The 55,022-nt window shown below is 55.1% G+C and carries 60 protein-coding genes (2 of these 60 only partly in view); 27 read left to right on the plus strand and 33 right to left on the minus strand.

Annotated elements, in window-relative coordinates:
• The 4 genes from NG653_RS04130 to uvrB all read left to right on the plus strand — a co-directional run.
• Positions 1-704: the 3' portion of an ABC transporter ATP-binding protein gene (locus tag NG653_RS04130; protein ID WP_252740402.1), read on the plus strand. The gene continues 202 nt to the left of window position 1, outside the view; the window shows 704 of its 906 coding nt (coding positions 203-906); the start codon falls outside the window, past its left edge; it ends in the stop codon at positions 702-704.
• Positions 705-725: 21 nt separating this feature from the next.
• Positions 726-1,559: an ABC transporter permease gene (locus NG653_RS04135; RefSeq protein WP_252740403.1), complete on the plus strand. Its 834-nt coding sequence runs from the start codon at positions 726-728 to the stop codon at positions 1,557-1,559.
• Between the two features lie 97 nt (positions 1,560-1,656).
• Entirely contained in the window at positions 1,657-3,390 is a 1,734-nt protein-coding gene (locus tag NG653_RS04140; RefSeq protein WP_252740404.1) for a T9SS type B sorting domain-containing protein, read from the plus strand.
• Between the two features lie 53 nt (positions 3,391-3,443).
• Positions 3,444-5,435: an excinuclease ABC subunit UvrB gene (gene uvrB / locus NG653_RS04145; RefSeq protein ID WP_252740405.1), complete on the plus strand. Its 1,992-nt coding sequence runs from the start codon at positions 3,444-3,446 to the stop codon at positions 5,433-5,435.
• A gap of 99 nt (positions 5,436-5,534) precedes the next feature.
• Here the strand turns inward: uvrB and NG653_RS04150 are convergent, their stop codons facing one another.
• From NG653_RS04150 to NG653_RS04170, 5 genes are all read right to left on the minus strand, one after another.
• Complete coding sequence (locus tag NG653_RS04150) at positions 5,535-5,963, minus strand: Hsp20/alpha crystallin family protein (RefSeq protein WP_252740406.1); 429 nt, start codon at positions 5,961-5,963, stop codon at positions 5,535-5,537.
• Positions 5,964-6,138: 175 nt separating this feature from the next.
• Complete coding sequence (locus NG653_RS04155; protein WP_252740407.1) at positions 6,139-6,540, minus strand: TerB family tellurite resistance protein; 402 nt, start codon at positions 6,538-6,540, stop codon at positions 6,139-6,141.
• A gap of 160 nt (positions 6,541-6,700) precedes the next feature.
• Positions 6,701-7,045, minus strand: a complete 345-nt coding sequence (locus tag NG653_RS04160) for a hypothetical protein (protein WP_252740408.1) — start codon at positions 7,043-7,045, stop codon at positions 6,701-6,703.
• A gap of 388 nt (positions 7,046-7,433) precedes the next feature.
• Complete coding sequence (gene sucC / locus NG653_RS04165; RefSeq protein WP_252740409.1) at positions 7,434-8,627, minus strand: ADP-forming succinate--CoA ligase subunit beta; 1,194 nt, start codon at positions 8,625-8,627, stop codon at positions 7,434-7,436.
• Between the two features lie 73 nt (positions 8,628-8,700).
• Positions 8,701-9,342, minus strand: a complete 642-nt coding sequence (locus NG653_RS04170) for an LON peptidase substrate-binding domain-containing protein (protein ID WP_252740410.1) — start codon at positions 9,340-9,342, stop codon at positions 8,701-8,703.
• Positions 9,343-9,497: 155 nt separating this feature from the next.
• Between NG653_RS04170 and lysA the strand changes: the two genes are divergently transcribed.
• Positions 9,498-10,733 carry a diaminopimelate decarboxylase gene (gene lysA, locus NG653_RS04175; protein ID WP_252740411.1) on the plus strand — a complete coding sequence of 412 codons (1,236 nt, stop codon included), beginning with the start codon at positions 9,498-9,500 and terminating at the stop codon, positions 10,731-10,733.
• A 64-nt stretch (positions 10,734-10,797) separates the two neighbouring features.
• Entirely contained in the window at positions 10,798-11,319 is a 522-nt protein-coding gene (locus NG653_RS04180) for a thioredoxin family protein (protein ID WP_252740412.1), read from the plus strand.
• 62 nt (positions 11,320-11,381) lie between these two features.
• On the opposite strand, the gene guaB is transcribed toward NG653_RS04180, so the two are convergent.
• Both guaB and NG653_RS04190 read right to left on the minus strand, forming a co-directional pair.
• Positions 11,382-12,854 (minus strand): IMP dehydrogenase, encoded by a 1,473-nt coding sequence (guaB, locus tag NG653_RS04185; protein WP_252740413.1) that lies wholly within the window; start codon positions 12,852-12,854, stop codon positions 11,382-11,384.
• Between the two features lie 106 nt (positions 12,855-12,960).
• The gene (locus NG653_RS04190; RefSeq protein ID WP_252740414.1) at positions 12,961-13,827 is read right to left on the minus strand and encodes a hydroxymethylglutaryl-CoA lyase; all 867 of its coding nucleotides are present in this window, start codon (positions 13,825-13,827) and stop codon (positions 12,961-12,963) included.
• Positions 13,828-13,938: 111 nt separating this feature from the next.
• On the opposite strand from NG653_RS04190, the gene NG653_RS04195 reads away from it, so the two are divergent.
• The 3 genes from NG653_RS04195 to NG653_RS04205 all read left to right on the plus strand — a co-directional run bounded on the left by NG653_RS04195 (position 13,939) and on the right by NG653_RS04205 (position 16,071).
• Positions 13,939-14,361 (plus strand): Dabb family protein, encoded by a 423-nt coding sequence (locus NG653_RS04195; protein ID WP_252740415.1) that lies wholly within the window; start codon positions 13,939-13,941, stop codon positions 14,359-14,361.
• 191 nt (positions 14,362-14,552) lie between these two features.
• Positions 14,553-15,413 (plus strand): beta-keto acid cleavage family enzyme, encoded by an 861-nt coding sequence (locus NG653_RS04200; RefSeq protein ID WP_252740416.1) that lies wholly within the window; start codon positions 14,553-14,555, stop codon positions 15,411-15,413.
• The gene (locus NG653_RS04205) at positions 15,394-16,071 is read left to right on the plus strand and encodes a GNAT family N-acetyltransferase (RefSeq protein ID WP_252740417.1); all 678 of its coding nucleotides are present in this window, start codon (positions 15,394-15,396) and stop codon (positions 16,069-16,071) included. The genes NG653_RS04200 and NG653_RS04205 overlap by 20 nt, the downstream gene beginning before the upstream one ends.
• Positions 16,072-16,092: 21 nt before the next feature.
• Here the strand turns inward: NG653_RS04205 and NG653_RS04210 are convergent, their stop codons facing one another.
• Positions 16,093-17,154 (minus strand): quinone-dependent dihydroorotate dehydrogenase, encoded by a 1,062-nt coding sequence (locus tag NG653_RS04210; RefSeq protein ID WP_252740418.1) that lies wholly within the window; start codon positions 17,152-17,154, stop codon positions 16,093-16,095.
• Between the two features lie 80 nt (positions 17,155-17,234).
• Positions 17,235-17,678, minus strand: coding sequence for a hypothetical protein (locus NG653_RS04215; protein WP_252740419.1), 444 nt, complete (start codon positions 17,676-17,678; stop codon positions 17,235-17,237).
• 67 nt (positions 17,679-17,745) lie between these two features.
• Here NG653_RS04215 and pepT point away from each other — a divergent pair, with 67 nt between their 5' ends.
• Together pepT and NG653_RS04225 are read left to right on the plus strand one after the other, a co-directional pair.
• A complete protein-coding gene (gene pepT, locus NG653_RS04220; RefSeq protein ID WP_252740420.1) occupies positions 17,746-19,014 on the plus strand; it encodes a peptidase T in 1,269 nt (422 codons plus the stop codon).
• 302 nt (positions 19,015-19,316) lie between these two features.
• The gene (locus tag NG653_RS04225; protein WP_252740421.1) at positions 19,317-20,654 is read left to right on the plus strand and encodes a metal-dependent hydrolase family protein; all 1,338 of its coding nucleotides are present in this window, start codon (positions 19,317-19,319) and stop codon (positions 20,652-20,654) included.
• Positions 20,655-20,841: 187 nt separating this feature from the next.
• On the opposite strand, the gene NG653_RS04230 is transcribed toward NG653_RS04225, so the two are convergent.
• Positions 20,842-22,176: a Gfo/Idh/MocA family protein gene (locus NG653_RS04230; protein ID WP_252740422.1), complete on the minus strand. Its 1,335-nt coding sequence runs from the start codon at positions 22,174-22,176 to the stop codon at positions 20,842-20,844.
• A gap of 226 nt (positions 22,177-22,402) precedes the next feature.
• Here NG653_RS04230 and NG653_RS04235 point away from each other — a divergent pair, with 226 nt between their 5' ends.
• Positions 22,403-22,882: a hypothetical protein gene (locus NG653_RS04235; RefSeq protein ID WP_252740423.1), complete on the plus strand. Its 480-nt coding sequence runs from the start codon at positions 22,403-22,405 to the stop codon at positions 22,880-22,882.
• Between the two features lie 136 nt (positions 22,883-23,018).
• Complete coding sequence (locus NG653_RS04240) at positions 23,019-24,812, plus strand: adenylate/guanylate cyclase domain-containing protein (RefSeq protein WP_252740424.1); 1,794 nt, start codon at positions 23,019-23,021, stop codon at positions 24,810-24,812.
• Between the two features lie 61 nt (positions 24,813-24,873).
• On the opposite strand, the gene yajC is transcribed toward NG653_RS04240, so the two are convergent.
• From yajC to nusB, 3 genes are read right to left on the minus strand one after another with little or no spacing between them, the layout of a single operon-like run.
• Positions 24,874-25,164, minus strand: coding sequence for a preprotein translocase subunit YajC (yajC, locus tag NG653_RS04245; protein ID WP_252740425.1), 291 nt, complete (start codon positions 25,162-25,164; stop codon positions 24,874-24,876).
• A gap of 32 nt (positions 25,165-25,196) precedes the next feature.
• Positions 25,197-25,679: a DUF1573 domain-containing protein gene (locus tag NG653_RS04250; RefSeq protein WP_252740426.1), complete on the minus strand. Its 483-nt coding sequence runs from the start codon at positions 25,677-25,679 to the stop codon at positions 25,197-25,199.
• Between the two features lie 47 nt (positions 25,680-25,726).
• Positions 25,727-26,671, minus strand: coding sequence for a transcription antitermination factor NusB (gene nusB, locus NG653_RS04255; protein WP_252740427.1), 945 nt, complete (start codon positions 26,669-26,671; stop codon positions 25,727-25,729).
• Between the two features lie 174 nt (positions 26,672-26,845).
• On the opposite strand from nusB, the gene NG653_RS04260 reads away from it, so the two are divergent.
• On the plus strand, positions 26,846-28,600 hold the full coding sequence (locus NG653_RS04260; RefSeq protein ID WP_252740428.1) for an ABC transporter ATP-binding protein: 1,755 nt from the start codon (positions 26,846-26,848) through the stop codon (positions 28,598-28,600).
• Between the two features lie 65 nt (positions 28,601-28,665).
• Complete coding sequence (locus NG653_RS04265; protein WP_252740429.1) at positions 28,666-29,040, plus strand: PUR family DNA/RNA-binding protein; 375 nt, start codon at positions 28,666-28,668, stop codon at positions 29,038-29,040.
• A 108-nt stretch (positions 29,041-29,148) separates the two neighbouring features.
• Here NG653_RS04265 and NG653_RS04270 read toward each other — a convergent pair whose 3' ends face one another.
• Together NG653_RS04270 and NG653_RS04275 are read right to left on the minus strand one after the other, a co-directional pair.
• Entirely contained in the window at positions 29,149-30,192 is a 1,044-nt protein-coding gene (locus tag NG653_RS04270) for a 1-acyl-sn-glycerol-3-phosphate acyltransferase (RefSeq protein WP_252740430.1), read from the minus strand.
• On the minus strand, positions 30,189-31,106 hold the full coding sequence (locus NG653_RS04275) for a bile acid:sodium symporter family protein (protein WP_252740431.1): 918 nt from the start codon (positions 31,104-31,106) through the stop codon (positions 30,189-30,191). Before NG653_RS04275 ends, NG653_RS04270 begins: the two co-directional genes overlap by 4 nt.
• A 152-nt stretch (positions 31,107-31,258) precedes the next feature.
• Between NG653_RS04275 and NG653_RS04280 the strand changes: the two genes are divergently transcribed.
• Positions 31,259-31,825: a thioredoxin family protein gene (locus NG653_RS04280; protein ID WP_252740432.1), complete on the plus strand. Its 567-nt coding sequence runs from the start codon at positions 31,259-31,261 to the stop codon at positions 31,823-31,825.
• The gene (locus NG653_RS04285; RefSeq protein ID WP_252740433.1) at positions 31,804-32,397 is read left to right on the plus strand and encodes a GNAT family N-acetyltransferase; all 594 of its coding nucleotides are present in this window, start codon (positions 31,804-31,806) and stop codon (positions 32,395-32,397) included. Before NG653_RS04280 ends, NG653_RS04285 begins: the two co-directional genes overlap by 22 nt.
• On the opposite strand, the gene NG653_RS04290 is transcribed toward NG653_RS04285, so the two are convergent.
• A complete protein-coding gene (locus NG653_RS04290; RefSeq protein ID WP_252740434.1) occupies positions 32,374-32,919 on the minus strand; it encodes a YfiT family bacillithiol transferase in 546 nt (181 codons plus the stop codon). The genes NG653_RS04285 and NG653_RS04290 overlap by 24 nt on opposite strands.
• A gap of 117 nt (positions 32,920-33,036) precedes the next feature.
• On the opposite strand from NG653_RS04290, the gene NG653_RS04295 reads away from it, so the two are divergent.
• Positions 33,037-33,675, plus strand: a complete 639-nt coding sequence (locus NG653_RS04295) for a peroxiredoxin (protein WP_252740435.1) — start codon at positions 33,037-33,039, stop codon at positions 33,673-33,675.
• A 111-nt stretch (positions 33,676-33,786) separates the two neighbouring features.
• Entirely contained in the window at positions 33,787-33,981 is a 195-nt protein-coding gene (locus NG653_RS04300; RefSeq protein ID WP_252740436.1) for a cold-shock protein, read from the plus strand.
• A gap of 93 nt (positions 33,982-34,074) precedes the next feature.
• On the opposite strand, the gene NG653_RS04305 is transcribed toward NG653_RS04300, so the two are convergent.
• The 3 genes from NG653_RS04305 to NG653_RS04315 form a co-directional block, all read right to left on the minus strand.
• The gene (locus NG653_RS04305; RefSeq protein WP_252740437.1) at positions 34,075-35,007 is read right to left on the minus strand and encodes a peptidylprolyl isomerase; all 933 of its coding nucleotides are present in this window, start codon (positions 35,005-35,007) and stop codon (positions 34,075-34,077) included.
• A 54-nt stretch (positions 35,008-35,061) separates the two neighbouring features.
• Positions 35,062-36,447 (minus strand): M28 family peptidase, encoded by a 1,386-nt coding sequence (locus NG653_RS04310; RefSeq protein ID WP_252740520.1) that lies wholly within the window; start codon positions 36,445-36,447, stop codon positions 35,062-35,064.
• A gap of 72 nt (positions 36,448-36,519) precedes the next feature.
• The gene (locus tag NG653_RS04315; RefSeq protein ID WP_252740438.1) at positions 36,520-37,401 is read right to left on the minus strand and encodes a PPK2 family polyphosphate kinase; all 882 of its coding nucleotides are present in this window, start codon (positions 37,399-37,401) and stop codon (positions 36,520-36,522) included.
• Between the two features lie 196 nt (positions 37,402-37,597).
• On the opposite strand from NG653_RS04315, the gene NG653_RS04320 reads away from it, so the two are divergent.
• Positions 37,598-38,293 (plus strand): hypothetical protein, encoded by a 696-nt coding sequence (locus NG653_RS04320; protein WP_252740439.1) that lies wholly within the window; start codon positions 37,598-37,600, stop codon positions 38,291-38,293.
• 7 nt (positions 38,294-38,300) lie between these two features.
• On the opposite strand, the gene NG653_RS04325 is transcribed toward NG653_RS04320, so the two are convergent.
• The 13 genes from NG653_RS04325 to NG653_RS04385 form a co-directional block, all read right to left on the minus strand.
• Positions 38,301-39,464 carry a sigma-54-dependent transcriptional regulator gene (locus NG653_RS04325; protein ID WP_252740440.1) on the minus strand — a complete coding sequence of 388 codons (1,164 nt, stop codon included), beginning with the start codon at positions 39,462-39,464 and terminating at the stop codon, positions 38,301-38,303.
• A gap of 198 nt (positions 39,465-39,662) precedes the next feature.
• The gene (locus NG653_RS04330) at positions 39,663-40,535 is read right to left on the minus strand and encodes a sulfate/molybdate ABC transporter ATP-binding protein (RefSeq protein ID WP_252740441.1); all 873 of its coding nucleotides are present in this window, start codon (positions 40,533-40,535) and stop codon (positions 39,663-39,665) included.
• The gene (gene modB, locus NG653_RS04335; RefSeq protein WP_252740442.1) at positions 40,532-41,203 is read right to left on the minus strand and encodes a molybdate ABC transporter permease subunit; all 672 of its coding nucleotides are present in this window, start codon (positions 41,201-41,203) and stop codon (positions 40,532-40,534) included. The genes NG653_RS04330 and modB overlap by 4 nt, the downstream gene beginning before the upstream one ends.
• Complete coding sequence (locus NG653_RS04340; protein ID WP_252740443.1) at positions 41,200-41,601, minus strand: TOBE domain-containing protein; 402 nt, start codon at positions 41,599-41,601, stop codon at positions 41,200-41,202. Before NG653_RS04340 ends, modB begins: the two co-directional genes overlap by 4 nt.
• Complete coding sequence (gene modA, locus NG653_RS04345) at positions 41,594-42,352, minus strand: molybdate ABC transporter substrate-binding protein (protein ID WP_252740444.1); 759 nt, start codon at positions 42,350-42,352, stop codon at positions 41,594-41,596. The genes NG653_RS04340 and modA overlap by 8 nt, the downstream gene beginning before the upstream one ends.
• A 49-nt stretch (positions 42,353-42,401) precedes the next feature.
• Entirely contained in the window at positions 42,402-43,349 is a 948-nt protein-coding gene (locus NG653_RS04350; protein ID WP_252740445.1) for a mechanosensitive ion channel family protein, read from the minus strand.
• Between the two features lie 4 nt (positions 43,350-43,353).
• Positions 43,354-44,718, minus strand: a complete 1,365-nt coding sequence (locus tag NG653_RS04355; protein WP_252740446.1) for an ABC transporter permease — start codon at positions 44,716-44,718, stop codon at positions 43,354-43,356.
• The gene (locus tag NG653_RS04360; protein ID WP_252740447.1) at positions 44,711-45,646 is read right to left on the minus strand and encodes an ABC transporter ATP-binding protein; all 936 of its coding nucleotides are present in this window, start codon (positions 45,644-45,646) and stop codon (positions 44,711-44,713) included. Before NG653_RS04360 ends, NG653_RS04355 begins: the two co-directional genes overlap by 8 nt.
• A 252-nt stretch (positions 45,647-45,898) precedes the next feature.
• On the minus strand, positions 45,899-47,014 hold the full coding sequence (gene dnaJ / locus NG653_RS04365; protein WP_252740448.1) for a molecular chaperone DnaJ: 1,116 nt from the start codon (positions 47,012-47,014) through the stop codon (positions 45,899-45,901).
• 4 nt (positions 47,015-47,018) lie between these two features.
• Positions 47,019-47,573 carry a nucleotide exchange factor GrpE gene (locus tag NG653_RS04370; RefSeq protein ID WP_252740449.1) on the minus strand — a complete coding sequence of 185 codons (555 nt, stop codon included), beginning with the start codon at positions 47,571-47,573 and terminating at the stop codon, positions 47,019-47,021.
• A gap of 128 nt (positions 47,574-47,701) precedes the next feature.
• The gene (locus NG653_RS04375) at positions 47,702-48,610 is read right to left on the minus strand and encodes a TIGR01777 family oxidoreductase (protein ID WP_252740450.1); all 909 of its coding nucleotides are present in this window, start codon (positions 48,608-48,610) and stop codon (positions 47,702-47,704) included.
• A 60-nt stretch (positions 48,611-48,670) separates the two neighbouring features.
• Complete coding sequence (gene mnmC2, locus NG653_RS04380; protein ID WP_252740451.1) at positions 48,671-49,336, minus strand: tRNA (5-methylaminomethyl-2-thiouridine)(34)-methyltransferase MnmC2; 666 nt, start codon at positions 49,334-49,336, stop codon at positions 48,671-48,673.
• A 1-nt stretch (position 49,337) separates the two neighbouring features.
• Entirely contained in the window at positions 49,338-49,841 is a 504-nt protein-coding gene (locus tag NG653_RS04385; protein ID WP_252740452.1) for a DUF4920 domain-containing protein, read from the minus strand.
• Positions 49,842-49,947: 106 nt separating this feature from the next.
• On the opposite strand from NG653_RS04385, the gene NG653_RS04390 reads away from it, so the two are divergent.
• Entirely contained in the window at positions 49,948-51,015 is a 1,068-nt protein-coding gene (locus NG653_RS04390) for a branched-chain amino acid aminotransferase (RefSeq protein ID WP_252740453.1), read from the plus strand.
• Positions 51,016-51,044: 29 nt separating this feature from the next.
• Here the strand turns inward: NG653_RS04390 and NG653_RS04395 are convergent, their stop codons facing one another.
• Positions 51,045-51,431, minus strand: a complete 387-nt coding sequence (locus tag NG653_RS04395; protein WP_252740454.1) for a pyrophosphohydrolase domain-containing protein — start codon at positions 51,429-51,431, stop codon at positions 51,045-51,047.
• 41 nt (positions 51,432-51,472) lie between these two features.
• On the opposite strand from NG653_RS04395, the gene NG653_RS04400 reads away from it, so the two are divergent.
• From NG653_RS04400 to NG653_RS04425, 6 genes are all read left to right on the plus strand, one after another.
• Entirely contained in the window at positions 51,473-51,661 is a 189-nt protein-coding gene (locus NG653_RS04400) for a hypothetical protein (RefSeq protein WP_252740455.1), read from the plus strand.
• A 121-nt stretch (positions 51,662-51,782) separates the two neighbouring features.
• Positions 51,783-51,962, plus strand: a complete 180-nt coding sequence (locus NG653_RS04405; RefSeq protein ID WP_252740456.1) for a hypothetical protein — start codon at positions 51,783-51,785, stop codon at positions 51,960-51,962.
• A gap of 81 nt (positions 51,963-52,043) precedes the next feature.
• Positions 52,044-52,415: a fluoride efflux transporter CrcB gene (crcB, locus tag NG653_RS04410; protein WP_252740457.1), complete on the plus strand. Its 372-nt coding sequence runs from the start codon at positions 52,044-52,046 to the stop codon at positions 52,413-52,415.
• Between the two features lie 279 nt (positions 52,416-52,694).
• A complete protein-coding gene (locus NG653_RS04415; RefSeq protein WP_252740458.1) occupies positions 52,695-53,033 on the plus strand; it encodes a P-II family nitrogen regulator in 339 nt (112 codons plus the stop codon).
• A 25-nt stretch (positions 53,034-53,058) separates the two neighbouring features.
• A complete protein-coding gene (locus tag NG653_RS04420) occupies positions 53,059-54,303 on the plus strand; it encodes an ammonium transporter (RefSeq protein WP_252740459.1) in 1,245 nt (414 codons plus the stop codon).
• Positions 54,304-54,440: 137 nt separating this feature from the next.
• Positions 54,441-55,022, plus strand: the 5' portion of a protein-coding gene (locus NG653_RS04425) for a DUF6733 family protein (RefSeq protein ID WP_252740460.1). Its footprint extends 171 nt past the window's final position; the window shows 582 of its 753 coding nt (coding positions 1-582); its start codon is at positions 54,441-54,443; the stop codon falls past the right edge of the window.

Genomic DNA, 55,022 nt, shown 5'->3' on the forward strand with positions numbered 1-55,022 from the left:
CCTCGACCCACCAGGCCCTTAAAAAAGTGGGGGCGATCATTGAGCGGCCCAATTTTTACCCGTACCTGTCTGCACGGCAGAACCTGCGGCTGGTTTGCCGGATCAAGGAAGTTCCCTACGGGCAGATCGAAGAAAAGCTCCGGCTGGTTGGCCTGTGGGACCGTCGGGATTCCAAATTCCGGACTTTTTCCCTGGGGATGAAACAGCGTTTGGCCATTGCCTCTGCCCTGCTGAACGACCCGGAAATCCTCATCCTGGATGAGCCTACCAACGGCCTGGACCCGCAAGGCATCCACCAGATCAGGGAATTGATCAAAAAAATTGCCTCCGAGGGCACTACTATTTTGCTGGCCTCCCACCTGCTGGATGAGGTGGAAAAGGTATGTTCCCATGTGGTGATCCTCCGCAAAGGGGTCAACCTCTACTCCGGGACGGTGGACGGCATGCTCGCCAGCCATGGGTTCTTTGAACTGCGTGCCGAAAACCAGCAGGCCCTAAGGGAGTTCCTGGAAAACCTCCCGGCCGTTTCCCGGGTTGAAGAAGAAAATGGGCTGCTCACCGCCTACCTGAAGGATCCCATGGACGCCGTGACCATGAACCGCCTTTGTTATGAAAACCAGATTGTGCTTTCCCACGTGGTCAGGCGGAAGGAAAGCCTGGAACAACAGTTCCTGACCATCACCAACCACCAGGACGCCCAGTAAAACGCCCCCCAGCCTTTGCCCATGAAACGACTCCTCCACATAGAATGCATCAAGCTCTGGAACAACCGGTCGAGCCGGGTGTTGATCATTTCCTATTTCGTGCTGCTGACCTCCATCGCACTGATCGCGGCCATCAAATTCGACATCGGGCCCATCCAGTTCCACCTGGCTGAACAGGGGATCTTCAACTTTCCCTACATCTGGCACTTCAACACCTTTGTGGCGGCCATTTTCAAGCTCTTCCTGGCTATTGTGATCGTGTCGATGATGTCCAACGAGTACACGAACAAAACCATCAAGCAAAACCTGATCGACGGGTTGTCGAAGAAGGAATTCATCGCCTCAAAATTCCTGACCGTCCTCGTGTTTGCGGGTATTTCCACCCTGTTTGTATTTGTGGTTTCCCTGATCCTGGGCGGTATTTATTCCGATTATACCGAGCTTTCCATCGTCTTTTCCGACATGGAATTCCTCCTCGCCTTTTTCGTGAAACTGGTAGGGTTCTTCAGTTTCTGTCTCTTTCTGGGCATCCTGGTCAAACGGTCGGCTTTTGCCCTGGGCTTCCTGATTATCTGGTCCATCCTGGAACAGGTGATTTTCGGGGTCCTGGGATGGAAATTTGTCTCCTGGGAAACCGCCAAAACCATTAAGAGCTTCCTGCCCCTGGAATCGATGGCAAACCTGATCAAGGAACCCTTCACCCGCCTGAATGCGGTGCAATCCGTGGCCAACCAGATCGGGGAAAAACTGGATCTCAACTACCAGGTGCACTGGTATGAGTTCCTCCTTGTCGCCGCCTGGACGGCCCTTTTCCTCTACGGATCCCTTGCCCTGTTGAAAAAACGGGACCTTTAGGCAGGAGCCATGTAGGAGGGCCGTCGCCTAAACCGCTCCTTTGAACTGATTGCCTGCAGGATTTGGGGGTAAATTCGTATTTTTCCTTCCTGCTGCTATGGAAGCTCTGAGAAAATTGCCCTGCCTGTTCTTTTTCTTTTGGGCCATTTATGGATGGTCCCAGGCTTGCCCTGCTCCCATCTCCCCCTTTTCCGGCCAGACCAATGTGGCACTGGACGCTACCATCAGCTGGGAACCCGTACCAGGGATTCCCGGGTACGAAGTTTCCCTGGGGACCGTACCCGGCGGGGATGACATCCTCACGACGGGGGTGGGGCCCAATGCCTCCTTTACCCCCCCGCAAGGGCTTCCTGCCAATTCCCTGGTTTACGTGACCATCACCCTGATCCTGCTGAACCAACCCAATATCGAATGTGCTTCCTATTCCTTTCGCACGGTTGCAGTCACCACGCCCCCCCCCTGCACCACCCTGACCAGCCCGGCTCAAAACAGCGAAAACGTGCCGGTAGGGTCGACCATACGATGGGCGTACAGCCTTTCGGCCACCGGATACCGTGTGAGTATAGGGACCACCCCCGGTGGGAACGACTTGCTGAACGACTTTGATGTGGGAAACACCCTTAGCTATAACCCGCCGGTAGACCTGCCGGAAGAACAAACCGTATATGTCACCATCACCCCGTACAACGACATAGGGGCCGCACCAGACTGCCCTACCCAATCCTTCAGGACGGGCCCATTGGCGACCCTCCCGGGCTGTGCAACCATCCTTTACCCGCTCAATGGGGAACCGAATATCCCCCTTTCCCCCCTAATCCGCTGGCAGCCCGTCGCAGGGGCAACCGGCTATCGCGTTTCCATCGGGACTTCGCCTTTCGATAACGACGTCCTGGATGGGGATAATTTTGGGAACGTGACGGAAATCAACGTGATCGACTTCGAACCGAACCGGATCTATTACATCCGAATAGTCCCATACAATGAAGCCGGGGCAGCCCTGGACTGTCCGCAAACGTCCTTTTCCACCCTCCTGGGCTGCGGCCCTTATTTCGACACAGAAGGCAACCTGGTTGACCTGAGCCCCCCCATCACCTTCCCCGAAAGTGTGGGCATTTGCAGTGGGGATGGAGCTACCGCCCTTTCAGCATTGGACCCGGCCGACGGGTACCGGTGGTACGAAATCATCAACCCGAACCGGGAAGTCCTGTTGGTCGAGGGCCCGGATTTTCTGCCCCCGGGACCGGGGGAGTACCGGCTGGAAATTTATAACCAGATCGAGGGGCCAACCGGTTCCTTTGAATGCCGTTCTTCCCGGGTGTTCTCCGTATCCGAGTCGGCGGCCGCTGTCATCGAGGGAACCGAGACCACCCTTGGGGCCGGGGTCATCAGCATAGAAGTTTCCGTCAGCGGGGTTGGGGACTACGAATTTGCCCTGGACAGCCCTGACGGCCCCTACCAGGCCGATAACCGCTTTTCGGGCCTGCCCCTGGATTCCTACACCATCTACGTCCGCGACCGCAACGGGTGCGGCATCAGCCAGGTCCTGGTGCAGCCTGACCTTACCGTGGAAGGCTTCCCGAAATTCTTTACCCCCAACGGGGACGGGATCAACGATTTCTGGCAGTTCCTCCCCCCACCATCCGGGGTAAACCCTATCCGGGAACTCTACATCTTCGACCGTTTCGGGAACCTGCTTTCGCAGGTAGACCCCCGGGGGGCCGGGTGGGACGGCACCTGGAACGGAAGGCCACTGCCTTCCTCGGACTACTGGTTCCGGGCCATCGAAGCCTCCGGCCGGGAAGTGCGGGGCCATTTCAGCCTCAAACGCTAAGATTTTATCCGCAAGACCCTCCGGGCAGGGTAGTTGTTTCGTAATTTTAAGGCATGAAATTTAAGGTGGTATCTGCGTTCCAGCCCACAGGTGACCAGCCCGGGGCCATTGCACAACTCAGCCGGGGCCTGCGCGAAGGCGACCGGTACCAGACCCTACTGGGGGTAACCGGATCGGGTAAAACCTTTACGGTGGCCAATGTGATCGAGGAGGTACAGCGGCCCACCCTGGTACTGGCCCACAACAAGACCCTGGCGGCCCAGCTCTACTCGGAGTTCAAAATGTTCTTCCCCAACAATGCGGTGGAGTACTTCGTGTCCTATTACGATTACTACCAACCGGAGGCATATATCCCGAGTTCGGGGCTTTATATTGAAAAGGACCTTTCCATCAACGAGGATATTGAAAAACTACGCCTGAGTGCCACCTCCTCCCTTCTTTCGGGTCGCAGGGACGTACTGGTGGTCGCTTCGGTTTCCTGCCTTTACGGCATCGGCAACCCTGTGGAATTCAAGAAAAATGTCATCCGGATCGAACGCGACCAGGTCCTCTCCAGGACCCGGTTCCTCCACCAGCTGGTACAGAGCCTGTACTCCCGGACCACAGCCGATTTCCGCAACGGGAATTTCCGGGTGAAGGGCGACGTGGTGGATGTTTTCCCCTCCTATGCCGACCACGCATACCGCATCCACTTTTTCGGGGACGAGGTTGAGGAAATCGAGGCTTTTGACCCCCACAACAACGCAGTGCTGGAGGAATACGAGACCCTGACCCTGTACCCGGCCAATATGTTTGTAACCTCCCCGGACGTGCTTCAGCAAGCCATTTACCAGATCCAGGAAGACCTCACCAAACAGGTGGCCTATTTCCGGGAGATCGGCAAACCCCTGGAGGCCAAGCGGCTGGAGGAGCGGACCAACTTCGACCTGGAGATGATCCGCGAACTGGGGTATTGCTCCGGGATTGAAAACTATTCCCGCTACCTGGACGGGCGGGAACCCGGTACCCGACCCTTCTGCCTGCTGGATTACTTCCCGGACGATTACCTGATGGTGGTGGATGAAAGCCATGTCACCATCCCGCAGGTCCATGCCATGTACGGGGGCGACCGTTCCCGCAAGGAAAACCTGGTGGATTTTGGCTTTCGCCTCCCGGCAGCCCTCGATAACCGCCCGCTGAAGTTTGAGGAATTCGAGGCCCTGCAGCACCAGGTGATCTATGTGAGCGCCACCCCGGCGGACTACGAACTCGAAAAAAGCGGCGGGGTGTACGTGGAGCAGGTCATCCGGCCTACCGGGCTGCTCGACCCGGAAATAGAAGTACGGCCCAGCAAGAACCAGATCGACGACCTGGTGGAGGAGATCCAGCAGCGGGTGGAACGCGATGAGCGCACCCTGGTGACCACCCTGACCAAGCGCATGGCCGAAGAACTCACCAAATACCTCACCCGTATCGGCGTGCGATGCCGCTATATCCACAGCGATGTGGATACCCTGGAACGGGTGGAGATCATGCAGGATTTACGCAGGGGCCTGTTCGACGTGCTGGTGGGGGTGAACCTGCTGAGGGAGGGGCTCGATTTGCCGGAGGTTTCCCTGGTAGCCATCATCGACGCCGATAAGGAGGGGTTCCTGAGGAGTAACCGCTCCCTGACCCAAACCGTTGGAAGGGCCGCCAGACACCTCAGGGGAAAGGCCATCATGTATGCCGATACCATTACAGAGAGCATGAAAAAAACCATGGAGGAAACCACCTATCGGCGCGAGAAACAAATGGCCTACAACCGCCAGCATGGCGTCACCCCTAAAGCCCTGGAAAAAAGCCTGGACAACGCCCTGGCGAAAAATTCGGTCTCCACCTTCCATTTCGAAAAGAAGGAAAGATCGGCCGGGGAACCTGACCCAGCGTACCTCAGTGCGGAGCAGAAGGAAAAACTGATCCGTGAAAAGCGAAAAGCCATGGAGCAGGCCGCCAAAGCCCTGGATTTTATGATGGCGGCACGGCTGCGGGATGAGATCAGGAGCCTGCAGGAACAGGACGCATAAAAAAAGCGCCCCGGCATTGCTGCCGGGACGCTTCCCTAACTAACCAACTAAACTAACCAACCATTATGGAGCCCGCTAGGAGGGCCAACCATAAATTTCTTATCCGCCTATTGCAATCAGGCGTTTTTTCGTGGGCAGCGCCTCCTGCTTCTTGGGCAGGCTAAAGCGCAGGATCCCTTCCCGGTAATCGGCCCGGATGTCTTCCTGGTTTACGCTTTCGGGCAGGGTAAAGGCTCTTTTGAAGGAAGTATAGTGAAACTCCCTGCGGGTATACTGTTTAACGGTTTCCTCCTTCTTTTCGCCGGATTCCATCGAAATGGTCAGTACATCCTGGTCCACTTCAATATTAAAATCTTCTTTTTTCTGTCCGGGGATGGCCAGTTCCAGGATAAACTGTGATTCCTCTTCCCGGATATTCACGGCCGGGAGGTTCCTCAAAGGTTTTTGGATCCCGCCAAACCAGTCCGGGGCAAGGACCTCGTCCCAAAGGCTGGGCATCAATCCGGTATTTCTACGTATCAGACTCATGGTTTTAATCTTTTTTGGTTCTACACGATTTTTTGCGTACACCCATTAAAAGGCAAAGGATATACCGAAGTCGTATTTATGCCAATTTGTCTGATAATCACAGCGAACAACTGCCTTTTTGGCTGTTTTTAGGTCTGGAAAGATAGTACACCCCCCTGTTCAGGTACAGATGTCCTTAGTTATAATGCGCCTTGAAGATGTCGATAAGGATACGGGGCGGGATGATTCTGTCGGGATACTGGTGCATCAGGGAGAGCACCTGGTCTATGGCTGAGGGGGGAAGTCCCATGCGAAGGCCTATATTGTGGAGTTTGTCAATTTCCCTCAGGCTTGCCTTCCGGTCAACATTCATCAACAGTACCAGGCGGTGGAATTGCAGGATGCGTTCGGCCATGGTCCTGGGAATAATCGCCCGGGCAGGATGCTCGAAAAGGGCTTCAAAATCTTCTCTGGCCACCCCCATCTGCTCAGCTACCCCCCAGAGGAAATCAAATTCCGAAGACTTGACTTCCTGGTCTGCGCGGGCCAGGGAAATCATCTCGGACAATAGGCTCAGTTTTTCCTCGTAGCTACTCATGGCGGGAAAGGGTTCACGGACCGTTTGTACTATACTAACTCGATTTTTGCCCATTTCGTATAGCCCTGGCCAGAGTTTGCACGCGGGTGCACCGCCCCGCGGGCAAAAAAAAAGCCCGATGGAAATCCATCGGGCCTTGTGATTTTAGATGCCTTCCGCACTAGGCGGTAATTCTGATCGGCACCTTGTAGGCTTTTCCTTCTTCCAAATCGCGGTCAGCCACTTTCTGGTAGTTCAGGCGGGCTTTTACAAAGGCTTCCAGGCGGGCGTCGTCGGTATCGACGGAAAGCACCACGATTTCCTTTTCTGCGTTCAGGATAAAACGCACCGTGGCGGACACCTCTTCCCGATCCCCCAGGTTAAAGGCCCTGTCCTGGAGGAGCCCCCCGATCTGCACACAAATGCGGGCTTTGGGGGAATCTCCCGGGGTCGCTTCCCCTGCTGTGGCTACTGGTACCGCAGCCATTAGGGCGACGGCCATGCATACTACACTCATTTTTTTCATGACGTTGATGGTTTGATGATTGATGAATAAAACTGGCTTACATTAGGAATAGACGGCTGAAGCCGGTAGGCGTTACAGGATTCTGATGAATTAACAAATATTTCACCTTTTTAGTGGTGTTTCGACAATAAACACGGGATTCGATGTTGTAATCTTGACATTTAGATATTGAACCGGGATTTCAAAGAACGCAAGGCGAAACCTGTGAGCCGTACCCTTCGGACAAAACCTGCAGGGCGTTACAAAGGTCCGTCAGGCCCCCTCAGCAATCAAGGGAAGCCTGAGGATTTAACGCAAGGGTAATTTTTTGGGAAGTGTGGGCAGGGGAAATAAAAAAAGGGTTATGCAAGCTTTACATAACCCTTAAACTTGTGCAGGCAGCAGCAGGTCAGGACAACACTTCCTTAACCTTGTCGGCCGCCTCCTGGAACTGCACCGCCGAATGTACGGCCAGCCCGGATTGATCGAGGATTTCCTTAGCCAGCTCGGCATTGGTTCCCTGCAGGCGAACGATGATGGGCACCTGGATGGCGTCCCCCATGTTCCTGTAGGCGTCAACCACGCCCTGGGCCACACGGTCGCAACGCACAATCCCTCCAAAGATATTGATCAGGATGGCTTTTACATTCGGGTCCTTCAGGATGATGCGGAAGGCTTCCTCCACCCTTTTGGCATCGGCCGTACCGCCTACGTCCAAAAAGTTGGCAGGTTCCCCCCCGGCCATTTTTATCAAATCCATGGTGGCCATGGCCAGGCCGGCCCCGTTGACCATACACCCTACGTTCCCGTCCAGGTCCACGTAATTCAGGCCCACGGCCCGGGCTTCCACTTCAATGGGGTTTTCTTCCCTGAGGTCGCGCATTTCGGCGTACCGCGGGCGCCGGTACAGGGCGTTGTCATCGATGGAAACCTTGGCATCCACAGCCATGATTTTATCGTCGGAGGTCTTTAGTACCGGGTTGATCTCAAAGAGGTTGGCATCGCTCTCCTGATAGGCCCGGTAGAGGGCCGATACGAATTTGGTCATTTCCTTGAAGGCATTGCCCGAAAGGCCCAGGTTAAAGGCGATGCGCCTGGCCTGGAAGGGCATCAGCCCAACGGCGGGGTCAACTTCTTCCGTGAAGATCAGATGGGGGGTTTTTTCGGCCACCTCCTCGATGTCCATCCCGCCTTCGGGGGAATACATGATCATAGTCCTTCCCGCAGCCCGGTTCAGGAGCACCGACATATAGAATTCGCTGGTTTCCGAAGGCCCCGGGTAATACACGTCTTCAGCGATCAATACCTGGTGTACCTTTTTGCCCTCTGCAGAGGTTTGGGGGGTGACCAGGTTCATCCCGATGATCTGCCCGGCAAGGCTTTCCACTTCCTTGAGGTTCTTGGCGAGTTTGACCCCGCCCCCTTTGCCGCGGCCCCCCGCATGGACCTGGGCTTTGATCACATGCCAGCTGGTCCCTGTTTCCTGGGTAAGCCGCTTGGCCGCTTCCACGGCTTCAGCCGCATTATGGGCGACGATGCCGCGCTGGATTCGCACGCCAAAACTGGCAAGGATTTCCTTTCCCTGATATTCGTGTAGATTCATGTTATTGGATTCTCTAGTTGGATGCAAAAATAGGAAACGGTCCCGACTTCCCCTAATGGATTGGTCATTGGGCTTATTCCACCTTGTAATCCTTAAAATCGAGGGGGTCAAAGTTGCGGAAATGCCCGTTCATCTCGATGCGCTCCCGGGTTTGCTGGAGTTGCCCGAGCACCAGGATGGTTTGCTTCAGATGGTCGAGCAGGAATTGCAGTCGCACCTTTTCGCTGGCCAGCTGCAGCAACTGGTATTCCTGCTGAAACGACAGGCCCATCTTGTGGGCAAGGGTGAAACTGTTGAACACCTCCCTGCGGACGGGTTCAAAAGGAAGCTCCATAAGGCGGTACAAGTGTTTGCAGGCCTCAATTACCGCCTCCGTCAGGGCGGGGTCCGCGTCCTGGATCGGGTCGAGGAACCGCACCTCCCCACCGGGATATAACTTTCGCGGCCAAACGGGCTGGAAACTGACCAGGCGGAAGGCCTGCCGGGCCACACATACCACATCCATGGATCCGTCCTTATAGGTATTCACGACTTCCTTCAGCTGCACCTCGGTCCCAAAGGAAAGGGTGTTATCGACATAAACGGGGATTCCAAAGGTCATCGCCTCCCGGAGGCAATCGTGCATGAGTTGTTTGTAGCGCTCCTCAAAAATATGGAGGGGGACGGTCTCCCCTGGAAAAAATACGGATTGGAGTGGAAATAAGGGCAGTTTCATGGCAACTGCCAAAGTACAATGTAATCCGGGAAATCGCAAGCAAAGGGAAGCGTTGCTTGTTACAAATACAACATTTTGTTAAAATACGTGGGGCTCGAATCCTTTTTTTGGGGATGCCGGGAAAGTAAATTAGTTTTGTCCAAACCTTTGCAGGTATGGAAGCCACTGTTTTAAGAGAGATTGCGGAAGAATTCGGCGCCCCGGTTTACGTGTACGATTCCGGACAGATCCGTTCCCAGTTCGAACGGCTCACCCGGGCCTTCAGCCAAATCCCGCGCCTGAAGCTGAACTATGCAGCCAAGGCCCTGTCGAACCTTACAATCCTCCGCCTGATGAAACACCTGGGCAGCGGGCTGGACACGGTTTCCATCCAGGAAGTGCGTTTGGGCCTGCTGGCCGGGTTTGCCCCCCAGGACATCATCTACACCCCCAATGGCGTTTCCCTTGAGGAAATTGAAGAAGCCGCTGCCCTTGGGGTGCGCATCAATATCGACAACCTCTCCATCCTAGAGCAATTCGGGACCCGGCATCCGGAGATCCCCGTGTGCATCCGCATTAACCCCCATGTGATGGCTGGAGGGAATTCAAAGATTTCAGTAGGCCACATCGATTCCAAATTCGGGATCAGCATCCACCAGATCCCACACCTGCTCCGCATCGTGGACCTCACAGGGATGCGGGTCAACGGGATCCACATGCATACTGGAAGCGACATCCTCGACATCGATGTGTTCCTGTATGCCTCTGAAATCCTGTTCGACACGGCCCTGCAGTTCAAAGATCTGGAGTTCATCGATTTCGGGAGCGGTTTCAAGGTCCCGTACCGGGAAGGGGACATCCAGACCAATGTGGAAGAACTCGGCGAACGGCTGGGCGGCCGTTTCAATGCCTTCTGCAAGGAGTATGGGCGCGAGCTTACCCTGGCCTTCGAACCCGGGAAATTCCTGGTCAGCCAGGCAGGCTATTTCATGGCACGGGTCAATGTGGTAAAACAAACAACCTCCACCGTGTTCGCCGGGGTCGATTCCGGTTTCAACCACCTTATAAGGCCCATGTTGTACGGGGCGTCGCACGAGATCGTGAACATTTCCAACCCCGATGGCAAAGAACGGTATTACTCCGTAGTCGGATATATCTGTGAAACCGATACCTTTGGGAGTAACCGCCGCATAAGCGAAATTACCGAAGGGGACCTGCTTTGCTTTAAAAATGCAGGGGCATACTGTTTTACCATGGCCAGCAATTACAATTCCCGATACCGGCCTGCCGAGGTCCTCTGGCACGAGGGAAAGGCCTACCTGATCCGGGAGCGGGAGACCTTTGAAGACCTGGTCCGCAACCAGGTCGACCTGCCGGCCCTGTTCGACCCGCAGGTCGCCGATGCGCATTGAAATAAAAACGCCCTGAAGCCGTTAGGATTATAGAAAACCGGGACTACCCGGAAAACGATTGGAAATGAAGAAAAAAATACTACCCGTACTCCTGTTGTCTGCCCTCCTGAGCACCCTGGGCCTGGTGGCTCAGGAAGTACAGTGGATGAGTTGGGAAGAGGCAGTGGCGCGCTCCGCCGCCGATGCCAAGCCAAAAAAACTCTTTGTCGACGTCTATACCGACTGGTGTGGCTGGTGCAAACGGATGGACCAGGACACCTTCCAAAATCCGGAAGTGGCTGCCTACATGCAGGAACACTTCTATATGGTTAAGTTGGATGCCGAACAGGAAGCGCCCATTGAATACGATGGGAAAACCTTCAAATTCGTCCCCTCCGGGAGGCGGGGGTACCACGAGCTGGCTGCGGCCCTTTTACAGGGGCGCATGAGCTACCCGACGGTGGTATTCCTGGATGAAGGGCGAAGGATGCTTTCCCCCGTACCGGGGTACCAGAAACCCGATGGCTTCCTGAAGATTGCGCGCTATTTTGGGGAGGATATCTACAAAAACACCCCCTGGGAACAATACAGCGGACAGGCGAAATAGTACGCCCGGGAAACCCACCGCGATAGCGGCCCCAGGCGCCCTTAAACCACTCTCCTACCCTCCTACCGGCTGTAATTCGGGGATTCCTTGGTAATGGTGACGTTATGCGGGTGGCTTTCGTGGATCCCGCTGGCGGTAATCTTTACAAACTTTCCGGTCTCCTTCAGGGTCTCGATGTCGCGGGCACCGCAGTATCCCATCCCCGCGCGCAGGCCCCCTATAAACTGGTGGATGCTTTCAAAAAGGTCCCCTTTGTACGGCACCCTGCCGACAATCCCTTCCGGGACCAGTTTCTTGATGTCATCTTCCACGTCCTGGAAGTAGCGGTCTTTTGAACCTTCCCGCATGGCCTCCACCGAACCCATGCCCCGGTACGATTTGAACTTTCGGCCCTCATAGATAATGGTCTCCCCGGGCGATTCCTTGGTCCCGGCCAGCAGGGACCCCAGCATTACGCAATCGGCGCCGGCAGCAATCGCTTTCGGGATGTCCCCGGTATAGCGGATTCCCCCGTCGGCAATGACGGGCACCCCACTGCCCTTAATGGCTGCTGCCACTTCCAGGACGGCGGAGAGCTGCGGAAAACCAACCCCTGCAACCACTCGCGTAGTACATATCGACCCGGGGCCGATGCCTACCTTAACGGCGTCTGCCCCGGCATCTACCAGGTAGCGTGCCGCCTCCGGGGTGGCGATGTTCCCCACCACCACTTCCAGGTCCGGGAACGCTTTTTTCACCTGCTGCAGCACGGCCACCACGCCACGGGTATGCCCATGGGCGGTATCGATAACCACGGCGTCGACCCCGGCAGCCACCAGGGCCCCGGCCCGGTCAAGGGCGTCTGCAGTAACCCCCAGGGCCGCGGCTACCCGAAGCCGTCCGTACTTATCCTTATTCGCAATGGGCTTCTGGGTGAGCTTGGTGATGTCCCTGAAGGTAATCAGGCCCACCAGGCGGTTGTCTTTGTTGACCACGGGGAGTTTTTCGATCTTATTTGCCTGCAGGATGTCTTCAGCCTCCTCCAAAGAAGTGCCTTCTCCCACCGTGACCAGGTTTTTCGAAGTCATGACCTCAGAAATGGGCCGGTCGTCGTTTTTCTCAAAGCGCAAGTCCCGGTTGGTGACAATCCCGATCAGCCGCCCATCATGGTCTACGATAGGGATGCCGCCTATGCTGAACTCCCTCATGTTCGCCTTGGCATCCCGTACCAGGGCGTCGGCATGAAGGGTCACCGGATCAAGGATCATCCCGCTTTCGGCCCGCTTTACCTTGCGCACCTTCATGGCCTGCAATTCGATGCTCATGTTTTTATGCAGGACCCCGATCCCCCCTTCCCTGGCCATGGCTATGGCCATCCGCGATTCCGTCACCGTATCCATGGCAGCGGAAACGATGGGAACATTGAGCTGGATATTCCGGGTAAAACGGGTCCGGATATCGACTTCCCTCGGAAGGATTTCAGAATAAGCCGGTACGAGGAGGACGTCGTCGTAGGTAAGGCCTTCGCCTACGATTTTGGACAGGTGGGCTTCCATGGCAATTAAGGATTAATTGCGTGCAAAGATACTAATTTTCAGGGTTCATAAGCGCCTGGCGGGCGGAAATGACCCCGGTGCGTCGGCTACGGGGCCCGTGGCCCCTTCAGGCATGGGTAGAAAAGAGTTCCCTGGCCTTGTTGTAGGCCGCTTCAAAAGCCATCCAGTTCACCCCGGTATCGGCCTTTTGGGAGGTAAAGTAAGACAGGAGCTTCTCGGTGGGCATGTTCCCCGTGAGTTCATCCTTCGCCATGGGGCAACCCCCGAACCCCTGTATGGCACCGTCGAACCGGCGGCACCCCGAACGGAATGCGGCATCCACCTTTTCGTGCCAGGAACGGGGGTGGGTGTGCAGGTGGGCCCCGAATTCCACCTCCGGGTAGCGGGGAATCAGGTTGCTGAAAAGGTGCTCTATGATTTCAGGGGTGGAACTCCCCACGGTATCCGAAAGGGACAAAATATGCACCCCCATGGCCACCAGCCGTTCCGTCCATTCCCCAACGATGTCGACATTCCAGGGGTCTCCATACGGATTTCCAAATCCCATGGAAATGTAGGTCACCAACTCCTTGCCGTGCTTCGAGGCCTCGGAAAGGATGTCCTGAAGCAGGTCAATTGACTGGGCAATCGTCTTATGGGTGTTCCGCATCTGGAAATTCTCGGAAATGGAAAAAGGGTACCCCAGGTACCGGATCTCAGGGTGCCTGCAGGCCTCTTCCGCCCCGCGGAGGTTGGCTACAATCGCAAGCAGGTGGCTGGTCGTCCGGCTCAGGTCCAGGCCTGAAAGCACCTCGGCCGTGTCGGCCATCTGGGGGATGGCCCTCGGGGACACAAAACTGCCGAAATCAATGGTATGGAACCCACAGCCCAGCAAGGCCTGGATATAACGGGTCTTGGCTGCAGTGGGGATCTGGGTCCTGATCCCCTGCATGGCATCCCGCGGGCATTCGATGATTTTGATGCGCTCAGACATTCGGCTGCAGGTTTATCCCTTCAAAAATACCATTTATTCCGGGATGGACGCCCGGGCAAAACCTGCAGGAATTTGTATCTTGTCTTAAGCAACCCTCAGCCAATCCCCAGCATGAAACTTTTGTTTTCCCTCGCCTTTATCCTTACCGCCCTGTTAGCCCAGGCCCAGATCGCAAACCCCAACAAAACCGCGCCTGAAGCGCCCGCATCCGGGGAAAACCAGGTGCTGAGGCATGTGGTGCTCTTCAAATTCAGGGATGGGACCCCACAGGAAAAAATCAGGGAAATAGAAGGGGCGTTTTCTCAACTTCCCGAAAAGATCGCCCACATCCGCAGCTTTGAGTGGGGCTTGAACAACTCCCCGGAAGGGTTGAACAAAGGCTTTACCCACTGCTTTTTCCTGACTTTCGCCTCGGAGGAAGACCGGGACGCCTACCTTCCCCACCCCGACCATAAGGCTTTTGGAGCCCTGCTGGGCCCCTGGCTGGAAGACGTACTGGTGGTGGATTACTGGACGCACTCCATGGAAAATTAGCCTTTTTCCCGGTAGGGTTATTTCAAATTCACGGGATTATTCAGGGTAGGTCCGTTTCGAGACATCCGCTGATAATGGCCTATTCCTTAGTGTTATCGATAAAAGAATATAATACGTCTGTATTATAATTCCCCCCGGAAACAAAAGGTATACCTTTAGGTAGAAGAAACCTTTTTATTCAAATGCTTTGCATGTCTGAACAGCTGATCATCAACTTTACGCCCACCGGGATGATTCCTACCAAAGAAATGACTCCCCATGTCCCGGTAAGGGTAAATGAAATTGTAGACGAGGTCCGTGAGGCATGTAATATTGGCATCACTATGGTCCATTTGCATGCCCGCGACCCTATTTCAGAGGAGCCCACATACCTCAGGGAAATTTACGGGGAAATCATTGGGGGTATCAGGGAATACGCCCCTGACCTGGTGATTTGTGTCTCCCTTAGCGGCCGGAATTTCAAGGAATTATCACAGCGGGCCGACCCCCTTCTGCTGGAAGGCAACATGAAACCGGACATGGGAAGCCTTACGCTTAGTTCCCTCAACTTCAACCGCACGGCCAGTATGAACTCCCCCTCCATGGTGCAGGACCTGGCACGGCTGATGAAAGAAAAAGGCATAGTCCCTGAACTGGAAGCTTTTGACGTGGGGATGATTAACTATGTCCGCTACCTGGAAAAAAAGAAGCTAATCGATCCACCATACTACTTCAACCTACTGTTGGGGAATATCGCCTGTGCCCAGGCAAACCTGCTGCATGCAGGGCTTATGATCAATGACCTTCCAGGGCAATCCTTTTGGAGTCTCGCAGGCATTGGGGAGGATCAACTTAAAATGAATGCAGTGGCTATCGCCATGGGGGGCGGTGTTAGGGTTGGCCTGGAAGACAATATCTGGTTTGATACCGACCGCACCCGCCTGGCATCAAACACGGATTTGCTGGAACGCATCCATGCCCTTGCCTCAGCCCACCTCAGGGAGGTAATGCCACCGTCCCGGTTCAGGGATCTTTTAAACCTTAAAAAAGGAAATGGACAATACGGTCGATAAAAAAAAACGTTCAAATGCATCGCCGGAGGAGGGGAAGTATTATAAACTTCGCCTTATTGGCTATCGCATGCGGCATGGCCTGGTTTTGTTTAGTATACTTAATTTCCTGAGGCGCTTTGGAGTTTATATCAATCCCTATTGGGTTGACCTTGAAAGCCTTGCCTTTTGCCCGGAGCCTTCCCTCAAGGATGATCCGGGGCTTTACCACCTGGATTCAATAAATAAAGAAGACGTGCTTCTTCTCTACCATCAGCTCAGGTGGAATACAGATACGCTAACAGATCATATAAAATCAGAATTCAGGGGAGTAGGCCTGTACAGGAAGGAAGAATTGGCGGCTTTCATGATGATAAGGACCAAATCCTTTGCGTTCTTTGGCAAGGAATTTCAACTGGGTCAAAATGAGGCATACCTTGAAAACATGTATACCTATGAGAAATTCCGTGGTAAAAACCTGGCCCCATACCTGAGGTATCAATGCTATAAACTGCTTGCCGCTGAAGGAAGGACAAATTGCTATAGCATTACCCAGTATTTTAATACTTCCTCGAGGAAATTCAAAGCAAAGTTAGGTGCAAAACCCAGCGAACTATGGCTTCATCTGGGACTATCAAAAAAATTGCATCGTACAATTCTCCTGAAAAAGTACACGGTCTGATTCAAAGTAACTATAAAGCGGTTAATCCGTAGAAGAATTGTTTTTTTTCGTTTCTTCCAGCAACCGCTTATTTATCCGCTTCACCAACCCCGGCCCCTCGTAGATGAACCCCGTCCAGAGTTGCACCAGGCTGGCTCCCGCCCGGAGTTTTTCCAGGGCGTCTTCCGGGCTGTGGATGCCCCCTACCCCGATCACCGGGAAGGCCCCGCCACCTCGTTCCACCAAAAAACGGATAACTTCCGTGCTGCGGTCGCGCAGGGGTTTCCCGCTCAGTCCCCCTGCCTCAGCTGTCAGGGAAGGGTCCGAAACCAAACCTTCCCTGGAAAGGGTGGTATTGGTGGCAATGACCCCGTCGGTGCCGGTTTCCCTGATAATTTCGATAATGTCCGTAAGCTGGGCCTCATTCAGGTCAGGCGCGATTTTCAACAGCAGGGGCTTTTCCCGCACCCCGTTTGCGACCGCCAGGCGGGCACTTTCTTCCTTCAGGGTTTTCAACAGGAGGGTCAGCGGCTCCCGGTCCTGCAGCTCGCGCAGACCCGGGGTATTGGGGGAACTCACATTGACCACAAAATAGTCCACCAAAGGGTAAAGTTCCCGCAGGCAAAAAAGGTAATCCTCCACGGCCTTCTCATTGGGGGTGTCTTTATTCTTCCCGATATTTCCCCCCACCACGACCTTGTGGGAGCATTGCAGGCGCTCTGCAGCTGCCCGGACGCCCTGGTTGTTGAACCCCATTCGGTTAATGATGGCCTGGTCTGCCCTGAGTCGGAAAAGGCGCTTTCCGGGGTTCCCCGGCTGGGGCCTCGGGGTAAGCGTCCCGATCTCGATAAACCCAAACCCGAAACCCGAGAGCTCACGGAACAGGCGGGCATCCTTGTCAAAGCCGGCCCCAAGGCCTACCGGGTTGGGGAAAGTGACCCCGAAGACCCTGCGTTCAAGGCCTGGATCGCTGACCTTGTAGCACTTCCTCACCAACGGCCCCAGGCCAATGGCGAACAGGATCCGGATGGCCTGGAAGGACCAGTGGTGGACAACTTCGGGATCGAAACGGAAAAGAAGGGGACGCAGGAATTGTTTATACATGGGAAGGCGCAGGCTTTGGCCAAAAATACAAAGTTCCCCCAAGGCGGCCTACCCCTTCCCGGCGGAAAAAACTCGCGGCCTCAATGCTTCTCTTCCGGAGCCTCGAGCATTTCCCTGGTGACGGGTTCCAGGGGAAGCCGGCCCACCTGCCGGCAAAGCGATTCATAGACGCGGTACTGGGAGGGTCGTAAAATCCCAAGCAACAACCGGTCGTACCGGGCGGAGTTGCCCACCATGCGCCCTTTGATTACTTCATATTTCTGTCCGAGGGCTGTGAGGTCCTCCGGGGTCTTTTGAGGGTGGGCTGCCAGGAGGGAATCGAGTTTTTGTTGCAGGGGGGCGTTTTCTTCTTTCAGGGCCTCCACCCAGGAAAGCAATTTTTCCTGCTGCACGGGATCGAGTTCAAAAGCCTCTATAATCTGGTTGGGGTCGGCGCCTCCCAACCCCAGGGCACAATCTTCCTGAGCAAAGGCGTTCATCGCAAAAAAAACAAACAGGACGTGGAGGAATCTTCCGGCTTTCATAAAACCATTTTTGAATCTAAACGGGCAGGATACCCAGTATAACTCTATTTTTGTTTAAAAAGTATGTATGGATCCACTGGTAGACCGCTTTCTCAGGTATGTGCAAATCAATACCCAAAGCGACCCCGCTTCTGAAACCTGCCCGAGCACTTCCCGCCAATGGGACCTGGCCAGGGTCCTGAAAGAAGAGTTGCTCGCCCTGGGCCTTAAAGAGGTCGTTTTGGATGAACGGGCGTACCTGACCGCGACCATGCCCGCAAACACCACCCTGCCCGTGCCGACCATCGGTTTCATCTCCCACTTCGATACCAGCCCCGATTTCACGGCAGAAGGCGTACAACCGCGTTTGGTCCCCAACTACGACGGCGGGGACATCATCCTGAATAAGGAAGAAAACATCGTCCTTTCCCCGGAGTATTTCCCGGAACTGGCCGCATATAAAGGCCAGACCCTGATCGTGACCGACGGGACCACCCTGCTCGGGGCAGATGACAAGGCAGGAATCGCGGAGATCATCACTGCCATGGAATACCTGATCGCCCATCCGGAGATCCCGCACGGGGAAGTGCGAATCGGGTTCACGCCCGACGAGGAAATCGGCCGGGGGGCCCACCATTTCGATGTGGAAGCCTTCAGGGCCCGCTGGGCGTACACCGTGGATGGCAGCCAGGTCGGGGAACTGGAATACGAAAATTTCAATGCCGCCAAAGCCGTCATAACGGCCTTTGGGAAAAGCGTGCACCCGGGTTATGCAAAAGACCGGATGATCAATGCCATTGCTGTGCTGCAGGAAGTGCTGGGGCAGCTCCCCCCGGAGGAAGTCCCGGAACAGACCAGCGGCAGGGAAGGGTTTTTCCACCTCCACCATGTAAAGGGCCAGATCGAAGAGGCCCGTGCCGAACTCATTGTCCGCGACCATGACCATGCCCGGTTTGAGACCCGGAAAGCCTTGTTACGGCACCTGGTTGCAGAGACCGCAAAAAGGCGGAAAACCAAAATAACCCTGGACCTGGAAGACCAGTATTACAATATGAAAGAGAAAATCATGCCGGTATTTCCGATTGTGGGTGTGGCGGAGGAAGCCATGCAGGCGGTGGGGGTAACCCCCATCATCAAGCCCATCCGCGGCGGAACGGATGGCTCCCAGCTCAGTTTCAAGGGGCTTCCCTGCCCGAATATTTTCGCAGGGGGGCATAATTTCCACGGGAAATACGAATACATCCCGGTGGAGAGCATGCAAAAGGCCGTGGAGGTCATCGTCAAAATTTGCGAACTCACTGCAGCAAAACCGGTAGATAGCTGGATATCCGATGCCGGCAGAGCCGGCAGGCCTTGAAACCGTTGGCAGCGGCAAAAATCTGTCCTGGGGTTCCCCGGAGGCTTAAGGGTGCGGCTGCAAAGGGTGCCTGCAAGGTTTTGTCACGGGACGTGAGTATTTTGTCACCGGGGGTGGGAAGGGGGATCAGTCAGGTATTTTTTTTACAAGTTGCTTCAAACTTCCAAACCCCTAATAATACTAACCTTTTCGTAACTTAACCCTGCGGGGCAGGAGATATCTTTGCGGTTTCCGATAGGGAGCTGAACATGGTTAATCCTCCATCCGCAGGATGGTATGTTCCAAATTAAAAATCCGTACCCATGAAAACAATCTACCTGCTGCTTGCCCTGATCCTGTGCCCGGGCCTATACGCCCAAAACGCCACAAAAAATTCCGTCCTGATCCGTAACGTCCGCATTTTCGACGGGAAATCAGCCCAAACCCAGGAGGGGCATATCCTGGTCCAGGACGACCTTATCAAAACCATCTCCAAAGGCGAAATAACCGTAGGCGATGAAGTCCGCGTTATCGACGGCAAGGGGATGTTTGCCATGCCCGGCCTTATAGACGCCCACGTACACCTGCTCTTTGAATCCGTCGGGCAGCAACAGGCCCTGTTCCTGGATTTCGCCATGCTCAACTTCATCGCCGCCAGGGCGGCTGAAAAACAATTGCTCCGGGGGTTTACGACCGTCCGGGACCTGGGGGGCGGGGCCCTCACCCTCGCCCGGGCGATAGATATGGGACTGGTTACCGGCCCCAGGGTTTTTGCCAGTGGGGCTTTTATTTCCCAAACCGGGGGCCACGGGGATTTTGGGTTTCCCACCGATGTTCCCAGGAAAATCGGGGGGGAACTTTCCTATGCTGAAAAAAATGGAATAGTAGCCCTGGCCGATGGGGCCGACCAGGTCCTGCTCCGCGCCCGGGAGCAGTTGCGGCAGGGCGCCACCCAACTCAAACTCATGGCCGGGGGCGGGGTCTCTTCCAACTATGACCCCCTGGATGTGACCCAGTACACGGTGGAAGAATTCCGGGCCGCCGCCCAGGCAGCGAAGAACTGGGGAACCTACGTAACCGTACACGCGTATACCCCGGATGCCGTCCGGACGGCCATTGAAGGAGGGGTAACCTGTATAGACCACGGGCAGCTCCTCGATGAACCCACCATGAAACTCATGGCTGAAAAGGGGATCTGGCTGAGCATCCAGCCTTTCCTGGATGATGAGGATGCAAACCCCCAACCTGAAGGGTCAGCCAACCGGGCCAAGCAGCTGGAAATGTCCGCCGGAACCGACCAGGCCTATATCCTTGCCAGGAAATACGGCGTAAAGACCGCCTGGGGGACCGATGCCCTTTTCGACCCTAAACAGGCCGTAAAACAGGGCAAGAAGCTGGCCAAGATGAAACGGTGGTATTCCCCCTTAGAAATCCTCAGGATGGCGACATATGACAATGCGCAATTACTGGCCATGAGCGGCAAGCGAAGCCCTTACCAAAAAGGAAAGCTTGGAGAACTATCGGAAGGGGCCTATGCAGACCTCATCCTGGTGGATGGAAACCCCTTGAAGGACATCGACCTGGTGGCGGATCCGGAGCGGAATTTTAAACTCATCATGAAAGGCGGGAAAATTTATAAAAATACCCTGACTGCAGACTAGCGGCGCCCCGGGCCCATAAGCCCAATTGCCTGCAAGGTTTTGTCGGGGGCAGGGAGTATTTTGTCACCTGGGGTGAGAAGGGGGGGATCCCCGTGCCTGCAGGAAACGTCATTCCTACCAGGGGTCAGTGAACACCCGATCCTGTAAACAAGGGTTATAGAATCCCTTCTTCCACAGCGCGCGCCGCCTATCCCAGGCTCCAGCCATTGTGGTACTCCACCTCGGCCAGGGCATTGGCTTCGGGTTCCACAAACATTCCTTTCTGCCGGTCCCAATGGACCTTCCCCCCCGCTTTAAAGGCCACATTGCCCATATGGCAGACCCGGGCCGCGTGGTACCCTACCTCCATGGGGGCCCGAAGACCTGATCCGTCCCGGGTGCGCACGGCCTGCAAGAAATTATCCGTATGCAGGTTCAGTCCGCTCCCGGACGCTGGTTGCAGGGGAATGGCCTCCATTTTGGGCTGGTCTTTCAACTGCTCCCAGCGGTCATGGCCAACCTCCGGGACCACTTCCCACCCACCCCGGTCGAGTACCAGGGTACCATTGTTCCCGATAAAGGCCACGCCGTGGTTGCGCCCGTAGTTGCCCCCATCAATGCCCGTGGCGTGTTCCCACAGCAAGGTAAAGCCATCAAACTCATACACGGTGGTAAGCGTATCCGGAGTTTGGGAAGCATCGTCGGGGTAAGCGAATTTTCCGCCTGAGGCCATTATGGATTTCGGCTGGGTGGCCTGCATCCCGTACAGGGCATAATCGACCAGGTGGACTCCCCAGTCCGTCATCAGGCCCCCGGCATAATCCCAAAACCAACGGAAATTGAAATGGAACCGGTTCGGGTTGAAGGGCCTGTTTGTCGCAGGGCCCAACCACATCTGGTAGTCTACCCCTGGGGGCGCGGCCCCGTCGGGCTGAACGGGGATCGGGGTCATCCACCCCTGGTATGCCCAGGCCTTGACCATGCGGATTTGCCCCAGGGCCCCGGAATGCACCATGGCAATAGCATCCTGGAAATGGGGCTGACTTCGCTGCCATTGCCCGATTTGCACCATCCGGTCGCTGTCATTTACCGCCTTCAGCATCAGGTCTGCTTCCGGGATGGAATTGGCCACGGGCTTTTCGCAGTACACATCCTTCCCGGCCCGAAGGGCGTCCAGCAGCTGCAGGCAATGCCAGTGATCGGGCGTGCCGATGATCACGGCATCGATATCCTGTTGCTCGAGAAGCTTCCTGTAATCGGAATACCTTCGGGGTTTTTCCCTTCCTGCCCTGACAAGCTCCGCTTCCCTGCGGTCAAGGACCCTGGAATCCACATCACAGAGGGCGGCCACCACCACCCCCGGATCGCGCATAAAAGAGGAAAGGTTGGAAAAACCCATACCATTGCACCCTATCAGCCCCACGCGGACCCGGTCATTGGCACCTGTAATACCATGAGGTTTTGCCCATAGGGCAGGAGGAACGAGCAGGGCTGCCGAACCTGTGAGCAGGGTGTTTTTCAAAAATTCTCTCCGACGATTCATAGGGATGGGTTTTAGGCAGGTTTAAAATAGGGAATTTTAGGCGTACCTGATTAAAAGGATGCGTTGGAAGTGTTTATCCCAATAAATACTGATACCAGAACAGAACGAGTCCCCGGTGGATGGCCGGACCAGGCTCCCTGAATATCCGAATTTGCCGGCAAAAGTTAGACCATTTGAAATAATTGGGTTACCTTAAAACTCGCTATAACCAACCGAACCTTCCATTATGAAACTCAGCAATCCCTTCCGTCTCCTGACTGTACTATGCTTCTGCCTTTTCAGTACAGGTATCCAAGCCCAGGAGGAACACGTGATCACCCTTGAGGTAAACACGGCAGCCATCGAAAATCCGAATGTAAATGACTTTTGCAGATTTCAGGGACAGGAACCCGAAGTAAGCAATGAAGAGTATACCATAGAAGCCCGTATAGGAGATACGGTTATCTGGCGTGGGATTTCAACCTCCTCTCCGGACGACGTCGTTGAGATTCGGGCTATCAATCACCAGGGAGACCGGGGAGGTCGAGATATTTTCGGGCAAAACCAGCTCCAGGGCGAAAATGGACAGGTCATCGGCACAATTGTCAACACCACAGAAGAGGGCACCGAATATAAGTATATGTTGCAATTCCGGGTGTACAACAACGGAACCCGCAGAGGTGGGACGTTTAATATCGATCCGCGAATCCGGGTGGTTGGCCAGTAATCAAAAAAGATTTACTCCAGGGGTATTTATGAGGCACTTCAAGGCCATAAAAATTTTGACTTTCAAGAATTCCCTTGTCCTTCTAACAGGACTGCTTTTAGGCAACCCTGTCGGATACGGTCAAACCCGGACCGGGTTGGACAGCCTGGAGCAAGTTTACCTTCAAGGTACCTTTAAGCCCGAAGACAGCCTGAAGCTCCTGAATTTAATTCTCTACAGATTTCAGGACCCCCAAAAGTTAGTGCAATACGGCAAGGAAATGGTTACCGTGGCCCAAAGGCAGGATTCCTTCCCCAGGCTTTATCAGGGCTACCTTCAACTGGGGAACGGCTACATCCGGTTGGGAAACCAGGTGGAGGCCCTTGAAAACTATTTTTTGGCAGCTAATTATGCCGATTCAACAGGGTCTGCCAGCCGGCTGGGATCCATTTATGTCACCATCGCCGATGTATATTCGATGATGGACAATTCGGAGAACGCCCTGGGATACTACCGAAGCGCCATAGATTTATTGCGGAAAACCACGGATACCCTCGGCCTGGCTACCGGACTGGCTAATGCCGGTGATTTTTTTTACAGTCAGGGAGAACTGGATTCCGCTATGGTCTATTTTGAGGAATCCGGGGCCCTTTTTAAGATCCTGGATTATCAGCTTGGGATAGGCTATTACCTGGGGTCCCTTGGCATGATTTACGCTGAGCAGGGCAGGCAGGAGGAGGCCCTGGCAAAATTATACGCTTGCCTGGACATCCTTGAAAAGGAAGGTGATTATTACGGGATTTCCGCATTCCTTCCTTTTGTATCGAATATTTACAGGGACCAGGGGAATTTCAGGGCTGCCATCCAAACGGCCCGCCGCAGCCTGGACGTGGCTAACCGGTACGGCCTGAAGGAACAGATACGGGATGCCAATCTTTTGCTCTCGGAATTGTATGAGCAACTCGGGGATTCCGGGGAGGCCCTGAAATACTACAAAGGGTTTACCCTTTACAAAGACAGCATCAGCAATGTGGGACTCGTGCAGGAGATGGCCCGGCTTCGCACGGATTTTGAAGTAGACCGGAAGCAGACAGAGGTGGACTTGCTCGAAAAAGAGGCCGAAATCAGGGACCTTAGGGAAAAACGACAGGATGCCGTCCTCTATATTACCATTGTCATTCTCCTGTTGGCCTTTGCCCTTGCCTTTGGCCTGTACAGGCGTTACAGGTATATCCGGAGGACCCGGGATACCATTGAGAAGGAGAAATCGCGCTCTGATGAACTCCTCAGGAATATCCTGCCCGAAGAGACCGCTCAGGAACTCAAGGAATACGGCCGTGTTAAGGCAAAGAAATTCGAATCGGTTAGTGTCCTGTTCGCCGATTTTGTAGGGTTTACGAAGTATTCGGAAAAAATGAGCCCCGAGGACCTGGTAAAGACAGTAGATTATTATTTCTCCCGATTTGACGAGGCCGTGGAGGAATACGGCCTGGAGAAAATCAAAACGATGGGAGACTGCTATATGTGCGCCGGAGGGCTCCCTTTTCCCGCAGAGGATCACGCTGTAAGAATGGTCCGCCTGGCACTTGAATTCCTGAAGATCGTCTCAGAAGAGGGGTACGCGGACGTCACCGGTTTTGAGGTTCGCATCGGAATCCATACCGGACCGGTGGTTGCCGGGGTGGTTGGAACCAAAAAATTTGCCTACGACATCTGGGGAGATACCGTCAACATCGCCTCCCGAATGGAATCTACTTCCCAGCCCGGAAAGATCAATGTCTCCGAGGATACCTTCCTTTTGATCAAAGAACATTTTCACTGCGAATTCCGTGGCATGGTGGAGGTCAAGAGCAAGGGGATGATGAAAATGTATTTTGTGGAGGAACGCGCTGCAGCAAATGTGGATGTAGACCTGGAAGATCCGCTTAAAGCAGGGGAGGTCGGCCGTTAAAGGCCAACATAAAAAAAGCACCGGGATTACCGGTGCTTTTCTTTCCATTTAAGAAGGAGTACTATTGCTTCTTGGCCGGTGCGTTCAGTTTTTTGCTCAGTTCCATGGAAATGGCTGAGCGGTCAAACTTAAGGCGTCCTGCCATGGTTTCAATGATGCAGGAAAAATCACTGTCATTGAGGTCCACCACTTTGCCGTGAAGGCCGCTTTTGGTAATGACCCGGTCACCCCTTTTGAGGGATTCCACAAATTTCTTTTCATCTTTCTGCCTTTTTACCTGGGGACGTATCATAAAGAAATACGCCACGGCAAAAATGAGCAGCAAGGGAAGGAACTGTCCTAGTTCACCCATGGGTTTATTTTAAAGTGTTTATGAGTCCGGACTTAATTTGCAACGGGGCCGAGGGAAGCCGATGCACCATCCTTTGCCTGTACGAAAGCCTTGATGCGAAGCATTTCCTGGCCTTTGGCCGTATTGGTGCTCAGCGTTACGGTCTTCATGACCTGGTTCAGGCCGGAGCCATTGAATTTCACTACCAGTTGTCCTTTTTCCCCGGGCTGGATCGGCACGTTTTTCGGATAGTCCGGAACCGTACAGCCACAACTGCTGGTGGCATTGGTGATGATCAAAGGGGCATCCCCGGTGTTTGTGAAGACAAATGTGTGCTCCTGGGGGGTACCCTGCTCAATAGTGCCGAAATCGAATTCCGCTTCCTCGAAGGTCATGGCAGGAAGGCTTTTAGAGGCTTCATCGCGCTGGGCTGCAGCAGCTACATTCCCTTCATCGATCTTTTCAGAGGCTTTCTCCTTGCAGGAAACCAGGGTTGCCAGGGCAAAAACCCCAAGAATGACGGTTGCTTTTCTCATGGTGCTTTTATTTTTTTTGCTTTCAGGCAAAACTACGGAATATTTGTTTATAACAGGCCCCTGCCCGTTTTTTTGAGCCGTCCGGATTCCCGGTACTCCCTGATTAATTTATCGAGGACGCCGTTGATGAAAATACTGCTTTTGGGGGTGGAGTACTCTTTGGCGATCTCCAGGTATTCGTTAATGGTGACCCGTTCCGGGATAGACGGAAAATAAAGCAACTCTGCAATAGCCATTTTCAGGAGGATGGCATCCATTTCTGCAATGCGTTCCTTGTCCCAGTTCGGGGTCTTGCCCTCCATTTCCTTTTCCAGGTCTGCCCCCCTGAGGAGGGTTTTATCCAAAAGCTCCCGGGCAAATTCCATGTCTTCCTCGTTTTTCAGGAGGGGAGGAAGGAAATAGGTGTGGGGCGTGCCGGGTTTCATCTTCCTCAATTGCTTCAGCAGGAAGGTATTTACCAGCGGGAGGTCGTCTACCCAGGTAATCCCTTCGTCCTCGAGGAAGTCATAAATCTTCTGGTTGGGGGCAATGATCTCGCGGAAGGCCACCGTCAGGAATTCCCGGTCAGCCTCATAGGAAGCCGGCGCATTCGCGTATTCCCGGTAAAGCGGGCTTTCCAGGATGTCTTTCAGGACGATTTTTACGTATTCCTCATTCAGGTACCATTGGCGCAACTTGCGCTTGGCCAGGGCATCTTTCAACAAGGGGTTTTCAGCAAGCTGCAGGAATAATTGGTTCTCGCTCAGGCGCAAGGGGTTGCCCACTTCGTCATCAGGGGATTTGAGGTATTTCCGGGACCCCTTCTGCACGCGTTCCGCAGCCAGATGATGCAATTCCCTCAGCAGGCTGAGCATCAGCAGGTACAGGGTAAAGGTCTGGGCGATACTCTGGTTGAGAAATTTTTGCTGCGTTTCCAGGGAGCCTTCCCTGGAGAGTGCCAGGGCGTAGATGCACTGCATTACCTTAACCCGGATTTGCCTTCTTGTGAGCATGCAAAGAACTTTGAAGCGATAAACGAGGGCAAAAATAGCAATCTATTTCGAACGGAAGGTAAAATTCCCATTATCATTCCGGGAATCTTTCCGGTAAGACCGCGATACCATCCAAAGCCCTATCTTTGTTCCCAGGGAATCCAAATATCCCCATAGGGGAAGCTTCCCGGCCTTATGAAAGAACTCCGGCACCTAAACAAATACTTTCGGAAATACAGATCCAAACTGCTGGTGGGCATCCTGATTACCATCATCGCCCGGGTCTTCCAGCTCGTCATGCCCTCGTATGTCAAGAATATCATTGAAGTAGTCGAGCAATACCTGGCTGCCGAAATTACCGAAGCTGTTGCCCGACAGCAATTGCTGTGGTTTATAGGAGTCATCATAGGGGCTGCCCTCCTCTCCGGCTTTTTCACCTTCCTGATGCGCCAGACCATCATCAATGTTTCGCGCTATATTGAATACGATCTTAAAAACGAGGTGTTTGACCATTACCAAAGGCTCAGCCTGAATTTTTATAAAGCCAACCGCACCGGTGACCTGATGAACCGCATCAGCGAAGACGTGAACCAGGTGCGGAACTATGCAGGCCCGGCCATCATGTACGGGATCCAAACCCTCACCCTGTTTGCCTGCCTGGTCCCCCTGATGTTTATCAAGGCCCCCACCATGGCCTTTTACGCGCTCGTACCCCTTCCGGTGCTTTCGGTCCTCATCTACTGGATCAGCCGCATTATCCACAAACGCAGTACCCGGGTACAGGCTTTCCTGTCGGACCTCTCCACCTTCGCCCAGGAAACGTTTTCCGGCATCTCCGTGATCAAGGCCTACATCATGGAACCCCACATCAATGGACAGGCAAGGGCACTTTCCCTCGAAGGCCGGGCGAAGAGCATGGACCTCGCCCGGGTAAACGCCTGGTTTTACCCCATGATGATCCTGCTGATCGGGGTCAGCAATGTGTTTGTGATCTATGTGGGGGGCAAACAGTACCTCTCGGGGGCCATCGACTCCATCGGTACCATCGCCGAGTTCATCCTCTATGTGAACATGCTGACCTGGCCGGTAGCCATCGTGGGCTGGCTGACCTCCGTAGTGCAACAGGCAGAGGCTTCCCAGAAACGGATCAACGAATTTTTGCAACAGCAACCGGAAATACAAAACCTCAATCCGGAACCAACCCCCATAAAGGGAAAAATCACCTTTGACCGGGTCAGCTTCACCTATCCCGACACCGGCATTGAAGCCCTGCACGAGGTTTCCTTTGAAGTGGAACCCGGCCAGACCCTCACCATTCTGGGCAAGACGGGGTCAGGCAAATCGACTATCCTGGATCTTATCGCCCGGCTCTACGATGTCAGTTCCGGGGAAATCCGCGTCGATGACCGCCCCGTGAGGGAACTCAACCTGAAATCGCTCAGGGAAGCCATAGGGGCAGTGCCCCAGGACGCCTTTTTGTTTTCGGATACCATTGGGAACAACATCCGGTTTGGGAAAGAGGAAGCCGGGCAGGACGAAATTGAGGCGGTAGCCAAAATGGCCGTAGTGCACGACAACATTACCGGGTTTGCCAAAAAATACGACACGGTTTTGGGAGAGCGGGGCATCACCCTGAGCGGAGGGCAAAAGCAGCGGGTTTCCATTGCCAGGGCCCTGCTGAAAGACCCGGTCATCTACCTCTTCGACGACTGCCTCAGTGCCGTGGATACCGAAACCGAAGAAGCTATCCTGGCCAACCTCAAAAAGGCCTCCCGACACAAGACCACCCTGATTGTAAGCCACAGGGTTTCCTCTGCCATCCATGCCGACAAAGTCATTGTGCTCGACCAGGGGAGGGTCTTGCAAGAGGGGACACACGAGGAACTCCTCGCCCGGGATGGCTACTACAAAGAGCTTTATATCAACCAGCTATCGGGGAAAGAAATCTAGGAAAATCTTGGTGGATTCTTATTTTTTTCACATTTTTGATTTCTTTAACAAAACCGAGCCCAACCATGAGTGAGAAAGATTTAATGGACCAGGAAGAGATACATTCAAAGGTTTTGAGAGCCGGACGGCGGACCTATTTCTTCGACGTTAGAAGTACAAAAGCAGGGGATTACTACCTGACGATTACCGAGAGTAAAAAATTCACCCACGAAGATGGGTCCTTCCATTACAAGAAACATAAAATTTACCTCTACAAGGAAGACTTTGACCCCTTCCGTGAAATCCTCGAGGAAATGATGGATTACATCATCAACGAAAAGGGGCAGGAGGTCATCTCTGAGCGGCACCAAAAAGATTTCAGGAAAACAGAATTTTCTGAGAACGGTTCCCTCGAAGCCTCCCCGAGCAGCTTTACCGACCTTGATTTTGACGATATCTGATCCCGCTTGGGGAAGGGCATACAGTCAAAAAAAAGAAGGCATTTTTCCCAGGCTAAAACGTTATCTGCGATTCCCGTGTCTGAACGGGCTAAATGCGGCTCATCCGGGTCAGCCCCTCCATTTTACATAGGCCAGGTTGTGCAGCACCAGCAGGATCACGGCCGGCGAGGCGGTGCCGGGTCCGCCAAGGGTCGCCAAAACGGCAAACAGCAAAAACAACCAAACCGGGTAGGCAAGCAGGGCGTATAGAAACCGGAAGGTTCCCATAAATTCAGGCTCCCATACCTTAGGCTTTATCCAAAGGGCCCAGGGGAGCCAAAATGGGGCATTAAGGCCCCTGAACACAAGGTCCCAGGCCCGGCCCCAAAAAGGATGCCGGGTGCGCCGGGGCAGCTTTGGGCCCGGAGCCCCCTGAAGTATTTGGTTAACCGCCGCAGGATTGAGGAAATCAACCCCCTGTCGCTCCAGCTCCCCAATCCACCGGGAATAGTCTTCCCCTGGCGGGATGTGGGTGGTCAGGTGGGTAAGCTCCTCGAATACCCGGTCTTTCAGGGCCGTGGCCATGAGGATATTCCCTTCCCCGCCCAGGTATTCCTTAAGGGCGAAGGGCTTCCCGAAATAAAAAGCCACGCGGTCCGGGAACCGGTCGGCCTGTTCGTAGTTCAGGCCGGCGGGTACCAGGTAGAGGTCCAATCCGGGGTCCCGGGCAAGGGCGTGCTCCAAAATCCGGGTAAACCCCTTGCTCAGGGGACGAACCTGCCGCCTGAGGTTATGGTTTGCCTCGGGGAAGAGCAAAACATGTTCACCCCTTGAAAATAGTTCCGCACAAAGGGCAAAGACTTCCTGGTTGCGCTGGAGGGTTTCCCTGCCATCGCGCAGGCGGTAAATCGGCAGCATCCGCAAGCCCCTGAAAAAACTTCTCAGGAGCGGGTTTTTAAAAACGTCGGAGCGGGTCAGGAAATACGGTCGGCGGGCACGTGCATAAGCCGCATACAACAACGGATCGAGCAGGGCATTCTGGTGGTTGAGCAAAAGCATAACCGGCTTTGAGGCGGGTATCCCGGCGATCCCCTCCATGCGGATTTCACGGAAATAGCAAAAAAACCCGGCCCTGATAAGCCGCTTGAGCAGGTCATAGAGCCAGTTCCTCATAATATGGATTCCTTTTTGGTAGGGACCCACCCCCATAGGGAAGCCAGGGCCAGGCCGGAAACCAGGTGCCAGATCCCCCAGAAGGCCGCCAGCAGGGCCATTCCTCCGAGGCCATCGAAGAACGTGAAGATAAGCAGCAGGCCCAGGCCGGAATTCTGTATACCGGTTTCAAGGGTAATGCTCCGGATATCTTTCCCCGGGAGGCCCAGGGCATGGCCTGTGGCAAAACCGGTCGCCAGGGCGGCGAGGTTGTGGAACAACACCAGGGCGAAGACCATGGCCACGTATTCCTGGAACACCCCCCGATTGTTATAGAGGGCCAGGAAAATGAGAAGCAGGAAAAACAGGAGGGAAATACTTTTGAACACCTTTCCCAGGCGCGCCGCCACCAGGGGTTTCCAGGCCCTTACGGCCATGCCGGCAGCCAGGGGGACGGCCAGCAGGAGGGCTACCAGGCGGATCATTTCCCAAAGGTCAATATGCACTTCCTTCAACAGGAGTTGCGTGGGCCCGTACAGGCCGCCCCACAGCTTCAGGTTCAGGGGTGTCAGGATTACGGCAAAGAGCGTGGCCAGGGCGGTAAGGCTCACCGACAGGGCTGTATTGCCCCCGGCCAGGTGGACCATGAAATTCGAAACGTTACCCCCCGGGCAGGCCGCGACCAGGACCATTCCCAGGGCAAAACTCGGCAGGGGTTCCCACCACCAGACCAAAAGGAAGGTAAGGGCGGGCAGCAGCAGGAACTGGCAACACACCCCTGCCAACACGGACCTTGGATTTTTCAGCACCTCCCGGAAATCCGACGGGCGCACCTGCAGGGCGATGCCGAACATCACCAGGGCCAGGGCCGCGTTAAGGGTCCACAGGGCCTCGTGGTCAAAATCGATGCGAATCTGGTCTATCTGGTTTTCCATCGGCGACGTAAAGGGCGGCTTCCCGAACGATCCGACCCCATCGGGAACCCGGCCAAAAGAAACCGCTTTCCCTCCGGGAGAAGATAGGAAGACGGGTACGAATACGCAAGTATTTAATACCTTTAAGGTATGTAACCCAAAAAACCTGCCAGATGGCCAGAACCCCCAGCAATATGCTCCCTTTGGGCACCCCGGCCCCGGATTTCCGCCTTCCGGATACCGTAAGCGGCCGGCAAGTAAGCCTGGAGGAGCTGAAGGGCAGGAAGGGAACAGTAATCATGTTTCTGTGTAACCACTGCCCATTCGTAAAACACGTGAATTCTGAACTGGTACGCCTGGCAGGGGATTATATGGCCCGGGGTATCCGCTTTGTGGGCATTTCCAGCAATGATGTGGAAAATTATCCCGAGGACCACCCCGACCTGATGAAAAAAACGGCGGTTCGCGAAGGGTACCCTTTCCCCTACCTCTACGATGAAACCCAGGAAACCGCCCGCAAATACGATGCCGCCTGCACCCCTGATTTTTACCTTTTCGACAGGGAGCTTTCCCTGTTCTACCGTGGCCAACTCGACGATTCCCGGCCGGGTAATGGCATCCCGGTAACCGGGAAGGACCTGGAAAACGCCTTGCAATGCCTGCTCTCAGGACGGCCGGCCCCGGATCCCCAGAAACCAAGCCTGGGATGCAATATCAAATGGAAGGAAGGTTCGCTTTAGGGCAGGACCCTGCGGATTCCCGGGCGGCATGGAACTTCCTGCCGGTATCGGAGGGGGACCTCCCCGCCTATGTGGCTACGGGGACCAGGGCCTACACGGACCACTATTGCCATCTCTGGCCCGGGGGCAACCCCAGGCCTTACCTCTCGCGGAACTTCACCCTCCCTTTGGCCCGGAGCCAGTTACGGGACCCGGCCTGCAGGCTGTGGCTGATCCGGGAAGGGGACCAGGCTGCAGGAATTTGCAAACTCGTCCTGGACAGGGACCTCCCGGGATCCCCTCCGGGCCGGTCGGTTTTCATCGAAAAGGTCTATTTTATCAGGTCTTTTACCGGCAGGGGCATGGGAACGGCCCTGCTGGGCGAAATCGGGCGTTTCGCCGGGGAATCGGGCCGGGATGTGCTGTGGCTTGAGGCCATGCAAAAGGGTCCCGCCCTTGCCTTCTACCTTAAAAATGGTTTTGTACGGGTCAGCCAGACCCGGATACCCTACCCTGAAGTGCTTCCCGATGAAAAAATGATGTGGGTCCTCAAACGGGAACTCAAGGGGTCAGGACTTCCATCCCCTCGATAGAAGAAGGTTATCAATGTGCGCGTAATGGTGGTTCCCGTGCCAGGCATATCGGCCAATATTCTCCAGCAAGGTAGTCTCTCCGCTTTCCGGGTGCCGGAAGCGCCGCAGGAGCTGGCCCGCATCGAGTTCCCTTAGCAGGTAGACCAGGCGCGAATGTACGGCCTCCAGGTGGAATAGCGACAGGGAGATCGGCCCTTGTGTGGCGTCCGGGAGGGCCGCCCAGGCCTTTTCATCATAAACCTTGATGAGCGGTACATCCTCGGTCAGGGCCCATTTAAAGCGCATGTAACTGTTGTGGTGGCTATCGGCCAGGTGGTGGACCACCTGCCTTACCGTCCATCCCCCGGGGCGGTAGGGGGTCTCCAGGATGTGGCCATCCAGGGGAAGCACGAGGGCCGAAAGGCGGGCCGGGAGGCCCTCGAGTTCGGAAATCCAGGCATCCTGTATTTCCCGGGTAATGGAATCCGGGGGGTGGAACTTCCCTATCGGGTACCGCAGGGGATCAGGGGATGGAAAATCCATAGGGTTCAGCTTTACCGGGATTGCTCCCAAAATCAAAAGTATTGATAATTTTTGTAGCTGTGTTTTTTATATTCCTATTTATCCTATTACTTTTGTAGGTTTAAAAACAACAACTCCATGACACCATTAAGACTGGGGGATACCGCCCCCGATTTTACCGCCGAAAGTACCTTCGGACCCCTCCACTTCCACGCCTACCTGGGCACGAGTTGGGGTATCCTGTTTTCACACCCGGCCGACTTTACCCCGGTTTGCACCACCGAACTCGGTACGGCCGCCAAATTCAAAGAGGCCTTCGATGCCAGGAACGTCAAGATGGTGGCCCTGAGCGTGGACGGGCTGGCTTCCCACAAAGAATGGATCCGCGACATTGAAGAAACCCAGGGCACCGAAATGAACTTTCCCATTATCGCCGATGAAGACCGCAAGGTGTCGAACCTGTACGGGATGATACACCCTAATGCGAGCGATACCCTAACCGTGCGTTCGGTATTTATTATAGACCCGGATAAAAAAATCAGGCTCACCCTCACCTACCCGGCCTCCACGGGAAGGAATTTTGAGGAATTGCTCCGGGTGGTGGACTCCCTCCAGCTTACCGCCTACCACAAGGTAGCCACTCCTGCCAACTGGAACCGGGGAGAACGGGTGGTGGTCAGCCCGGCCATCCCCACGCAGGAGGCCAGGAACCTTTTCCCCGCCGGGGTCGAGGAAATAAAGCCGTACCTGCGACTGACCCCGGACCCGGGCCGGTAACCCCGTCCATTGAGGCGCTAAATCGCTTATTTTGAAAGTATTTCCAAAAAGAGGGCCTAAGATGGATTATTAAACGTACCTTTGTGGCCTAATCATTTTATATATTTTTTTATGAGTACAGGAACAGTTAAATTCTTCAACGAGTCCAAAGGATATGGATTTATCACAGAAGAAGGTTCAAAGGAAGATCATTTTGTACACCACTCCGGCCTTATTGACGAAATTCGCGAAGGTGATGTTGTAGAATTTGAGCTGCAACAGGGAAGAAAAGGGTTAAACGCCGTAGATGTTAAGGTTATAGACTAACGACATTCGTATTCTTTGTTAAATCCCCGGCAATGCCGGGGATTTTTTTTTGTCACTTACCCGGGGGGCAGGAACCTCCCGCCGTAGCCCGGGTTACAGAATCGCCTCCAGGGAAACCTCGAAGATCAGGGTAGCGTTAGGTGGGATTACCCCCCCGGCACCCCGGGACCCGTACGCCAGCTCAGGGGGCAGTATAAGGCGGGCGCGGTCGCCCACGCGGAGCAACTCAATGCCCTCATCCCATCCCCGGATTACCTGGCCCTCGCCAAGCAGGAATTCAATGGGCTCTTTCCTGCGAAAGGAACTGTCAAAAACGGTCCCATCGGGAAGGGAACCCTCATAATTCACAGAGACCCGGTCGCCCCGGGTGGGCCTTGCACCATCACCTTCCTCCAGGATTTTGTATTTCAGGCCGCTCGGGGTAGTCTCGAAGCCTTTGGAAAGTTCCTCCAACCGGGCTTTCCGGGCTTCCGCTTCGCGGGCCTGGCGTTCTTCCCCGCCCCTGACGAAAGCCTCAAAGGCCGCCGGAGCATCCCAGCCCTGGGCGGCTTCCCCTACCCTGACGATTTCCAGGGAAACGATCCGGTCCCCCTGCCGGATGGCGTCAACCACATCCTGCCCATGGGTCACATGCCCAAAAACCGTATGCTTCCGATCCAGCCAGGGGGTGGGCACATGGGTGATAAAGAACTGGCTTCCGTTCGTGCCGGGGCCGGCGTTGGCCATGGAAAGCACCCCGGGGCTGTCGTGCCTGAGGTCGGGGTGGAATTCGTCATCGAATTTGTAGCCCGGGTCCCCGGTTCCCGTTCCGGAAGGGCATCCCCCCTGGATCATGAAGTCGGGGATGACCCGGTGAAAACTAAGCCCGTCGTAGTAGGGCTGCCCCGGTTTTTTTACTTTGTTTTTAAGGGTTCCCTCTGCCAGGCCGACAAAATTGCCCACCGTACCGGGGGTTTTATCGTGGGTAAGCAGAACGAGGATTTCCCCTTTTTCGGTGTTGAATTTTGCGTAGATTCCGTCTTGCATGCCTTAATGATTTTGAGGGCAAAGGTAGCGAATTTCCGCGGGCTCCGGGGCCCGCTAGCGCCCCCGGATAATGGGCTGGGGACCTGTGCCGTACCGGTCCACCAGGTACACCAGGGAAGCCATGGTGGCCGCCCCGAGTTCCAGTTCCCGTTTATTGACGGCCTCAAAGGTGTCATTCTCGGCATGGTGGTAATCGAAGTAGCGCTGGGAATCGGGGCGTAACCCTGCCAGCACCAGGCCTTCAGATTTCAGCGGCCCAATATCGGCCCCGCTGCCCCCCCTTTCGAACTGGTGGACCAGATAAGGCTCAAACAGCGGTTTCCATCGGGCGATATGGGCAAACTCCTCATCCGTGCAGTCGAAAGAAAAGCCCCTTGGGGTAAAGCCCCCCGCATCGCTTTCGAGGGCAAAAAGGTGGCGTTCGTTTTTCTCCCGGGCCTCCTCTGCGTATTTCCGCCCCCCCCTCAGGCCATTTTCCTCATTCATAAACAGGACGACCCGGAGGGTCCTCCGGGGGCGGTAGCCCACGGTTTTAAACAGGCGGAGCACTTCCATGCTCTGTACACAACCCGCCCCGTCGTCGTGGGAACCATCGCCCAGGTCCCAGGAGTCGAGGTGCCCGCCGACTACGATAATATCTTCCGGGGATTCGCTGCCCCGGATTTCCCCGATTACATTATAGGACTCCACATCGGGGAGTTGCCGGCAATTCTGCCGGAAATAGAACCGGATATCCGGGTTCAGGGCAAGGGTGGTGCTGAGCAATTCGGCCCCGTTGGTGCTGATGGCGGCAGCAGGGATGCGTTCGCTCAGGGATAATTCGCCGTAGCTCATGGAACCGGTATGCGGATAATCGTCCTGACGGAGGTTCATCGAGCGGACAATAACCCCTGCCGCCCCGTATTTTGCTGCTTCTTCCGCCCCGGAATACCGCTGGTCGACACAACCCGAATACGACTGGAAGGTATTGATCAGGGTTGGGTCCATCGGGCGGTTGTAAAAAACGATCTTTCCCTCGATGGCTTCCCGTCCCAGCCGTTCCAGGTCCTCTACCCCGCGCACCTCCACGACCGGGGCCTTAAGCCCTCCGCCCGGGGTGGCTACAGACCCGCCCAGGGCACAGATCGGCACGTTGGTCGTTGCCCCGGGTTCGGTTTCGATATAGGCGAATTCAGGGGTTCCCCGCACCCATTTGGGCACCATTACAGGCTGCAGCCAAACCCGGTCGAGCCCCAGGGCCTCGAGTTCTTTCCGGGTGTAATCCACCGCCTGCTGGGCCTGGACAGAGCCGGAAAGCCGCCCCCCGATCTGGTTGGAGAGGTAATTCAACCATTCATACGATTTCCCCTGGGTCAGGGAAGCAGTATAAAGGCTGCGGAGCATTTCTTCATCGGCCTGCTGGGCGTTGAGGCCCAGGACCCCGCTGGCGACCAGGGCCATCCCCAGCAATATCCCTGCCCGCCGCTTTCTTTGCACCCCGGGCGATGCCGGGTAATATTTCTCAACTTCCATCTATCCTTCGTTTTCCAATTTTTCAATATAATGATCGAGGTTTTTCTTTACCTCAGGGGCCAGTTCAGGTTCCCTGATGTCGGTATACCCCTGCAGGACGTCGAGCAGGATACCAGCCACAATGACCCGTGCGCCTTCCTTGCTGTCGGAGGGGATAATATACCAGGGCGCATGGTCCTTTGTGGTACGGCGGATGGCTTCTTCATAGCACGCCTGGTAGGCATCCCACTGTTCCCGCTTGTCGAGGTCGCCCGGGGAGAACTTCCAGTTTTTCCGGGGCAGGTGCAACCGCCTCAATAACCGTTTGCGCTGCTCTTCTTTGGAGATGTGCAAAAAAAACTTAAAGACCAGGGTCCCGTTATCTGCCAGGTGCTTTTCAAAATCATTGATCTGGCGGAAGCGTTTATCCCAGAAGGCATCGTCGATGTCTTCAAGGGAATCCACGCCCGGAAGGAGCTCGCCAAGCAGGTATTCCGGGTGTACCCGGGTCACCAAAACGTTTTCGTAATGGGTCCGGTTAAAGACCCCGAACTTGCCGCGTGCCGGCAGGGCCAGGTAATGCCTCCAAAGGTAATCGTGCTTGCGCTCGAGGTCCGTGGGTACTTTAAAGCTGTGCACCACCACCCCTCGGGCATTGAAATCCTTGAACACTTCCCGGATCAGACTGTCTTTCCCCGAGGTGTCCATCCCCTGAAGGCAAACCAGCACGGCATATTTACCATGGGCATACATCCGGTCCTGGAAGTCGCCCAATTCCTCCCTGATGTTCTCCAGCCTTTTTTTGAGTTTTTTTTCACTTAGCCCGAAATCCTCAAAGGTCGCCCGGGACGCAAGGGACACCCCGGGGTGGGCCAGATAATGCGATGAGACCAGCTTTTCCATGGCCTTAAGATAAAATAATTTGTCAAGCATGTGCCACTCCCCGGATAAAAAGTACCATTGGGCGATAGGGGCCGGAGCGCCCTTTCCAAAGGCCGGGAAGAACGGGCGGCTGGTCGAAAAAATTCGGCCCGCCATTGAAGAGAGGGTACTTTTAACTTACCCAAATCCGGACCTCCGTGTCCAAAAAACTTATGCTATGTCGTTGCTAACCCGCCTTTTGGGCCTGGGAGGATGTTTCTTCCTGCTGGCCGCTGCCCCGGACAAGGCCTGCCTGAATACCGAGACTGCCCTTTCCGGGACCAGGTCGCTTACCGAAAAAGCCCTTGCAGAAAACGACCTCAACCTGGTGAGGTATCACACCTACAAGGCCCTGAATACTTTGGAAAAGACCAGGGAAACCCTGAAGGCGTGCGGTTGTGAATACGCCCAGAAAAACCTTGCCGAAAGCCTGGAAAACCTGAAACTGGCCACCCGGGTCACCACCCTGCAGGGCGCCCGGATCCCCCTTGTGCGGGCCCTGGACTATATCGATTCCGGACTGGATGCCCTCAGGGAACACGGAACGGTGCACAAGCACCCCGACCAGGAAGGTCGTTTCCGCGCCGGGCAGGGCCCCAGGATGGACCAGGGCCCGGTTAAAAGGCTGCTGGAGGAAGAAAAAGCCCTGGAAGCCAAAATCAACAACGCCCTGGTGAATTATGAAAAATCGCTCCGGGAAATCGTTGCCGGGGTTCCCTGTGAGGAAGCCCTCGATTTTGTGCGCCGCATCTACAGGCACTGCGAGAAACAACTACAGGACGGGGACCTGACGGCCGCCCAGCGCTACTACAGCCTGCGGACCCGGGAAATCACGGAGATCGCCCTGTACCAACTGGAGCCCTGCAATCCGTAAGGGGGCCTTACTTGCTGGCGAAAAGGCGGACATCCTCCGGACTCACCTCTTTTCCCCCCAAAATAATAAGGCGCTCCACTACGTTGCGCAATTCCCGGATATTCCCGGTCCAGTCGTACTGCTGAAGCAGGGCCACGGCCTCTTTTGAAAAGGGTTTTGGGGCGATGCCCTGTTCTTCGCCGATCTTCCCGGAAAAATGTGAAATCAGCAGGGGGATGTCCTCACGACGCTCATTCAGGTCGGGAACGCGGATCAGGATAACGGCCAGGCGGTGATAGAGGTCTTCCCGGAACCGCCCCTCTGCGATTTCCTTCTGCAGGTCCTTATTGGTGGCAGCCACCACCCTTACATCGACCTTGATGTCCTTGTCGGAGCCCACCCTGGAAACCTTGTTTTCCTGCAGGGCGCGGAGTACCTTGGCCTGGGCCGACAGGCTCATGTCCCCGATCTCATCCAGGAAGAGGGTCCCCTTATCGGCTGCTTCAAATTTCCCGGCCCGGTCGCGGACGGCTGAGGTGAAGGCCCCCTTCACGTGCCCGAACAATTCGCTTTCGATGAGTTCTGAGGGAATCGCCGCACAATTCACTTCCACAAAGGGCGCGGTGGAGCGCCCGCTCTTTTCGTGGATCCAGTGGGCCACCAGTTCCTTCCCGGTCCCGTTGGAACCGGTGATCAGCACCCTGGCATCGGTAGGGGCCACCTTTTCCACCATCTCCTTGATGTTTTTAATACCGGGGCTCTCGCCGATCATTTCATAGTTCTTGCTCACCTTTTTTTTGAGCATCTGGTTGGCCACAACCAGTTCCTTGCGATCCAGCGCATTGCGTACCGTGGTTAGCAACCGGTTGAGGTCCGGGGGTTTGGAAATATAATCAAAGGCACCCAGGCGCATGGTCTGCACGGCGGTATCGAGGTCCCCATGCCCGGAAATCATGATAAAGGGTACTTCGGGCTTTAACCGGCGGGCCTCCTGCAAGACTTCCACCCCGTCCATCCTGGGCATCTTGATGTCGCAGAGCACCAGGTCATAGTCCGATTTGCGGAGGCGATCGAGTCCTTCAACCCCGTTTTCGGCCTCTTCGACCTGATAGGATTCGTTTTCCTCGCGGAGAATCCTGACCAACACCCTACGGATGGCAGACTCATCTTCAATCACTAGAATTTTTGACATTGGCATGGTATGAGTTTGGAGCCCCGGGTACCTGCACCGGGGAGAAGCCCTTTATTTATGGGATTTACGGCGCAACGTTTCCGTTATTGCCTGACCTTTTGCCACCGGGCGGAGCCCGGCCTGTTAGCAAAACGACATTTCGTCTTCAAAATTATGAACTTCTGCCCCATCCAAAGAAGGAAATGGGGAGAAACCTCCCTAATCCAGTTTATAGAGGACCGGATTAAAGGCTTTGGAGGCCACCAGGACCCGGTCACCCACTGCGAGGGCCCTGACCTCTGACGGCAGGGCGACCACCTGTACCACCTGGTCCTGGACCTGCACCGTTACCAGGAAGAGGAACTCCTGGGGTTGAATGCCCAGGACTTCCCCGGTAAATTTGAACTTCCCGCTTATCCGATCGCTCTGGAATACTTCTGAAGGCGTGCCTTCCCTGACCACCTGACCCTGTTCCAGGACCAGTACGCGGTCGCAGAGCTTATGGATTTCCCCCAGGTCATGGCTGATCAGCAGGGTGGTCAACCCGTATTCCCGGTGGACCCGGAGCAGGTAATCCTGAAGTTTCAGGCGGATTTTCAGGTCCAGGGCTGCCAGGGGTTCATCCAGCAACAGGAGTGATGGTCGGCCCACCAGGGCCCGGGCCAGGGCGACCCGCTGTTTCTGCCCCCCCGATAAGGTACCCGGCCTTTGGTGTTGCAACCCGCCAAGTTCCACCAGGTCGATCAGTTCGTCAACAACGGCTTTTTGGTCCTTAGGCGCCCCAAATTCGAGGTTCTGGCGGACGGTGAGGTGGGGAAAAAGGGCGTAATCCTGGAAGACAAAGCCCAGGCCCCGTTGCTGGGGCCTCAGGTTGATCCCGGAGGTGGAGTCAAACCATACATTACCCCCTACCTCAATCCGGCCGGCATCAGGGGCCATCAGGCCGGCCAGCATTCGAAGGGTGGAGGTCTTTCCCGCCCCTGATGCCCCGTAAAGGGCCAGCAGTTGCCCGCGGGGCACCTGCAAATCCATTCGGAATTGCATCTCACCCCCGGCGGCCCGGAGCCTTTTATCGATTTGGCAGGAGATCATTTCCAAAAGCGTTTAATATACCCCCCATTGACCAGGTACACCAGCAGCAGGATACAAAAGGTGATTACAAAAAGGACTGCAGAGTAAAAATTGGCCGCCCCGTAATTGAGGGCCTCCACCTCATCGTAGATGGCAATGGAGGCTACCCGGGTCCTTCCTGGGATGCTGCCCCCGATCATAAGGACTACCCCGAATTCCCCGACCGTGTGGGCAAATGCCAGGACGATCCCGGTCAGCAGGGAGGGCTTTATGTTCGGGAGCAGGACCCTGAGCAGCGTTTTCTTTCGGGAAACCCCCATAACGTAGGCCGCCTCCTTCAGGGAGGCGGGCAGGGCCGAAAGCCCTGATTGTATGGGGTGTACCATAAAGGGAAGGCTGTAGATCACGGAAGCCAGTACCAGGCCGGGGAAGGAAAAAACGAGTTGCAGCCCCAGCCACTGGTCGAGCCATTGGCCGAAGGCATTGCCCGGGCTGAAGGCCAGGAGGAAATAAAACCCCAGTACGGTGGGGGGCAATACCAGGGGCATGCTTACCAGGGTCTCCACCACGGGTTTAACCCGCGACCGGGAAGCGGAGAGCCACGCGGCCAGGGGGATGGAAACCCCCAGCAGGATGAGCGTGGTGATCGATGCCAGCTGGAAGGTCAGGATTAGCGGGTCCCAGTTCATAGGGGCGAAAGCATTACTTCGTTGGTTTTGATCAGGGCCACCGCGGGGTACTGCTCCCGCAATCCCAAACCGGTGAGGGCACCCGTGGGCACAAGGGCGGTTACTTCCCCCGCCGGGGCCTGCAGCACGGCACGGCTGAGCAGGGTTCCCTGCTCCAGACGGGTGAGGGTGCCCGGGATGCGGTTCAGGATGCTGACCGGTAGGGATCCCCCCACCCCCAGGATCACCTCCGTTTCCTTGAACAGGGCGGCCACCGGGCGGCCCACTGCAAGCCAGGGTGCTGTCTGCGGGGTCTCAATTACCAGGGCATACAGGAAAATCCCCCCGATATCCACCCCTACCATCGACAGGTGTCCCGCGGTTTCAATAGAGCCAATATGTCCGTTAAAACTATTCATTTACGGTGTACCCATAGCGTTTCAGGATCGCTTTAGCCTCCGTCGAAAATACAAAAGTATAGAATGCCAGCGCGCGTTGCGGGTCCCGGTCCGGATGGCGGACCAGTACAATTCCCTGGGCGATGGGCTGGTAAAGCCCCGGGTCTATGGCTATCCAGGCCCCCTGGTCTCGCATTTCCGGGGAACGCACCACCGCGAGGGCCGTAAAGCCAATTTCCGCAGCCCGGGAGGTGATGAACTGGTTGGTTTGGGAGATGCTTTCCCCATAGACCAGTTTGTTGCGCACAGGTTCGAGGAGCCCCGTCCGTTCCAGCGTTTCCATGGCTGCCTGCCCGTAAGGGGCGGTTTTGGGGTTGGCCAGGGCGATGTGGCGCACCGCATCGGAAGTGAGTACCTCCAGGGAAGGCTCAAGCCCTTCCTCAAGCGTCCAAAGCACCAATTTGCCATAGGCGTATACCTCCGGAGGCAGGGTTGCCAGGCCGCTGGCCTCAAGGTCCCTGGGGTATTTCAGGTCGGCGGAAATAAAGACGTCAAAGGGCGCGCCCTCCCTGATCTGGGCGGTGAGCTTCCCCGAGGAGCTTACCACCAGCTCACAGGGGATCCCGGTCTGTTCGGTAAATGCACCTGCAATTTCTTCCATGGCATATTGCATATTGGCGGCTACGGCGAGGGTAATTCCCTCCCCGGTTTTGCGAGGGCCGCAGGAGGCCGCGAGGATCAAAAGGATGGAAATCAGGAATTTTTGTGCCATGGTCTGTCGGAAATCAGGGTACAACGCTTTTGCCGGGTCCGCAGACCCGTCACGCCCCCCGGTCTTCAGTATTCTGTTTTTGGGTTCCCGGATTTCCCGCCACCTGCAGGGGGGTATGGGCAAAGAAATGCACATCCCGCTGCGGGAAGGGAATAGTCACCCGGTTCTCCCTGAAGAGTTCATCGATGCGGTAACGGATCAGGCTTTTCAGCCTGGGGTCCGAAAACACATCTGAAATATGGAAATGGGCTGAGAACAGCAGGGCCGAATCGCCAAAGTCATCGAAAAGAACAAAAGGTTTGGGCGATTTCAGCACCCCCTTTTGCTCCTCCACGGCCTGCAGCAGCAGACGGGTAACCAGTTTCACATCGCTTCCATAGGCCACCCCTACTTTTACGGACTCCCGGGTACTCTTATGGTTCTGGGTGTAATTATACACCAAATCCTGCATGAACTTGTGGTTGGGGATCACCAGTACCTTGTCGTCCCGGGTCTGGGCCAGGGTCGTGCGGAGCCGTATCTGGGAAACCTTGCCCACGCGCCCCTCGATTTCCACCACATCCCCTACCCTCAGGGATTTGTCCACTACGATCATAATGCCCGAGAGGATGTCGAGGAAAAGATCCTGCAGGGCCAGTCCAAGCCCTACGAAAAGGGCAGCGGAAGCGGTTATCAGCAGGGTGATGTCTATGCCTGCTGCACTCATAGTGAGCAGGATCACCACTACATAGATCAGGTAGCGGATGTATTTGAATATGGTGATGAATTTCAGCTTGTCTTCCCCTTCCATCCGGCGGGTAAAGAGTTTCCGCAGCTGGCTCATCAAAAATTTGGTGGCGATCAGGGAGAAGACCACCAGCAGAAGCAGTCCCACCGTGATATCGATGGCATTCGTACCCTCCCCGATATGCAGGCCCATATTAAGGATTTCCCGTACGGTGGACCAGAGGTCTTTTTCAATGAATTCGGTAACCTGTTCTACTTTATCCTGGGCCATGGGGTCAGTATTTTAACCATTTGAACAATTCTTTGTAGGTCGGCTTTTTCCCATACATCAAAATCCCCACCCGGTAGATTTTTGCCGCCAGGTACACAATAGCCAGGAAGGTCAGTACCAGGAGCAGTATGGATAGCAGGAGCTGCCAGAGGGGGACCCCGCCCTCCCCGATCCCCCCGGGCAGGCGCATCAGCATCACGATGGGCGAGGTCAGTGGAAAAATGGAAAAGCCCACGGCTATGGGTCCGTGCGGGTTGGAGAACACCGAGAAAAAACCGACGTAAATAGCGAGCATCAGGGGGAGGATAATCGGAAAAATGAACTGCTGGGTATCCGTCTCGTTGTCTACCGCAGCCCCGATAGCCGCATATATGGAAGCATAAATGAGGTACCCCAGGATAAAATACACCAGGAAAAAGAAGACCAGCATCCCCATAGGTATTTTAAGCAATTCCCCCACCACCAGGAGGGTTTCCTCCCCGACCTTTACATCACCTGAAGCCAGAGCCTGTTCCATACCCGGGGCGAAAGCGCCTTCCATGCCAGGGGCCAGTCTGGCCTGCCCCATCAGCAGGCCGGGGTCGAGGTCCATGAACACCAGGGCCCCGACCAGCAGCAGGGTGGCCGAAAAGATCCAGATCACGAACTGGGTAATCCCTGCCAGGGAAGTGCCGATAATTTTGCCCAGCATCAGTTGGAAAGGCTTTACGGAGGAGATGATCACTTCAATGATGCGACTGGTTTTCTCCTCGATCACGGACCGCATCACAAAGCCCCCGTAAATAATGATGAACATCATGATCAGGTACCCGAACCCCCCGCCCACCAGCGCCTTGAACTCGTTTATCCCCTTGGCGCTTCGCTCCCCGGAAAAAGTGGCGGTGTTCAATTCGAAACCGCTCCCCAGGCGGGCATACTGGTCCGGGCTCATCCCGGCCTGTTCGAGCCGGAATTCCCGCAGGCGGTTTTCCACAATTCGCTCGATGCGCTCCAGCACCAGGGTACTTGGGGCCTCCCTGGTATAAAAATAAGCCCCTTCAGCAACCCGCTCCAGGGAATTGCCCGCGGGCAGGTAAAACAGCCCGTAATAGCCCATGGCCAGGGTACTGTCCTTGGCCGCTTCCAGGGAAAGGCCCTTAAGGGCGACAAAGGAAACCCCGGGTTTGGGAAGGAAATCATCCTTCAGGAAGGTGCTCTCATTCAGCACGGCCACAATGCGCTTTTCGTTATCGTTTACCCGGGTCAGGTAGGCGATCAGGACTACCATCCCCACCAGGAGGATGGGGCTGAGGAAGGTCATCACCACAAAGGATTTGTTTCGCACCTTGGCCAGGTATTCCCGCCGGATGATCAGGCCCAGTTTATGCATGAGCTTCCTGTTTTTTAACCGTTTGAATAAAAATTTCGTTGGCCGAGGGGATGACCTCCTGAAAGGAGGAAATGGCCCCTCCCTCGGACAGGTACCCCAGCAGGGCGGCCTGCCCCCCACCCTCGAGCTGTACAGTAAATTCCCAGGTGTTCTCTTCCGGGTCGAATACCGGGTCCATCAGGGGCATCCGCTCTTGCAGGCCATCCAGGGTGGCCAGGGCTGCCCTCGGCGTCCACCGGATCCGGAACCGGTTGAGCTTATAGGCCTTTTTGATGTCCGACAGCCGGCCCTCCAGGATCATCCGGGAACGATGGATCAGGGCAATGGACTCGCAAAGCTCCTCCACGGATTCCATGCGGTGGGTAGAGAAAATAATGGAAGCCCCCTGTTGCCTGAGCTCCAGAATCTGGTCTTTGATCAGCGCGGCGTTGATGGGGTCAAACCCGCTGAAAGGTTCATCGAAAATGAGTAGTTTGGGTTTATGCAGTACGGTAACGATAAACTGGATTTTCTGGGCCATCCCTTTGGATAGCTCCTGTACCTTCCGGTTCCACCAGTCACCGATCTCCAGTTTTTCGAACCAGTAGGCCAGTTCCCTGCGGGCCTCGATTTTGGAAAGGCCTTTGAGTTGGGCCAGGTAAAGGGCCTGTTCTCCCACCTTCATGCTCTTGTACAGGCCGCGTTCCTCGGGCAGGTACCCAATCCGGGCCACATCCTGGGGCTGCAGGGGCTTCCCATCGAAAAGCACTTCCCCCTGGTCGGGATAGGTAATCTGGTTGATGATGCGGATCAGGGTGGTTTTTCCGGCCCCGTTGGGGCCCAGCAGGCCGTAGATGGTATGGCGGGGCACCTCCAGGGAAACCCTGTCGAGCGCTTTGAACTCCCCAAACGACTTGCTGACTTCCCTGATCGAAAGGATGGGATCCATAAATGCCTTTTTGCGGTGCCTAAAGATAGGCATTAGGGATTACTTTCCTTATGGGCGCCGGGCAGTAGGCTGCCTGCTCCGACCCCGGGAACCACCTGTTTTTAAAAAGGGACCCCCCGAAAACAAAAACCCACCCTTAAACGGGACGTCTAAGGATGGGAAAAAAATTGCTATGAAAAAGAAAATTAATATTGGAGTCCCAATATCAAGTCAAATATACATTTTTTATTTAAATCGAAAAGCATTATTTCGTCAGGAGAACATATCCTTGACCTTTTCAAAGAAGGATTTATCGGATTTTTCCGGCCTGGGTTCGAACTTTTCATCGGACTGCATCCGCTCGAAAAACTCCCGCTGTTCCTTGTTGAGTTCCTTGGGGGTCCAGACATTCACATGCACCAGCAGGTCTCCTGATCCATACCCGTTCAGGTTTTGGATCCCCTTGTTGCGAAGCCTGAGGATTTTGCCTGACTGTATGCCGGCCTCGAGCTTGATCCGGACCTTTCCCTCCACAGTGTCGATTTCCTTGGAAGTCCCCAACACGGCATCGGGGATACTAATATACAGGTCGTAGTGCAGGTTGTCCCCTTCGCGCTTTAGCGTAGGGTGTTCTTTGGTTTCAATGGCTACCAGCAGGTCGCCGGGAATACCATCGCCAGGGGCATCGTTCCCCTTGCTGCTCACTTTGAGCTGCATGCCCGATTCCACCCCGGCCGGGATTTTGATTGAAACGGTCTCTTCCCGGAAATGCAGGCCGTGGGCATCGGCATCGGCAGGCTTCTTTTCGATGACCTGGCCAGCCCCCCCACAGGCGGAACAAGTGGTGGCCGTTTGCATACGCCCCAGGATGGTGTTGGTGATACGGGTTACCTGTCCGCTACCCCCGCATGAGCTGCAGGTGGTATAGGTGACCCCGGGGGCCTGGACCTTCCTTTTTACCTTGACCTTTTTTTCGACCCCTTTGGCTACTTCTTCGAGGGTAAGGGTAACCCTGATGCGCAGGTTGCTTCCCTTGACCCTGCGCTGGCCCCCGCCAAACCCCCCGAAACCGCCAAAGCTTCCGCCAAAGGCGCTCCCGAAGATATCGCCGAATTGGCTGAAGATGTCTTCCATATTCATGCCACCGGAACCGAATCCTCCGTTCCCTTCGAAGGCTGCGTGGCCATAGCGATCGTACCGGGCCCGTTTATCGGGGTCGCTGAGCACTTCATAAGCCTCCGCCGCCTTTTTGAAGTTTTCCTCTGCCCCCGCATCGCCGGGGTTGCGGTCGGGATGAAATTCAATGGCCTTTTTGCGGTAGGCCTTTTTTATATCAGCCGCCGCAGCGCTTTTATCAATACCGAGTATTTCGTAGTAATCCTGCTTCATGTCCTTAGTTTCCTACCACTACTTTGGGGTGCCTGATGACCCGGTCGCCAAGCTTGTACCCTTTTTCGATCACATCGATGACCTTTCCCTTCAGGCTTTTCTTTGGGGCCGGGACCTGGGTAACGGCCTCGTGGAGGTCAGCGTCGAACGCATCGCCCACCCGGGCCTCAATGGGCTCGAGACCTTTGGCCCGCAGGGTATCGCGGAATTTGTTGTGGATCAGCACCACCCCTTTAAGGAGTTCGTCTTCCCCGGCCCGCTCCAGTTCGCGAATGGCGCGGTCAAAATCATCGAGCACGGGGAGCAGGGCGGTCATGAGTTCCTGTCCGGCGGTCTTAAACAATTCCAGCCGCTCCCGGGTAGTCCTTTTTTTGTAATTCTCAAATTCTGCAAAAAGCCTCAGGAACTTGTCTTTTTCCTTTTCAAGCGCTTCGCGGAGTTCCCCTTCGGAATCCTGCTGCCCCTGGTCTTCGGTATCCCGCTTCGGGGCCTCCCCCCGGGATCCCTCTTCCTGCCGGGTCAGGTCTTCCATTTCATCGGTATCGTTGGTAGTGCTCATGCGCGGTCGATTTTACAGCTTTTCACAAAGACGGCAAAAGTACTGCCATTTCCCGAGAAATGTCAAAATGTCACGAAAAAACGTCTCCCATAAAGGCTTGTGCGCGAGAGCGGGGCTATTTTTTCAGGCTAAGTCAGTAAGGCTTGCAGGGCCTGGTGGATATTGGCGTACCGGAAGGTAAAACCTTCCATTTCAATCTTTTCAGAGCTGACACGCTGGCTGGCCAACAACAAGGAGGCCATTTCTCCCAGCACCAGCTTCAGGCCCCAGGCCGGCACCCCGGGCATCCAAAGGGGTTTGCCCAGCGTGGCTGCCACTTCCTGGGTGAGCTTCTTATTGGTGACCGGGTTGGGGGCCACCGCATTAAAGACCCCTTCGAGGGACTCCTCCAGGGAAAACCGTATCAGGCGAACCAGGTCGTGCAGGTGGATCCAGGATTGCCATTGCTGCCCGCTCCCCAGGGGTGCCCCAAGTCCCCAGCGGATCGGGCGGATTATTTGGGGCAGGGCCCCGCCTTTGACAGACAGCACCAGCCCGATCCGCAAAATCCCCCTGCGGATGCCCAGGGCATCGAATTCCCGGGCTGCACGTTCCCATTTCTCCACGGTTTCCCCAAGGAAGCCGGAGGCGGTTTCCGTGCAGGTTTCCGTATAATAATGGCTCAGGGAATCGGGGTAGATCCCGATAGCTGAGGCAGAAACCAGGTATTCCACCGTATGCAATTCCAGGGACGAAAGCCCCTTGTAAAGGGTCTGCAGGCTATCGGTTCGGCTGTTTTGTATTTCCGCCCTGTAGGCCGGGGTCCAGCGTTTGGCAATGGAAGCCCCCGCGAGGTTTACGATATGGGTCACCCCCAGAAAACACTCCGGGTCGATCTGGTTCTGGGAAGGATCCCAGAAAAACCCGCGGTAGTCGGCTTCCTGGCTGATCTTTCCTTTTCGCGTGGTGAGGTAATGCACGGAGATCCCATCCGCGCGAAGGGAAGAAACCAGGGCCGAGCCCACCAGACCGGTAGCGCCTGTAATAAGTACTTTCAAAACAAAGTTTTTCCAAAAATACCCTTTTACCGGCGGGGAGCCATTCCTTTTTAAAGGGATTTAACACTTCTGCGCCCGCAGCATCTCCCGCTTGCCCGGGGGGCCGGGAAGCCGCTCCGTGCGGAATCCAACGGCCTGCATTGCCCTTCGCACACTGCCCCGGGCCGAGTAGGTCACCAGGAATCCCCCGGGCCGCAGGGCCTGATACATGCGCGCAAAAACGTCTTCAGTCCACAGTTCGGGTTGCACCCGGGCCCCAAAGGCATCGAAGTAGACCAGGTCAAAGGCCGGCTGGGAGGAGAACTCGCGAAAATCTGTGAGTATCTTGTGAAGGGTGAATTCAGGGGTAATGGGGCATTGCTGGCCCCACGGGGCGCGGTGCAGGGCATGGAAAAGGGCTTCCCCCTCAGCGCCTTTTCCGGCCAGGGCCCCGTATCCCAGGGCCTGCCACTCGGCCTCACCAACAGGGAAAGCCTCCAGGGCGGTATAGCCCACCGAAAGGTCCAGGTCAGGCGCCTCAAGCAGGGTTACCAGGGCATTCAGGCCGGTGCCAAAGCCGACTTCGAGGATGTCCACCGATCTGCGGGAAAAGTTATGCAGCCCGTGGCGGATGAAGACGTGGCGGGATTCCTGCAACGCCCCGTGAAGGGAATGGTACTGTTCCTGCCATTGGGGCAATTGGATGGTCATGGACCCATCGGCCGTACGGACGATCCGACGCTCCATCTTACCGGAAGATGCGAACCCCGGAGGCTTCGAAGCCCATCTGCATTTCAGGGCCCCTGATTGCTGCGATCAACGAATCGGGCTGGCCGGCGTCCTGTGCCATGTGCCTGCGTTCCGCCTCGTCGACTTCTGAAACATAAGCCTTGCCTTCCACCACTACTTTGCCACCGCTGATGTCCTTGGGCACGAAGAACCCGTAGTCCTTAAATCGGACCATTACAGTCTTTTCGTCGGGCAGGGCCAGGCGCATCCAGCACCCTTTCATCTGACACACCGAAACGACCTCCCCCTCAAACCGGGTCAGGACGGTATCCCCGGGTTTGATCTGCCCGTACAGGTCGGCCATCGCCCCTTCGGCAAGTACTTCCCCATCGGAAACCGGGGCGCCGGCCGTGGTGAAAACAGGTCCTTCTTCCGGGGATTCCGGCTGGGGTGATTGCGTTTTTGTTTCCTTGCAGGCCGTAAAAATCCAGAGAATCACAAGTAAAATGTTAATTTGTTTCATTTTCTTCCAAATATCTTTTCTAAGCACAAAACTCCGAATTTTAAAGGGAAAAATGCAAGGGGTCGTGGTTTAATTTCCGTAAATTTAGGCCGCTAAAAAAGGCTTTATGGATTTATCAACCGTACAGATTCCCGTGGAGCGGGTTGCGCATTCAAAACGATCGGAAGTGGATTTTAACCACCTGCCCTTTGGCAAGGTGGTCACCGACCATATGTTCATTTGTACTTTCCGGGACGGCTCCTGGCAGGACCCAAGGGTAGTCCCCTACCAACCCATTTCCCTGGATCCGTCAGCCAAGGTTTTTCACTACGGCCAAACCATCTTCGAAGGCATGAAGGCCTACAAGGATACAGAGGGCAAGGTATGGCTGTTCCGCCCCGAGGACAACCAGAGGCGCCTTAATATCTCCGCCAAACGGTTGGCCATCCCGGAAGTCCCGAAAGAAATATTTATGGAAGGGCTCAAAACCCTCCTTAAAACGGACCAGGACTGGATCCCCACCGCCCCGGGAAGTTCCCTGTACATCCGCCCCTTCGTCTTTGCCTCCGGCAAAGGCTTCCACGCGTCCCCGGCGGATGAGTACACCTTCATTATAGCCTGTTCCCCTTCCGGGCCTTACTTCTCCGGAAAGGTCAGCGTTCGGATCGAGGAAACCTACTCCCGGGCAGCGGATGGAGGGGTTGGTTTCGCCAAAGCCGGGGGGAACTACGCCGGGCAGTTCTACCCCACCCAGCTGGCCATGGCCGATGGGTTCCAGCAAGTGGTCTGGACCGATGACCACCACCACGAATTCATCGAAGAAGCCGGCGCCATGAACATATTTGTGCGCATCGGCAACACCCTGCTTACCAGCCCCACCTCCGACCGGATCCTGGACGGGGTCACCCGCAAAAGCATCCTGCAACTTGCAGAAGACGAAGGCATCCCGACAGAGGTTCGTAAAATCAGGGTAAGGGAGTTGGTGGAGGCTTCGCAGAACGGGACCCTGAAGGAACTCTTCGGGGCCGGAACGGCAGCGGTGGTTTCCCCCATCAGCAGCTTCGGGTACCAGGGCAAGCGGTACGAACTGCCGGATCTGGAAAACAGCTATGCCTCCCAGTTCAGGAAACGCATCACGGATATCCAGTATAACCGGGCGAAAGACCCCTTTGGCTGGCGCTTTCCAGTCGAATAGAGCAAAAAGCCCGCAAAAGCGGGCTTTTTTTATTTTTCGAGGATAGCCTGAATATCGGGGCTGAAATACCCCGGCCCTTTGAGCACTTTCCCGTCTTCCCTGTAAATCGGTTTCCCGTCGGGGCCCAGTTTGCTCATGTTGCTCCGCTGGATCTCCTCGAAGACTGCTTCAATTTTATGTTGCATGCCGTGTTCGAGGATCGTCCCGCAAAGGATGTACAGCATATCGCCCAGGGCATCGGCCACTTCGGCCAGGTCCCCCCGGCAGGCGGCATCCAGGTATTCTTCATTCTCTTCGCGCATCAGCTTGTAGCGGAGCAGGTTGGTCGCCAGGCCGAGGTCGGCGCGGGGTTGCTCCGAAATCCCAAGGCCAAAGGCGTTGTGAAATTCTGCTACCGCTTCGATCTTGCGTTTCATAATTGGGGGGAATTGGGTTATTTTGCGCTAAAATAACAAATATGTTTACCCCAGGACAACTTGCCTTTGCCCTTCTTTTTCTCCTTGCCTTTATTGCCGTTATGGTGCGGATGTACCGCAAGGACCGGGCCTGGCACCGGGCGCATTACCGGGGGGCCGGGTGGGTGCTGGTGTTCTTCCTCCTTTTTATAGGTATCCTCCTGATCCTTAAATACCTGCTCAAACCGTAATCCAAAAGGTTCCATTTACCACAAAATCCCGACCATTGACAACCTTTTACGGACCTGCAACCGTATATTATAAGAATTCACGTACTTTTGCGTTAACCTTTTTAAACAATCTGTTTCCAAGATGTTGCTCTTTCTAGGGATTTTAGCCTTCCTTCTCCTCATTAATATCCTCTTGCTGGTATTCAGTAATTCCCTGCGGTGGACCCCTGCCAAAAAAGGGCCTGAAAGCCGTAGCGAAGCCCCGGGGCCCCAGGTCTATTCCATCGGTAACCTCGATTCCAAATACCAGGAAGCTGTATAGGTATATTTTTATTGGATTCACGGGGAAATATGGCTCCGGCAGTGCCCTCTTCCCTGCCGCGCGCGGTAAATACCCAAGAATATGAAACAGGTCCTTCTGGTTTTCCTCGGTGGAGGAGCGGGCAGCGCCCTCCGGTTCCTGCTCAGTAATTACCTCAATCCAAACGGTTCCCAATTCTATACCGGTACCTTCGTGGCGAATGTCCTGGGGTGCCTACTGCTGGGCTTTATCCTGGGTAGCTCGGCAAAAAACAACTGGCTCTCTGCGGAAACCACCCTTTTGCTGGGGGCGGGTTTTTGCGGGGGCTTCACTACCTTTTCAACCTTCAGCTTCGAGCAATATGCCCTCCTGAAATCAGGCAATGCTTCCCTTTTCCTCATCTATGCCTTCGGGTCCCTGGCTACCGGCCTTCTGGCTGTTCTCCTGGGGGTCTGGCTTTCCCGTTTCTCCTGAAGCCACTTTTATAAATTTATATTTTTATCAACGATTTTGTTGATTTATCAACATTTTTATGCCTAAATGCAGCCTTTTTGTGCGTTTTATTCATTAAAAAATCGAAATAACCAATAATAATTTAACAGATTAATACATTACATTGCTTATAGCATGTATACCCCTATTTTTTAGGGGTATTTTTTTTTATTCCTTTAAAAATACCCTTAGTACCCCCTATTTTTTAGGGGGTTATTTTGTTTGACATATATTTGGGCCGTTCAACACAAAATTGTTCCTATGAAAAAAGTGGAAGCTATCATTCGAAAATCGAAGTTCGATGAGGTCAAAAAGGCACTCCATGCGATTGAAGTGAACTTCTTTAGTTACTGGGATGTGACCGGGGTTGGAAACGAAAAGCAGGGACATATATACCGCGGTATCTCCTACAGCACTTCCGACATCCAAAGGCGCTACCTGGTCATCGTCGTCTCGGATGAATTCCTGGAACGGACGGTGGAGACCCTGCTGGATTCAGCCCATACCGGGAACGTCGGGGACGGCAAAATTTTCGTCTCCGAAGTGCTGGAAGCCTACCGCATCCGGACCCGGGAAAACGGATACGAAGGCATTAATTAAGATCCCCTAAAAAACATTTACCCTTATGGACAACGCAACCTTTACTGCAAATAATGTCTGGATGATGGTCTGCACGGCCCTGGTTTTCTTCATGCATACCGGTTTTGCCCTGCTGGAGATCGGGCTGACCCGGCAAAAGAATACCATCAACATCCTCTTCAAGAATATATTCATCATAACCACCGGGCTGCTGATGTACTACATCGGCGGGTTTAACCTCATGTACCCGGGCGACTTCAACGGCTTTCTCGGATTTTCCGGGTTCGGGCTTCAGACCGATGCGGCAGGCCTGACCCCGGAATACGCCAGCGGGGGATATACCTACTGGACCGATTTCCTGTTCCAGGGCATGTTTGCCGCCACGGCAGCCACCATAGTATCGGGGGCGGTGGCAGAACGGATCAAAATCGGGCCGTTCATGGCATTCACCATCTTCTATGTGGGCCTGGTATACCCCATAGTAGGGTCCTGGCAATGGGGCGGCGGCTTCCTTTCCACCCTTGGGGGAGAAGATGCCGGGTTCCATGATTTTGCGGGTTCCACCCTGGTGCATTCCGTAGGCGGATGGGGTGCCCTGATGGCGATATGGCTGCTTGGGGCGCGAATCGGCAAATTCAACGAAGACGGAAAACCCAGGGCCATCCCGGGGCATAACATCCCCCTGGCCACCGCCGGGGTACTCATCCTCTGGCTGGGCTGGTTTGGGTTTAACGGGGGTTCGGTGCTCTCCGCCGACCCTGCCCTGACTTCCCTGGTGCTGACCACTACCAGTCTGGCGGCAGCGGCGGGAGGCCTGGGGGCATTTATCGTCTCCACCCTCGCCTACCGCAATTACGACCTCACCATGTTCCTGAACGGTATCCTGGGCGGGCTGGTCGGGATCACGGCAGGGGCCGACCTGATGTCGCCCAATGAGGCCGTGCTCATTGGCCTTATTGCCGGGGCCATCATCGTGGGTGGCGTTGCCCTGATTGACCGGCTGAAACTGGATGACCCCGTTGGGGCCGTTACGGTCCACCTGATCTGCGGCATCTGGGGAACCCTGGCTGTGGGCCTTTTCGGCGACAAGGCGGGAATGGACCAACTGCTCTACCAGCTGGCCGGAGTGGGCAGTGCCGGGGTATTCTGCGTCCTCTCGGCATTCCTGATCCTCTTTGCCCTAAAGAAAACAACCGGGATTCGGGTTTCAAGGGACGAGGAACTGGAAGGCCTCGACCTCCACGAACACGGGATGGATGCCTATCCCGATTTCCGGATGAACCAACATTGATCGGCGCCCGCTTCCCTATGAATTAAGCTGGTCCTTTTTCAGACTCAAACCTTTTCGGGGTCCCCTCTGACATGACATCAAATCCTGATGCAGGAACCCCCTTTTTAAAATTTTACTAACCCTTAAAACCAGAAATCATGTTAAACAAGAGAACGATTACCGCTTTGGTCCTGTTGGGCACACTGGCCTCCGCCCAAACCGCAACGGCACAGGATGAAACTGAACTGGCCGACAAAGTGAGTGTAGGCCTTAGCCTGAACCACGACGCTTTCTTTGGATTCAATCCGATGATGACCCTGGGCTACAGCCTCAGCGACACGGATGCGCTTACCTTTTACGGGATTCAATGGGGGGCCGGAACCGGTTCCGCCTGGGGGCAGTGGACTGAATTCGGTATCGGGTACAACAAAACCGTGGGCAGCTTCGACATCAACCCCCAACTGGGCTTTACCATGGGGAGCCTGCTTTCAAGCGGTGCTGCGCAACCCGGTATTGTCGGCGACGGCATCGTGCCCAACCTCACCGTAAACCTGGGTACGGACCTTTTGGAAGGCCAGTTTTACCTGGGGTATTATGCAGCGCTGTCCGATAAGACCGAACAGGGCCAGGCCACAAACAATTACCTGCACTACTGGTTGAACCTGGGGGTTAAGGTCTCCGGCTTTTTCTCGGTGGGCGGCCATTTTGAAGAACTGTTCCTCTCAGGCGGGGACATCAAT

The sequence above is a fragment of the Robiginitalea marina genome, assembly GCF_024006985.1.
GTDB lineage: Bacteria > Bacteroidota > Bacteroidia > Flavobacteriales > Flavobacteriaceae > Robiginitalea > Robiginitalea marina.

What these genes read in the sequence shown, in the direction of transcription:
- NG653_RS04285 (WP_252740433.1), top strand. Translation starts at nt 31,804, where the DNA reads ATGGAAGGAAGGTTCGCTTTAGGGCAGGACCCTGCGGATTCCCGGGCG.
- NG653_RS04265 (WP_252740429.1), top strand. Translation starts at nt 28,666, where the DNA reads ATGAGTGAGAAAGATTTAATGGACCAGGAAGAGATACATTCAAAGGTT.
- NG653_RS04235 (WP_252740423.1), top strand. Translation starts at nt 22,403, where the DNA reads ATGAAACTCAGCAATCCCTTCCGTCTCCTGACTGTACTATGCTTCTGC.
- NG653_RS04250 (WP_252740426.1), bottom strand. Translation starts at nt 25,679, where the DNA reads ATGAGAAAAGCAACCGTCATTCTTGGGGTTTTTGCCCTGGCAACCCTG.
- lysA (WP_252740411.1), top strand. Translation starts at nt 9,498, where the DNA reads ATGGAAGCCACTGTTTTAAGAGAGATTGCGGAAGAATTCGGCGCCCCG.
- dnaJ (WP_252740448.1), bottom strand. Translation starts at nt 47,014, where the DNA reads ATGAAGCAGGATTACTACGAAATACTCGGTATTGATAAAAGCGCTGCG.
- NG653_RS04310 (WP_252740520.1), bottom strand. Translation starts at nt 36,447, where the DNA reads ATGGCCCTGGTCGCCAGCGGGGTCCTGGGCCTCAACGCCCAGCAGGCC.
- NG653_RS04385 (WP_252740452.1), bottom strand. Translation starts at nt 49,841, where the DNA reads ATGAAACAAATTAACATTTTACTTGTGATTCTCTGGATTTTTACGGCC.
- NG653_RS04290 (WP_252740434.1), bottom strand. Translation starts at nt 32,919, where the DNA reads ATGGATTTTCCATCCCCTGATCCCCTGCGGTACCCGATAGGGAAGTTC.
- uvrB (WP_252740405.1), top strand. Translation starts at nt 3,444, where the DNA reads ATGAAATTTAAGGTGGTATCTGCGTTCCAGCCCACAGGTGACCAGCCC.
- NG653_RS04275 (WP_252740431.1), bottom strand. Translation starts at nt 31,106, where the DNA reads ATGGAAAACCAGATAGACCAGATTCGCATCGATTTTGACCACGAGGCC.
- NG653_RS04215 (WP_252740419.1), bottom strand. Translation starts at nt 17,678, where the DNA reads ATGAAAGCCGGAAGATTCCTCCACGTCCTGTTTGTTTTTTTTGCGATG.
- yajC (WP_252740425.1), bottom strand. Translation starts at nt 25,164, where the DNA reads ATGGGTGAACTAGGACAGTTCCTTCCCTTGCTGCTCATTTTTGCCGTG.
- NG653_RS04270 (WP_252740430.1), bottom strand. Translation starts at nt 30,192, where the DNA reads ATGAGGAACTGGCTCTATGACCTGCTCAAGCGGCTTATCAGGGCCGGG.
- NG653_RS04400 (WP_252740455.1), top strand. Translation starts at nt 51,473, where the DNA reads ATGTTTACCCCAGGACAACTTGCCTTTGCCCTTCTTTTTCTCCTTGCC.
- NG653_RS04230 (WP_252740422.1), bottom strand. Translation starts at nt 22,176, where the DNA reads ATGAATCGTCGGAGAGAATTTTTGAAAAACACCCTGCTCACAGGTTCG.
- NG653_RS04295 (WP_252740435.1), top strand. Translation starts at nt 33,037, where the DNA reads ATGACACCATTAAGACTGGGGGATACCGCCCCCGATTTTACCGCCGAA.
- nusB (WP_252740427.1), bottom strand. Translation starts at nt 26,671, where the DNA reads ATGCTCACAAGAAGGCAAATCCGGGTTAAGGTAATGCAGTGCATCTAC.
- NG653_RS04190 (WP_252740414.1), bottom strand. Translation starts at nt 13,827, where the DNA reads ATGTCTGAGCGCATCAAAATCATCGAATGCCCGCGGGATGCCATGCAG.
- crcB (WP_252740457.1), top strand. Translation starts at nt 52,044, where the DNA reads ATGAAACAGGTCCTTCTGGTTTTCCTCGGTGGAGGAGCGGGCAGCGCC.
- NG653_RS04180 (WP_252740412.1), top strand. Translation starts at nt 10,798, where the DNA reads ATGAAGAAAAAAATACTACCCGTACTCCTGTTGTCTGCCCTCCTGAGC.
- NG653_RS04390 (WP_252740453.1), top strand. Translation starts at nt 49,948, where the DNA reads ATGGATTTATCAACCGTACAGATTCCCGTGGAGCGGGTTGCGCATTCA.
- NG653_RS04280 (WP_252740432.1), top strand. Translation starts at nt 31,259, where the DNA reads ATGGCCAGAACCCCCAGCAATATGCTCCCTTTGGGCACCCCGGCCCCG.
- NG653_RS04135 (WP_252740403.1), top strand. Translation starts at nt 726, where the DNA reads ATGAAACGACTCCTCCACATAGAATGCATCAAGCTCTGGAACAACCGG.
- NG653_RS04260 (WP_252740428.1), top strand. Translation starts at nt 26,846, where the DNA reads ATGAAAGAACTCCGGCACCTAAACAAATACTTTCGGAAATACAGATCC.
- NG653_RS04210 (WP_252740418.1), bottom strand. Translation starts at nt 17,154, where the DNA reads ATGTATAAACAATTCCTGCGTCCCCTTCTTTTCCGTTTCGATCCCGAA.
- NG653_RS04320 (WP_252740439.1), top strand. Translation starts at nt 37,598, where the DNA reads ATGTCGTTGCTAACCCGCCTTTTGGGCCTGGGAGGATGTTTCTTCCTG.
- NG653_RS04405 (WP_252740456.1), top strand. Translation starts at nt 51,783, where the DNA reads ATGTTGCTCTTTCTAGGGATTTTAGCCTTCCTTCTCCTCATTAATATC.
- NG653_RS04205 (WP_252740417.1), top strand. Translation starts at nt 15,394, where the DNA reads ATGGACAATACGGTCGATAAAAAAAAACGTTCAAATGCATCGCCGGAG.
- NG653_RS04355 (WP_252740446.1), bottom strand. Translation starts at nt 44,718, where the DNA reads ATGCATAAACTGGGCCTGATCATCCGGCGGGAATACCTGGCCAAGGTG.
- NG653_RS04155 (WP_252740407.1), bottom strand. Translation starts at nt 6,540, where the DNA reads ATGAGTAGCTACGAGGAAAAACTGAGCCTATTGTCCGAGATGATTTCC.
- guaB (WP_252740413.1), bottom strand. Translation starts at nt 12,854, where the DNA reads ATGGAAGCCCACCTGTCCAAAATCGTAGGCGAAGGCCTTACCTACGAC.
- sucC (WP_252740409.1), bottom strand. Translation starts at nt 8,627, where the DNA reads ATGAATCTACACGAATATCAGGGAAAGGAAATCCTTGCCAGTTTTGGC.
- NG653_RS04370 (WP_252740449.1), bottom strand. Translation starts at nt 47,573, where the DNA reads ATGAGCACTACCAACGATACCGATGAAATGGAAGACCTGACCCGGCAG.
- NG653_RS04330 (WP_252740441.1), bottom strand. Translation starts at nt 40,535, where the DNA reads ATGATCTCCTGCCAAATCGATAAAAGGCTCCGGGCCGCCGGGGGTGAG.
- NG653_RS04160 (WP_252740408.1), bottom strand. Translation starts at nt 7,045, where the DNA reads ATGAAAAAAATGAGTGTAGTATGCATGGCCGTCGCCCTAATGGCTGCG.
- mnmC2 (WP_252740451.1), bottom strand. Translation starts at nt 49,336, where the DNA reads ATGGAGCGTCGGATCGTCCGTACGGCCGATGGGTCCATGACCATCCAA.
- NG653_RS04340 (WP_252740443.1), bottom strand. Translation starts at nt 41,601, where the DNA reads ATGAATAGTTTTAACGGACATATTGGCTCTATTGAAACCGCGGGACAC.
- NG653_RS04360 (WP_252740447.1), bottom strand. Translation starts at nt 45,646, where the DNA reads ATGGATCCCATCCTTTCGATCAGGGAAGTCAGCAAGTCGTTTGGGGAG.
- NG653_RS04300 (WP_252740436.1), top strand. Translation starts at nt 33,787, where the DNA reads ATGAGTACAGGAACAGTTAAATTCTTCAACGAGTCCAAAGGATATGGA.
- modB (WP_252740442.1), bottom strand. Translation starts at nt 41,203, where the DNA reads ATGAACTGGGACCCGCTAATCCTGACCTTCCAGCTGGCATCGATCACC.
- NG653_RS04170 (WP_252740410.1), bottom strand. Translation starts at nt 9,342, where the DNA reads ATGAAACTGCCCTTATTTCCACTCCAATCCGTATTTTTTCCAGGGGAG.
- NG653_RS04195 (WP_252740415.1), top strand. Translation starts at nt 13,939, where the DNA reads ATGAAACTTTTGTTTTCCCTCGCCTTTATCCTTACCGCCCTGTTAGCC.
- pepT (WP_252740420.1), top strand. Translation starts at nt 17,746, where the DNA reads ATGGATCCACTGGTAGACCGCTTTCTCAGGTATGTGCAAATCAATACC.
- modA (WP_252740444.1), bottom strand. Translation starts at nt 42,352, where the DNA reads ATGGCACAAAAATTCCTGATTTCCATCCTTTTGATCCTCGCGGCCTCC.
- NG653_RS04420 (WP_252740459.1), top strand. Translation starts at nt 53,059, where the DNA reads ATGGACAACGCAACCTTTACTGCAAATAATGTCTGGATGATGGTCTGC.
- NG653_RS04395 (WP_252740454.1), bottom strand. Translation starts at nt 51,431, where the DNA reads ATGAAACGCAAGATCGAAGCGGTAGCAGAATTTCACAACGCCTTTGGC.
- NG653_RS04325 (WP_252740440.1), bottom strand. Translation starts at nt 39,464, where the DNA reads ATGTCAAAAATTCTAGTGATTGAAGATGAGTCTGCCATCCGTAGGGTG.
- NG653_RS04350 (WP_252740445.1), bottom strand. Translation starts at nt 43,349, where the DNA reads ATGGCCCAGGATAAAGTAGAACAGGTTACCGAATTCATTGAAAAAGAC.
- NG653_RS04305 (WP_252740437.1), bottom strand. Translation starts at nt 35,007, where the DNA reads ATGCAAGACGGAATCTACGCAAAATTCAACACCGAAAAAGGGGAAATC.
- NG653_RS04150 (WP_252740406.1), bottom strand. Translation starts at nt 5,963, where the DNA reads ATGAGTCTGATACGTAGAAATACCGGATTGATGCCCAGCCTTTGGGAC.
- NG653_RS04140 (WP_252740404.1), top strand. Translation starts at nt 1,657, where the DNA reads ATGGAAGCTCTGAGAAAATTGCCCTGCCTGTTCTTTTTCTTTTGGGCC.
- NG653_RS04415 (WP_252740458.1), top strand. Translation starts at nt 52,695, where the DNA reads ATGAAAAAAGTGGAAGCTATCATTCGAAAATCGAAGTTCGATGAGGTC.
- NG653_RS04200 (WP_252740416.1), top strand. Translation starts at nt 14,553, where the DNA reads ATGTCTGAACAGCTGATCATCAACTTTACGCCCACCGGGATGATTCCT.
- NG653_RS04225 (WP_252740421.1), top strand. Translation starts at nt 19,317, where the DNA reads ATGAAAACAATCTACCTGCTGCTTGCCCTGATCCTGTGCCCGGGCCTA.
- NG653_RS04315 (WP_252740438.1), bottom strand. Translation starts at nt 37,401, where the DNA reads ATGGAAAAGCTGGTCTCATCGCATTATCTGGCCCACCCCGGGGTGTCC.